This window comes from Xenorhabdus bharatensis (assembly GCF_037996705.1).
Taxonomy (GTDB): Bacteria; Pseudomonadota; Gammaproteobacteria; order Enterobacterales; family Enterobacteriaceae; genus Xenorhabdus; species Xenorhabdus bharatensis.
Window position 1 is genome coordinate 281901 of sequence record NZ_JBBMXG010000002.1, and the last position, 57671, is coordinate 339571.

At 44.0% G+C, this 57671-nt stretch carries 52 protein-coding genes and 1 pseudogene (2 of these 53 cut by a window edge); 32 read left to right on the plus strand and 21 right to left on the minus strand.

From position 1 onward, the window contains the following. Nucleotides 1–1268, plus strand: the 3' portion of a protein-coding gene (gene hrpB / locus AAC855_RS03200; protein ID WP_340608171.1) for an ATP-dependent helicase HrpB. The gene continues 1243 nt to the left of window position 1, outside the view; 1268 of the gene's 2511 nt are visible here — the last part of the coding sequence; its start codon lies off the left edge, out of view; it ends in the stop codon at nucleotides 1266–1268. Nucleotides 1269–1302: 34 nt separating this feature from the next. Continuing rightward, nucleotides 1303–3777 (plus strand): bifunctional glycosyl transferase/transpeptidase, encoded by a 2475-nt coding sequence (gene mrcB, locus AAC855_RS03205; RefSeq protein WP_340608172.1) that lies wholly within the window; start codon nucleotides 1303–1305, stop codon nucleotides 3775–3777. 90 nt (nucleotides 3778–3867) lie between these two features. Here mrcB and AAC855_RS03210 read toward each other — a convergent pair whose 3' ends face one another. Further along, complete coding sequence (locus tag AAC855_RS03210; RefSeq protein ID WP_340608173.1) at nucleotides 3868–4122, minus strand: toxin-antitoxin system HicB family antitoxin; 255 nt, start codon at nucleotides 4120–4122, stop codon at nucleotides 3868–3870. Between the two features lie 270 nt (nucleotides 4123–4392). Between AAC855_RS03210 and AAC855_RS03215 the strand changes: the two genes are divergently transcribed. Both AAC855_RS03215 and AAC855_RS03220 read left to right on the plus strand, forming a co-directional pair. After that, nucleotides 4393–5133 carry a TSUP family transporter gene (locus AAC855_RS03215; RefSeq protein ID WP_340608174.1) on the plus strand — a complete coding sequence of 247 codons (741 nt, stop codon included), beginning with the start codon at nucleotides 4393–4395 and terminating at the stop codon, nucleotides 5131–5133. Nucleotides 5134–5182: 49 nt separating this feature from the next. Further along, complete coding sequence (locus tag AAC855_RS03220; RefSeq protein WP_340608175.1) at nucleotides 5183–5530, plus strand: bleomycin resistance protein; 348 nt, start codon at nucleotides 5183–5185, stop codon at nucleotides 5528–5530. 62 nt (nucleotides 5531–5592) lie between these two features. Here AAC855_RS03220 and hemL read toward each other — a convergent pair whose 3' ends face one another. Continuing rightward, nucleotides 5593–6876: a glutamate-1-semialdehyde 2,1-aminomutase gene (hemL, locus tag AAC855_RS03225; protein ID WP_340608176.1), complete on the minus strand. Its 1284-nt coding sequence runs from the start codon at nucleotides 6874–6876 to the stop codon at nucleotides 5593–5595. A gap of 225 nt (nucleotides 6877–7101) precedes the next feature. Here hemL and erpA point away from each other — a divergent pair, with 225 nt between their 5' ends. After that, nucleotides 7102–7446, plus strand: a complete 345-nt coding sequence (erpA, locus tag AAC855_RS03230) for an iron-sulfur cluster insertion protein ErpA (protein ID WP_099109965.1) — start codon at nucleotides 7102–7104, stop codon at nucleotides 7444–7446. Nucleotides 7447–7518: 72 nt separating this feature from the next. Here the strand turns inward: erpA and AAC855_RS03235 are convergent, their stop codons facing one another. The 4 genes from AAC855_RS03235 to mtnN form a co-directional block, all read right to left on the minus strand. Next, the gene (locus AAC855_RS03235; RefSeq protein WP_340608177.1) at nucleotides 7519–7812 is read right to left on the minus strand and encodes an XRE family transcriptional regulator; all 294 of its coding nucleotides are present in this window, start codon (nucleotides 7810–7812) and stop codon (nucleotides 7519–7521) included. Nucleotides 7813–7850: 38 nt separating this feature from the next. After that, complete coding sequence (locus AAC855_RS03240) at nucleotides 7851–8120, minus strand: CCDC90 family protein (RefSeq protein ID WP_340608178.1); 270 nt, start codon at nucleotides 8118–8120, stop codon at nucleotides 7851–7853. Between the two features lie 121 nt (nucleotides 8121–8241). Next, nucleotides 8242–9066: a vitamin B12 ABC transporter substrate-binding protein BtuF gene (gene btuF, locus AAC855_RS03245; RefSeq protein ID WP_340608272.1), complete on the minus strand. Its 825-nt coding sequence runs from the start codon at nucleotides 9064–9066 to the stop codon at nucleotides 8242–8244. 89 nt (nucleotides 9067–9155) lie between these two features. Then, the gene (gene mtnN / locus AAC855_RS03250; protein ID WP_340608179.1) at nucleotides 9156–9854 is read right to left on the minus strand and encodes a 5'-methylthioadenosine/S-adenosylhomocysteine nucleosidase; all 699 of its coding nucleotides are present in this window, start codon (nucleotides 9852–9854) and stop codon (nucleotides 9156–9158) included. A gap of 257 nt (nucleotides 9855–10111) precedes the next feature. Between mtnN and dgt the strand changes: the two genes are divergently transcribed. Further along, nucleotides 10112–11659 (plus strand): dGTPase, encoded by a 1548-nt coding sequence (gene dgt / locus AAC855_RS03255; protein WP_340608180.1) that lies wholly within the window; start codon nucleotides 10112–10114, stop codon nucleotides 11657–11659. Here dgt and AAC855_RS03260 read toward each other — a convergent pair. Beyond that, on the minus strand, nucleotides 11643–14000 hold the full coding sequence (locus tag AAC855_RS03260; protein WP_340608181.1) for an ATP-binding protein: 2358 nt from the start codon (nucleotides 13998–14000) through the stop codon (nucleotides 11643–11645). The genes dgt and AAC855_RS03260 overlap by 17 nt on opposite strands. A 53-nt stretch (nucleotides 14001–14053) precedes the next feature. On the opposite strand from AAC855_RS03260, the gene rlmD reads away from it, so the two are divergent. From rlmD to AAC855_RS03305, 9 genes are all read left to right on the plus strand, one after another. After that, a complete protein-coding gene (gene rlmD, locus AAC855_RS03265) occupies nucleotides 14054–15397 on the plus strand; it encodes a 23S rRNA (uracil(1939)-C(5))-methyltransferase RlmD (RefSeq protein ID WP_340608182.1) in 1344 nt (447 codons plus the stop codon). Between the two features lie 9 nt (nucleotides 15398–15406). After that, a complete protein-coding gene (gene relA / locus AAC855_RS03270; RefSeq protein ID WP_340608183.1) occupies nucleotides 15407–17644 on the plus strand; it encodes a GTP diphosphokinase in 2238 nt (745 codons plus the stop codon). 51 nt (nucleotides 17645–17695) lie between these two features. Next, a complete protein-coding gene (mazG, locus tag AAC855_RS03275; RefSeq protein WP_340608273.1) occupies nucleotides 17696–18475 on the plus strand; it encodes a nucleoside triphosphate pyrophosphohydrolase in 780 nt (259 codons plus the stop codon). Between the two features lie 242 nt (nucleotides 18476–18717). After that, complete coding sequence (locus AAC855_RS03280) at nucleotides 18718–19455, plus strand: hypothetical protein (RefSeq protein ID WP_340608184.1); 738 nt, start codon at nucleotides 18718–18720, stop codon at nucleotides 19453–19455. A gap of 557 nt (nucleotides 19456–20012) precedes the next feature. Continuing rightward, on the plus strand, nucleotides 20013–21650 hold the full coding sequence (gene pyrG, locus AAC855_RS03285) for a glutamine hydrolyzing CTP synthase (RefSeq protein ID WP_340608185.1): 1638 nt from the start codon (nucleotides 20013–20015) through the stop codon (nucleotides 21648–21650). Between the two features lie 85 nt (nucleotides 21651–21735). After that, nucleotides 21736–23037, plus strand: a complete 1302-nt coding sequence (gene eno / locus AAC855_RS03290; RefSeq protein ID WP_340608186.1) for a phosphopyruvate hydratase — start codon at nucleotides 21736–21738, stop codon at nucleotides 23035–23037. Nucleotides 23038–23391: 354 nt separating this feature from the next. Then, nucleotides 23392–24777, plus strand: a complete 1386-nt coding sequence (locus AAC855_RS03295; RefSeq protein ID WP_099122445.1) for an SLC13 family permease — start codon at nucleotides 23392–23394, stop codon at nucleotides 24775–24777. Between the two features lie 150 nt (nucleotides 24778–24927). Next, nucleotides 24928–25206, plus strand: a complete 279-nt coding sequence (locus AAC855_RS03300) for a type II toxin-antitoxin system TacA family antitoxin (protein WP_099125101.1) — start codon at nucleotides 24928–24930, stop codon at nucleotides 25204–25206. Beyond that, complete coding sequence (locus AAC855_RS03305; protein ID WP_340608274.1) at nucleotides 25203–25730, plus strand: GNAT family N-acetyltransferase; 528 nt, start codon at nucleotides 25203–25205, stop codon at nucleotides 25728–25730. Before AAC855_RS03300 ends, AAC855_RS03305 begins: the two co-directional genes overlap by 4 nt. Before the next feature lie 43 nt (nucleotides 25731–25773). Here the strand turns inward: AAC855_RS03305 and AAC855_RS03310 are convergent, their stop codons facing one another. Continuing rightward, nucleotides 25774–27258: an aldehyde dehydrogenase family protein gene (locus AAC855_RS03310; protein ID WP_340608187.1), complete on the minus strand. Its 1485-nt coding sequence runs from the start codon at nucleotides 27256–27258 to the stop codon at nucleotides 25774–25776. A gap of 495 nt (nucleotides 27259–27753) precedes the next feature. Here AAC855_RS03310 and AAC855_RS03315 point away from each other — a divergent pair, with 495 nt between their 5' ends. Further along, a complete protein-coding gene (locus AAC855_RS03315; protein WP_340608188.1) occupies nucleotides 27754–28098 on the plus strand; it encodes a DUF6694 family lipoprotein in 345 nt (114 codons plus the stop codon). 43 nt (nucleotides 28099–28141) lie between these two features. Here the strand turns inward: AAC855_RS03315 and AAC855_RS03320 are convergent, their stop codons facing one another. Together AAC855_RS03320 and metK are read right to left on the minus strand one after the other, a co-directional pair. Continuing rightward, a complete protein-coding gene (locus AAC855_RS03320) occupies nucleotides 28142–28657 on the minus strand; it encodes a SprT family zinc-dependent metalloprotease (RefSeq protein WP_340608189.1) in 516 nt (171 codons plus the stop codon). Nucleotides 28658–28759: 102 nt separating this feature from the next. After that, nucleotides 28760–29914 carry a methionine adenosyltransferase gene (gene metK, locus AAC855_RS03325; protein WP_340608190.1) on the minus strand — a complete coding sequence of 385 codons (1155 nt, stop codon included), beginning with the start codon at nucleotides 29912–29914 and terminating at the stop codon, nucleotides 28760–28762. Nucleotides 29915–30838: 924 nt separating this feature from the next. On the opposite strand from metK, the gene speA reads away from it, so the two are divergent. Beyond that, nucleotides 30839–32743, plus strand: a complete 1905-nt coding sequence (gene speA / locus AAC855_RS03330; protein WP_340608191.1) for a biosynthetic arginine decarboxylase — start codon at nucleotides 30839–30841, stop codon at nucleotides 32741–32743. Between the two features lie 53 nt (nucleotides 32744–32796). On the opposite strand, the gene AAC855_RS03335 is transcribed toward speA, so the two are convergent. Continuing rightward, nucleotides 32797–33456 carry an alanine--tRNA ligase-related protein gene (locus tag AAC855_RS03335; protein WP_340608192.1) on the minus strand — a complete coding sequence of 220 codons (660 nt, stop codon included), beginning with the start codon at nucleotides 33454–33456 and terminating at the stop codon, nucleotides 32797–32799. Between the two features lie 395 nt (nucleotides 33457–33851). Between AAC855_RS03335 and speB the strand changes: the two genes are divergently transcribed. The 4 genes from speB to AAC855_RS03355 all read left to right on the plus strand — a co-directional run bounded on the left by speB (nucleotide 33852) and on the right by AAC855_RS03355 (nucleotide 36772). Continuing rightward, on the plus strand, nucleotides 33852–34778 hold the full coding sequence (gene speB / locus AAC855_RS03340; protein WP_340608193.1) for an agmatinase: 927 nt from the start codon (nucleotides 33852–33854) through the stop codon (nucleotides 34776–34778). A 255-nt stretch (nucleotides 34779–35033) separates the two neighbouring features. After that, a complete protein-coding gene (locus AAC855_RS03345) occupies nucleotides 35034–35231 on the plus strand; it encodes a hypothetical protein (RefSeq protein WP_099109945.1) in 198 nt (65 codons plus the stop codon). A gap of 199 nt (nucleotides 35232–35430) precedes the next feature. After that, on the plus strand, nucleotides 35431–35916 hold the full coding sequence (locus AAC855_RS03350) for a YbhB/YbcL family Raf kinase inhibitor-like protein (RefSeq protein ID WP_340608194.1): 486 nt from the start codon (nucleotides 35431–35433) through the stop codon (nucleotides 35914–35916). Nucleotides 35917–35974: 58 nt separating this feature from the next. After that, complete coding sequence (locus AAC855_RS03355) at nucleotides 35975–36772, plus strand: L-threonylcarbamoyladenylate synthase (protein WP_340608195.1); 798 nt, start codon at nucleotides 35975–35977, stop codon at nucleotides 36770–36772. On the opposite strand, the gene AAC855_RS03360 is transcribed toward AAC855_RS03355, so the two are convergent. Further along, nucleotides 36735–37460, minus strand: a complete 726-nt coding sequence (locus AAC855_RS03360) for a helix-turn-helix transcriptional regulator (RefSeq protein ID WP_340608196.1) — start codon at nucleotides 37458–37460, stop codon at nucleotides 36735–36737. The genes AAC855_RS03355 and AAC855_RS03360 overlap by 38 nt on opposite strands. Before the next feature lie 406 nt (nucleotides 37461–37866). Between AAC855_RS03360 and AAC855_RS03365 the strand changes: the two genes are divergently transcribed. Both AAC855_RS03365 and AAC855_RS03370 read left to right on the plus strand, forming a co-directional pair. Next, nucleotides 37867–39360 carry an APC family permease gene (locus AAC855_RS03365; protein ID WP_340608197.1) on the plus strand — a complete coding sequence of 498 codons (1494 nt, stop codon included), beginning with the start codon at nucleotides 37867–37869 and terminating at the stop codon, nucleotides 39358–39360. Next, nucleotides 39335–39949, plus strand: coding sequence for a DUF3156 family protein (locus AAC855_RS03370; RefSeq protein ID WP_340608198.1), 615 nt, complete (start codon nucleotides 39335–39337; stop codon nucleotides 39947–39949). Before AAC855_RS03365 ends, AAC855_RS03370 begins: the two co-directional genes overlap by 26 nt. Here the strand turns inward: AAC855_RS03370 and AAC855_RS03375 are convergent. Beyond that, on the minus strand, nucleotides 39881–40792 hold the full coding sequence (locus AAC855_RS03375) for a LysR family transcriptional regulator (protein WP_340608199.1): 912 nt from the start codon (nucleotides 40790–40792) through the stop codon (nucleotides 39881–39883). The two genes, AAC855_RS03370 and AAC855_RS03375, sit on opposite strands and share 69 nt — an antisense overlap. Nucleotides 40793–41014: 222 nt before the next feature. On the opposite strand from AAC855_RS03375, the gene AAC855_RS03380 reads away from it, so the two are divergent. Continuing rightward, complete coding sequence (locus AAC855_RS03380; RefSeq protein WP_340608200.1) at nucleotides 41015–42313, plus strand: 3-isopropylmalate dehydratase large subunit; 1299 nt, start codon at nucleotides 41015–41017, stop codon at nucleotides 42311–42313. Next, nucleotides 42310–42891: a LeuD/DmdB family oxidoreductase small subunit gene (locus tag AAC855_RS03385; RefSeq protein ID WP_340608201.1), complete on the plus strand. Its 582-nt coding sequence runs from the start codon at nucleotides 42310–42312 to the stop codon at nucleotides 42889–42891. The genes AAC855_RS03380 and AAC855_RS03385 overlap by 4 nt, the downstream gene beginning before the upstream one ends. A gap of 118 nt (nucleotides 42892–43009) precedes the next feature. Here the strand turns inward: AAC855_RS03385 and AAC855_RS03390 are convergent, their stop codons facing one another. Then, nucleotides 43010–43750: a 4'-phosphopantetheinyl transferase family protein gene (locus tag AAC855_RS03390; RefSeq protein WP_340608202.1), complete on the minus strand. Its 741-nt coding sequence runs from the start codon at nucleotides 43748–43750 to the stop codon at nucleotides 43010–43012. Nucleotides 43751–43934: 184 nt separating this feature from the next. On the opposite strand from AAC855_RS03390, the gene galE reads away from it, so the two are divergent. The 3 genes and pseudogenes from galE to AAC855_RS03405 all read left to right on the plus strand — a co-directional run bounded on the left by galE (nucleotide 43935) and on the right by AAC855_RS03405 (nucleotide 45996). Continuing rightward, a complete protein-coding gene (galE, locus tag AAC855_RS03395) occupies nucleotides 43935–44954 on the plus strand; it encodes a UDP-glucose 4-epimerase GalE (RefSeq protein WP_340608203.1) in 1020 nt (339 codons plus the stop codon). 128 nt (nucleotides 44955–45082) lie between these two features. Continuing rightward, a pseudogene (locus AAC855_RS03400) lies at nucleotides 45083–45187 on the plus strand (hypothetical protein); the annotation flags it as partial. 116 nt (nucleotides 45188–45303) lie between these two features. Continuing rightward, the gene (locus AAC855_RS03405) at nucleotides 45304–45996 is read left to right on the plus strand and encodes an O-methyltransferase (RefSeq protein WP_340608204.1); all 693 of its coding nucleotides are present in this window, start codon (nucleotides 45304–45306) and stop codon (nucleotides 45994–45996) included. Between the two features lie 171 nt (nucleotides 45997–46167). Here AAC855_RS03405 and AAC855_RS03410 read toward each other — a convergent pair whose 3' ends face one another. Beyond that, nucleotides 46168–46659 (minus strand): membrane-associated Zn-dependent protease 1, encoded by a 492-nt coding sequence (locus AAC855_RS03410; protein WP_340608205.1) that lies wholly within the window; start codon nucleotides 46657–46659, stop codon nucleotides 46168–46170. 54 nt (nucleotides 46660–46713) lie between these two features. Next, a complete protein-coding gene (locus AAC855_RS03415) occupies nucleotides 46714–47649 on the minus strand; it encodes a lipase family protein (RefSeq protein WP_340608206.1) in 936 nt (311 codons plus the stop codon). 412 nt (nucleotides 47650–48061) lie between these two features. On the opposite strand from AAC855_RS03415, the gene AAC855_RS03420 reads away from it, so the two are divergent. Then, nucleotides 48062–49432, plus strand: coding sequence for a pyridoxal-phosphate dependent enzyme (locus tag AAC855_RS03420; protein ID WP_340608207.1), 1371 nt, complete (start codon nucleotides 48062–48064; stop codon nucleotides 49430–49432). A gap of 20 nt (nucleotides 49433–49452) precedes the next feature. Then, on the plus strand, nucleotides 49453–50607 hold the full coding sequence (locus AAC855_RS03425) for a trans-sulfuration enzyme family protein (protein ID WP_340608208.1): 1155 nt from the start codon (nucleotides 49453–49455) through the stop codon (nucleotides 50605–50607). 59 nt (nucleotides 50608–50666) lie between these two features. Here the strand turns inward: AAC855_RS03425 and AAC855_RS03430 are convergent, their stop codons facing one another. Genes AAC855_RS03430 through AAC855_RS03440 form a run of 3 tightly spaced genes read right to left on the minus strand, consistent with a single transcriptional unit; the run spans nucleotide 50667 to nucleotide 53483 of the window. Next, nucleotides 50667–52049 (minus strand): amidase, encoded by a 1383-nt coding sequence (locus AAC855_RS03430; protein ID WP_340608209.1) that lies wholly within the window; start codon nucleotides 52047–52049, stop codon nucleotides 50667–50669. After that, complete coding sequence (locus tag AAC855_RS03435; RefSeq protein WP_340608210.1) at nucleotides 52046–52258, minus strand: hypothetical protein; 213 nt, start codon at nucleotides 52256–52258, stop codon at nucleotides 52046–52048. The genes AAC855_RS03430 and AAC855_RS03435 overlap by 4 nt, the downstream gene beginning before the upstream one ends. Nucleotide 52259: 1 nt before the next feature. Continuing rightward, nucleotides 52260–53483: an MFS transporter gene (locus tag AAC855_RS03440; RefSeq protein ID WP_340608211.1), complete on the minus strand. Its 1224-nt coding sequence runs from the start codon at nucleotides 53481–53483 to the stop codon at nucleotides 52260–52262. 121 nt (nucleotides 53484–53604) lie between these two features. Between AAC855_RS03440 and AAC855_RS03445 the strand changes: the two genes are divergently transcribed. Further along, complete coding sequence (locus AAC855_RS03445) at nucleotides 53605–54180, plus strand: TetR/AcrR family transcriptional regulator (protein ID WP_340608212.1); 576 nt, start codon at nucleotides 53605–53607, stop codon at nucleotides 54178–54180. Between the two features lie 26 nt (nucleotides 54181–54206). Beyond that, nucleotides 54207–54713: a peptide deformylase gene (def, locus tag AAC855_RS03450; protein ID WP_340608213.1), complete on the plus strand. Its 507-nt coding sequence runs from the start codon at nucleotides 54207–54209 to the stop codon at nucleotides 54711–54713. A gap of 89 nt (nucleotides 54714–54802) precedes the next feature. Here def and mutH read toward each other — a convergent pair whose 3' ends face one another. Together mutH and sgrR are read right to left on the minus strand one after the other, a co-directional pair. After that, a complete protein-coding gene (gene mutH / locus AAC855_RS03455; RefSeq protein ID WP_340608214.1) occupies nucleotides 54803–55492 on the minus strand; it encodes a DNA mismatch repair endonuclease MutH in 690 nt (229 codons plus the stop codon). Between the two features lie 589 nt (nucleotides 55493–56081). Beyond that, a protein-coding gene (sgrR, locus tag AAC855_RS03460) for an HTH-type transcriptional regulator SgrR (protein WP_340608215.1) crosses the window boundary here: on the minus strand, nucleotides 56082–57671 show its 3' portion. Its footprint extends 72 nt past the window's final position; only the last 1590 of its 1662 coding nucleotides appear in the window; its start codon lies off the right edge, out of view — the gene reads right to left on this strand; it ends in the stop codon at nucleotides 56082–56084.

Consider the following 57671-nt stretch of genomic DNA (forward strand, 5'->3'; position numbering starts at 1 on the left):
ATAAGCAGCAGTTAACGGCCCGTGGCTGGAAAATGACAGAATCGGGTTGTGAACCTCGCTTAGCCGCCATGTTGTGCTTAGCTAAAGAGCTGTATGACAGGCAGGATTCAGATCGGGGAATATTGGCAACGGCAGCAAAACTTGTCGCTATCGTTGAAGAACCCCCGCGGCGGGGACAGTTGGATCTCACTCATTGCCTTAACATACTTCAACCGAACTGGCAGCAACGGTCAAAACAGTTATTCAGGGAACTGGCGGGTAATAATATGGAGAACTCTGCCGATATTAATGTGAAGTATATACCTGAGCTATTGGTACAGGGGTTCCCCGACAGAATTGCAAAAAACCGTGATAATCCCGGGCGATTTCAACTGGCTACAGGTCAGGGCGCTGTACTTGCACGGGAAGAACCGCTTTCGGGGGAGACATGGCTGGTGGCACCTTTATTGCAGCAGGGTAATAAGATGCCGGATGCACATATTCTGCTTGCTTGCCCATTAGATATTGAGCAAATCATCCGGCAATATTCTTCTTTGTTTACAGAACAGACAGCTATTGAATGGGATGATAATAAAGGCACATTGCGGGCATGGAAGAGACTGAAATGTGGACGATTGACGGTCAGATCACAGCCTTTGGCAAAACCTTCAGATGCCGAATTGCAGGAAGCTCTGCTTAACTGGGTTCGACAGGAGGGGCTGGCAGTGCTGAACTGGTCACAGGAAGCATTGCAGCTACGTATTCGTTTACAGCGGGCGCAGGAGTGGCTGCCGGAAATACAATGGCCAGCGGTTGATGATGAATCGTTATTGGCTTCCCTTGAACAGTGGTTGCAACCGATGCTGGAAGGGGTGAGAAATTTGAAAGGCATGCAGCAGATTGAGCTGTCACGTGCTCTGGTGAGTTTACTTGATTGGCAGCAGCGGCAAATACTGGATAATGAACTGCCTACTAATTACACTGTGCCAACCGGAAGCCGGATTGGGATCGAATATTTTTATGATAAACCACCCGTACTATCTGTAAAAATGCAGGAGATGTACGGAGAACAGCAAAATCCGGCTGTGGCAAAAGGGCGTGTACCTGTCGTTGTTGAGCTATTGTCTCCGGCTCAGCGACCGTTGCAGATCACGCAGGATCTTGCAGCATTTTGGCAGGGGGCTTACCGTGAAGTGCAAAAAGAAATGAAAGGGCGTTATCCAAAACATTTATGGCCCGATGATCCTGCAAACACAGCACCGACAAAGCGGGTAAAAAAATATATTTAGTTGTTAAATAAAGACGTTAATTGGAGAATTCGGTATGTCTGATGATGATCGTCAGCCAATCGGACGTAAGGGTAAAAAATCAAAACATCGTCGTGGGCGTCAGGCAAACAAACGTCATCGGCGGGATGACTATGATGAATATAATGATATTGAAGACGAAAATGACACCGATGATGAGGAGGAACTCATGACGAAAAAAGGGAAGAAATCTCCTCAGGTAAAAAAGGGACGTAAATGGATCTGGCTGCTGCTTTTGAAGGTCTTGATTGTACTGGCAGTACTCGTTGGCGTATATGGTTTTTATCTGGATGGCAAAATCCGTCATCGCATTGACGGTAGAGTGTGGCAGCTCCCTGCGGCAGTGTATGGTCGTATGGTAAATCTTGAACCGGGAATGAATTACAGTAAGGCCGAAATGATTCGGTTACTGGAAGGCATGCAGTATCGGCAGGTAACTAAAATAACCCGCGCCGGTGAATTTGTGGTCAGAGGCAATAACATTGAAATGCTGCGTCGGCCATTTGATTTTCCTGATGGCAAAGAAGGCCAGATTCAGGCTCGCCTGACTTTCGATGACAATCAGTTAACCAGCATTGAAAACATGGAAAACCAGCGCCAGTTTGGTTTCTTCCGTCTTGACCCAAAACTTATCACAATGATGCAGTCTGCGAACGGAGAGCAGCGTTTGTTTGTTCCACGTTCCGGTTTTCCTGATCTACTGATTCAGACCTTATTGGAAACGGAAGATCGCTATTTCTACGAACATGGTGGTATCAGGCCACTTTCAATTGCTCGTGCTGCGCTTGAAAACCTGTTGGCAGGCCGTGCAGTGCAGGGGGGGAGTACTTTAACCCAGCAATTAGTCAAAAATTTATTCCTGACGAACAAACGGACTTTCAGTCGTAAAGCCAATGAAGCCTTAATGTCTGTACTGCTGGAAGCTCGCTACAGCAAAGATCGTATTCTCGAGCTGTATCTGAATGAAGTTTTCTTGGGACAAAGTGGCGATGAAGAGATCCGAGGTTTTCCGTTAGCGAGTCTTTACTATTTCGGTCGTCCGATAGATGAACTGAGTCTGGATCAACAGGCATTATTGGTAGGAATGGTGAAAGGCGCTTCGTATTACAACCCGTGGCGTAATCCTAAAAGTGCACTGGAGCGCCGTAATGTCGTATTGAAGATTCTCCAGAACCGAAATGTGATTGATCAGGAGCTGTATGACCTGTTAAGCGCACGTCCACTCGGTGTAAAACCGAAAAGCGATGTGATAGCACCCCAACCTGCATTTATGCAGATGGTGCGTCAGGAACTGCGAGAAAAGCTGGGTGAGAAGATTGATGATTTATCCGGTGTCAAAATTTTCACAACATTAGATCCCGTTGCGCAGGATGCGGCTGAAAACGCGATAGAAGACGGTATTGCGGCGTTACGCAAAGATAAAAACCGTCCGGTGCCTAATCTGGAAGGTGCAATGGTCGTTGTTGACCGTTTCAGTGGTGAAGTCCGGGCAATGGTAGGGGGTTCGCAACCACAATATCCGGGTTTTAACCGTGCTATGGATGCTCGCCGCTTAATCGGTTCGCTTGCCAAGCCAGCAACTTATCTGACTGCATTGAGTGAACCGGATAAATATCGCCTGAATACTTGGTTGGCGAATGAGCCTATCTCAATACCTCAGGCGGGTGGAAAACCGTGGGAGCCGAGAAACTTCAGCCGTAATTTCAGTGAGCGTGTGATGCTGGTTGATGCGCTGGCACGTTCAATCAACATTCCGACAGTCAATCTGGGGCTGGACGTGGGATTAGATCATATTGCCAACACTTTGGTATTACTGGGCATTCCGGCTAAAGAAATCCAGAAAGTACCGGCAATGTTGCTGGGAGGCATCAATCTGACCCCGATGGAAATGGCTCAGGAGTTTCAGACCATCGCGAGTGGAGGAAATCGGGCCAAACTCTCCGCATTGCGCTCTATCATTGCTGAAGATGGCACAGTGGTTTACCAGAGTTACCCACAGGCGGAAAGAGCTGTACCTGCTCAGGCAGCTTATCTGACGTTATATGGTATGCAGCAGGTTGTGGCGCGGGGAACAGGCCGTTCACTGACCGGAAAATATGGCAAATATAATCTGGCAGGAAAAACCGGAACAACCAATAACCTGCGTGATACTTGGTTCACTGGGATCGATGGTAAAGAGGTCGCGATTGTCTGGGCGGGGTTAGATAACAACGAGCCGACTAGGCTGACGGGAGCAACAGGCGCATTGAAGATTTACGAACGTTATCTGGCAAACGAAACTCCATTGGCGCTGGATAATCGTGCTCCGGAAGGGATTGTTGATATGTCAGTTAATGAAGACGGCTCTTTTAACTGCACCGGAAATGGTATCAGAATATTACCGGTCTGGACGGATGATCCACAGGCGTTATGTCAGCAATCTGTACAGCAGCCCATTGAGGAGGGCCAAGAAGAGGCTCCGGGCTGGCTGAAAGAGATGTTTGGGCAGTAAAAAATGATCTTAAATAGGCAGTAATGACATGAATTCCCCACTTTTACAGGTGGGGAATTTTAATGAATTTCATTCTGCTTGATATGAAGTTCAAGAGTGCTTTTCTATCACCAAATCAACACCTTCATTTAAAAGCTCGTTCAGGGAACGCCCCGTTGTTTGGGCTGTAATTGCCAAAGCATGATGTCGCTCAGGAGTCAGACGAGCTGCAATTTTACCGCTGTAAGTCTTGTAGGGTTTTATTCCTAAACTTTCCAACCAGATACGAATGGAGTTAATTATTCCTTTTTCAGTAGTTGGTCTGGGATGCGGTCGATGAAAAATAGTATCGTATTTTGATATCATTTGGCCCGATTTTAAATATTTAATTGAACAATCTTTTTAGATATAAATAGGATATCCATGAAGCACTGGAGCAAGTCAAGGTAACAGATTGATATCTTGTTCAAAACTCAATTTTCCTCGCAAAAATTAAGCATCAGGTTATCTTACCGGCCACGGTCTATGGCACAATTTTGAGATTCATATTTATTAATTGGATAGGTTTGTATCTCGAGGAGTTGTTATGGGCTATAAATTCAAAAATATAGTTGTTTCTTATGCAAAGAGCAGGATATGAACATTACTATCCTATCCCTACTATTTATTACCGCTGCTTTATTACATGGCATTAGTGGTATTGGTTTCCCCATTGCCAGTACAACGGCGCTAAGTCTATTTATGCCATTAAAAGAGGCGGTAGTTTTAGCCTTATGGCCAACATTATTGGTTAATTTGTTAAGTGTCATTTCAGGCGGAAAAATTGGCCCGATATTACATAAATACAGTTTACTGGCCCTATTTTCCTTAGTAGGCAGTTTTATTGGTGCAAAACTTTTATTTCTGATTAACCCAGCCTATTTGCAATTGCTATTAAGTGGAATTATTGCATTTTACATTATTAATAGTATCCGTAGCACGAACCTCCGTTTATCTACAAATCCGGTTATTTTATCACTGTTCGGTTTGGTGGCGGGTATTATTGGTGGGGCGACAAATGCCATGTCACCTATATTGATAATGTGTCTGCTGGCAATGAGCAGTGATCGTCACGAAATTGCACGGGCGGCTAATCTCTGTTTTTTGCTCGGCAAAATCAGCCAATTGATCGTATTACGTAACGAAGCCTTTGAACTATTTTCTTCGGGTTATTTGTGGCCTGTACTGTTGCTGACGGTATTATCTGTCCTTTTTCTCTTTATTGGTACTCGTCTGAGAACTCGGATCAGCGGACAGCATTTTCGCTGGCTGATGCTTATTCTGCTGGGCGTATTGGCAATAATGTCTGCAATTCAGGCGATACGGGTGTTGGTGTAGTGCAATGTATTTTTCAGAGAAAAATATCCAGATTTAAGGAGCCAGCAAGATGAGTTCTTGGGAGGCTGTACCGGTTTTAGCCGCACTAGATATGAATGAAATGATCCAATTTTATACCGAAAGGTTAGGTTTTACCTGTGATTCTCAATTTGGTGATCAATATGGGATAGTCTCGAGAGGAAATACAGAATTACACTTTTGGTCTTGTGATGATAAATACATAGCAGAAAACACTTCATGTTATATATACGTAGAGAATATTCAGGAAGTGTTTGATGAGCTTAAAGATCAAGTTGAAATATCAGACATAAAAGAAACCAGTTGGGGAGGATTAGAAATGTATTTATTCGATCCCAGTGGAAATTTGCTTAAATTTGGTCAAGTATCATCCGATTAAAAAATGCTTGGGTGTGATTTTATTAGGCACCACTGACAAATAGTGGTGCCATAGCAAAAAATTTATTTCAGCTTAGCAAAACAACGAGTAGCGGCATCAACGGTACGCTGAATATCTTCCTCTGAATGAGCGATAGACATAAAACCAGCTTCGAATGCGGAGGGTGCCAGATAGACACCTTCATCCAGCATTAAATGGAAGAATTGCTTGAATCGTTCAACATCGCATTTCATCACATCCTGATAGCAGGTAACGCTTTCTGCATCGGTAAAGAAAATACCGAACATACCGCCAACGTGGTTAATAACCAGAGGGATACCAGCCTTGGCAGCCGCATTTTTTAATCCGGTTGCCAGTTTATCTGTCAGTTCACTCAGGCGTTGATGGACTCCAATTTGAGCAACTTCTTTCAGGCAGGCTAAACCTGCCGCCATCGCAATCGGATTGCCGGAAAGGGTTCCCGCCTGATAAACAGGGCCGGTTGGAGCCAGTTTTTCCATGATTTCCTGACGACCACCAAATGCACCGACAGGCATACCACCACCGATGATTTTTCCAAGAGAAGTGAGATCCGGCTTAACCTCGTAATATTCCTGTGCGCCACCTAAAGCAACACGAAAACCAGTCATTACTTCATCAATAATTAACAGAGCGCCGAATTCATCACATAGTTTACGCAGCCCCGGCAAAAATTCGGGTTGCGGTGGGATGCAGTTCATATTTCCAGCAACAGGTTCAACGATAATACAGGCGATCTCTTCCGGGAATTTTTCGAATGTTTCACGCACTGAATTCAAATCATTGTAGACGCAGGTCAGAGTGTGTTTGGCGAAATCGGCAGGAACTCCCGGAGAATTTGGTTGTCCGATAGTCAGAGCACCGGAACCCGCTTTTACCAGCAGGCAATCCGCGTGACCATGGTAGCAACCTTCGAATTTGATGATTTTATCGCGCTGAGTATAGCCACGAGCCAAACGGATGGCACTCATCGTTGCTTCCGTGCCTGAGTTCACCATACGAACCATATCCATTGAAGGAACCAGCTCTGTAACCAATTTTGCCATTTCTACTTCGGCAGCCGTTGGAGCACCAAAACTCAGACCACGTTCAGCAGCTTCAATGACCGCGTTACGGATAGCAGGGTGATTATGCCCCAGAACCATTGGCCCCCATGAACCGACATAATCGATATAGGCATTACCATCGACATCGTAAAGATAGGCGCCATTGGCGCGTTGGATAAATACAGGTGTACCGCCAACGCCATTGAAAGCGCGCACCGGAGAGTTCACACCGCCGGGGATAACATGTTTTGCCTGAGAGTAAAGTGTTTCGGACTGGCTCATTAATCAATGCTCCTGAAAGACAACAGATATGTAGATTTGCCATTCTAAATCACCCTAATAGGTAAGCCAAATTAGAAGTAAAGGATAAGTATGTCTGGCAAAACTTGAACGAATCAGTCAGGTATTAGATAATCTCCACTAACTGATCTGAAGGTTTATGCCCCCTATTGGGTATACAGTAACTTTCCGAGAATTTTTACCGGAAAACCGGACTGGAGTAAAAATATGAGCGATGATGCTGCATTACCTTTGCAGTTTACTGATGCCGCAGCCAACAAAGTGAAAGTATTGGTTGCTGATGAAGAGAATCCGAATCTGCGTTTGCGGGTTTATATTACAGGTGGTGGTTGTAGCGGTTTCCAGTATGGTTTCACTTTCGATGATCAAATGAACGAAGGTGATATGACAATTCAGAAACAGGGTGTTGAACTGGTAGTTGACCCGATGAGCCTGCAATATCTGGTGGGCGGCTGTGTCGATTATACCGAAGGGCTGGAAGGCTCCCGCTTTATCGTCACTAATCCGAACGCAAAAACGACTTGTGGTTGTGGCTCTTCTTTTAGTATCTGATTTTGTTATTTACTTATCGAAGTTCAGAATATAAGGGCAATGGAAATATTGCCCTTATATTTATTATCAGTTTTATTCTGCGTTATATAAATTTTCTGGATTTTTTTCGAATTCAGCGCCTAATTTGCGCATTTCATCCAAAATAATAGACAAAGTAGTTTCATCCAGAGCTAATTGGGCTGCAATAAAAAATAGGATGTGTTGATTCAATGCTCGTGGTTTTTCACCACCAGTATATTTTCGCCATTGGTTACTGTTAGATATCCCTGCTAATTCTGCCATTTGTTGTCCAGTAAAACGTAGCTTACTTTTGAGACAAGTCAAAGAGTCTATTGATGGTGGAATATAATTATCAATTAATCGCATAGTTCTTCCGTTAAAATGAGACATTACAGTCTCCGATATTAACCTATTAAAATGTATTTTATAGCAGCGATAACGACAGCAACCCCGATAGTGATAATTAATTTTGTCAACCAATCAATATCGGTTTTAATAGCAGTTAAATCAGCTTTCAAATTGGCTTCGGTTTGTTTTATATCTTCTTTTGTTGCTACGCTGATATTTTGTAAATCTGTTATAATTTCGACAATCTTTTCTGCTTGTGTTTCATCCACCCCGGATTCTTTCAGGGCTTTAATGGCATTGTGTGTGCTCATTGCCAAAGCTGACATTTGTTCGTCCTCTTGGGATTGGTGGCCACTGAGTATCAGTTGCCAGTTGATATTTACACTAATGCCAAAGAGGCTGATATGAAAGTTTTTTATACAGTTAGGTGGGGCTCCTTTTATAAGTTTAACGCAATGTTTTTATAGCCTGTCCTACATTATTTAGCTGAGTACACAATTGCTCAGTCGCCAGAATAATCCTTGGCCCGGCACGGCTGAACCAGTCATCATTGATGGTGACAATTCTGGCATTCAGTTGTGGCTGCCAGAATTCGGCTACTCTCTGTTTTTGAGCTTCTGTTCCACCCATCACAATCACTTCCGGTTTGCGTACCAGTACTTGTTCACGATTCACCTGAGGCCATGGTACGGGGCTATCAGCAAAGATATTTCTGCCTCCACATGCAGAAACAATTTCACTTTGAATGGTATGGCTGGATGAAGTGAAAATGGGATTTATACCAAATTGGATAAATACGGGTGTAGGGTTTGCTTTGGCATACCTTTGTTTTAACTGACTGAATTTTTGCCGGATATCCGCAGCGGCTTTTTGGGCTGTATCCGGGTGTGAACTGTAGTCAGCCAGCCGCTCTAAATCAGTGGCAACATCTTCTACTTTTTTCACATCAGAGTAAAAAATCGGAATACCGAGCGCTGCAAGTTGTTCCAGTGGCCTTTGTGGATTGCCTCCTCGCCACGCTAAAATTAAATCAGGTTTCAGGGCAATGATCCGCTCAACGTTGATGCCTTGCCAGTCTGCGACTTGTTCCAGTTTTTTCGCCGCTTCAGGGTAATCAGAGTAAGCACTGACAGCGACAAGCTGATCCCCCATACCTGCGGCATAAGCAAGTTCAGTGGTAGAGGGGGCAAGGCTGATAACACGGGACGCTGCTGCGTACAGTGGCGCACTGAAAACACTTAAAAAGCTATACAGCAGAAATAAGAATACCATCCAAACCGAGTGATGAGCGGTGGTCTTCAAATAGAATTTCATTAAGTGATATTCCAAACTTTAGAGCCTATAAAATAGGCTCTAGTCAATTACTGCTTGCTGAGTTCAGTCAACATTGCGTTGATCATCCGTGTGGATTCCTGTGCCGCAACAACCAGAAACTCATCAAAGCTGATATGAGATTCCTGATCAGCGACATCTGAAATAGCGCGAACAACAACGAAAGGCACTTTATATTGATGACAAACATGACCAATCGCTGCTGCTTCCATTTCAACCGCGGCAACGTTCGGGAAAGTCGCCCGGATACGTGCCAGTGGTTCTGAGCCGTTGATAAAGGCATCGCCACTGCAAACCAGACCGCGCACGGCGTTTAATTCCAGAGACTGAATACACTTTTCAGCTAAATTAATTAATTTTTCATTAGCAATAAATGCCGCTGGGCATTGCGCCATCTGACCCGGCTCATAACCAAAAGCGGTAAGATCGGCATCGTGGTAGCGCACTTCTTCGGACACCACAATATCACCCACTTTCAGTTTTGGATCCAGACCGCCCGCTGAACCGGTGTTAATCACGATATCCGGCTGACAGTGTTCAATTAACAGAGTAGTGCCAAGTGCGGAAGAGACTTTACCGATACCGGATTTCAGCAAGGCGATATCAACACCATTCAGCTTACCGGTATAGATCTCACATCCCCCGCGTGACAATGTTTGCAGACCTTCGATCTGGTCGCGTAACAAAGTCACTTCCTGTTCCATTGCACCTATTACACCTACTTTCATGTGTCATACTCTCTTTGTTATTAGTTTGTGCCTACTCATATATACCCTATGGATTTCGAGTTGCATCGCGGCGGCGAGGGCACACATCCCCGGGAGCATAGAAAACTATGTGACTGGGGGGGGTGAGCGTAGCCAACGAAGAGGCAGCTTGAAAGACGACGGGTATAGGTCTGATTAATGTGGCAGTGTATCATCAAATAATCGTCTGCCAGAGGTTCCGGCTATAAATAATCATATCATTCGATATGGGGGGATTGATGCCTAAGATTGATTTCAAGAAAAAACTGAATTTTCAGCGTAAGTACAGAAATGCTTCTATCCATGATGCTAATGAAGAGCAGATAAACCGCCAGTTTGAAAGTGATCGCGGGCGGATCATCAACTCTGCGGCTATCCGGCGGTTGCAGCAGAAAACACAGGTGTTTCCGCTGGAACGTAATGCCGCTGTGCGCAGCCGGTTAACGCATTCACTGGAAGTGCAGCAAATTGGTCGTTATATCTCTAAAACCATTATTGCCGAACTGACAAAACAGGATTTACTGGAAAAGTATGGGCTGAGTGAACGTCTGAGTGCTTTTGAAAGCCTGATTGAAATGGCTTGTCTGATGCATGATATCGGCAACCCCCCGTTTGGTCATTTTGGCGAGGCGGCGATTAAGGATTGGTTCTCCCGCCGGTTAGATCCTGACTATTTATCTGAGACTGCATTACCTGAAACTGAACAGGCCAATCGGCAGGATAATTGTCAGGTTGCAGCATTACGCTTGAGCGGAGAAGAGAAAAAAGATCTGTTCCGATGCCAGTTACGGATGGATCTATGCCAGTTTGAAGGAAATGCACAGGCTATCCGGTTGGCACACAGCCTGCTTAAACTGAATCTGACGTATGCCCAAATCGGCTGTATTCTCAAATATACCTGCCCGGCCTATCGTCTCGAAGAATCTCCGGCAGAATTCAGTTATCTGATGAAGAAAAAAGGCTATTACTGGTCAGAAGACAGTTTTATCCGTGAATTAAAAAAAGAGCTGCAATTAGGGGATTTCTGCCGTTTTCCGCTGACCTATATTATGGAAGCCGCCGATGATATTTCTTACTGTATTGCTGATCTGGATGATGCGGTTGAGAAGGGTATTTTTAATGTTGATCAGCTGGTGGAATATCTGAAACAAGAATGGGAAGAGAATGGCGGTCACCACAAAGGCGATTTGTTCGAATCGACGGTAATTCAGGCTTATAAAAAAACTACCAATAATGAAGCCCGTCGTAATATTCACGAACAATTTTTTATGTATTTGCGGGTATTTATTACCGGCAAGTTAGTTCCTTATACGGCACAACGTTTTATTGAGCATTTACCGGAAATTTATGCCGGAACGTTCAATCATGCTTTACTGGAAGCCAACGGTGAAGAACACCGTTTACTGAGCACCTTAAAAAGCGTGACGCGCAAACGGGTATTCAATCATCCGGAAGTAGAAGAGCTGGAATTACAGGGCTACCGGATTATTACCGGTTTGCTGGATGTTTATAGTCCGTTACTGGAACTATCCCGAGAAGATTTTTGGGAGCTACACCAGAATAATTTCCACAAAAAATACTTTATCGAAACCCGCTTGTTACACAAGCTCTCAACTAAACACCGACTGGCTTATAACGAAGCGGCAGAGGGAATTATTGCCACTGATGAAACTGAAAAAGACGTGATCGAATTTTATTATCGGGCACGTCTTATTCAGGATTACATCAGTGGCATGACAGACCATTATGCTTACGAAGAATATCGCAAGTTTATGGTATCGAAGTGAGTGCGTTGGCGGCTCTCAGTATGTCAGGAGCTGCCGCAATAACATGGTCGATTTCATCAATAAACTCCAGCAGTTCAGGCTCCAAATCAGCCAGAGAAATATTCTGCTTCAACTGTTTTTCAATCAATTCGCAAATCATCTTTAATTTAGGGACGCCGTTATAGCAGCAACTGCCGTGTAGCTGATGAACATGATGTAAAAACTGTTTACGATGAGTCTCACCATCAGCGGTTAATGCCTGCTCAATCATGGCTTTCATCTCTGGCAGAGATTGCACCAGCATTGTCAGCATTTCCAGCGCCAGTGATTCTTTGCCGGCGGTTTGCTGTAAAGCCAGTTTCCAGTCTATGGCTTGTGGCTTTTTCGTTGGATTGTACTGATTCAACAAGTCTTTTAAGCGAGCCTCATCCAGTGGTTTAGACAAACAGTCGATAAAAGGAGAATGTCCTTGATTGCAGGTTTCATCGCAGATAAAAGCGGTGACAGCAACAATGGGGGTTTGCTTATGTTCCGGCAATTGATGGATTTGTTCTGAAGTCTGAATTCCATCCATATCGGCCATCTGAATATCCATCAGGATGAGATCCAGTGAATGTTTTTGCGCCATTTTCAGGGCTTCCATCCCACTGCTGCACAAGATAGTGTTGTCCACTTGTTCACTTAAAAGTGCGCCGATTAATTTCAGATTAGCCGGATTATCATCGACTGCCATTACCGTCATAGGCAGGCGGAATTGTGAGTGAGGCTGAGATAAATGGGCAGGCGCTGAATCTAACAGGAACTCCTCTTTTTCCAGCCAGATATCAAAATAAAATACCGTCCCTCTGGTGGGTTCACTGATGAAATCGATTTCTCCGTCCATTTCATTAACCAGCCGCTTGGTGATACTTAACCCTAACCCTGTACCGCCATAATGACGTGTAATGCTGGCATCAGCCTGATTGAATGCCTGAAACAGAATAGGTCGGTACTCTGATTTAATACCAATCCCGGTATCAGTCACGGTAAAATCGATTTGCACCATATGATGCCTTTGCTGGCGCAGTTTTATTTCCAGCGTAATATTGCCTTTATCCGTGAATTTGATCGCATTGCCAATTAGGTTAGTGAGTATTTGCTGCAAACGGATGGGATCACCGATCATCAGGTTTGGTAGCTTCTCATCGATATAGTGGTGCAGGGGAAGGTTTTTCGCATTGGCAGAAGGTGTCAGTAATTCGATAACCTCATTGACGGTATCACGCAGTAAGAAAGGTATCTGATCTAATATCAGTTTATTGGATTCCAGACGTGAAAAATCCAGAATATCATTGATGATTTTCAGCAGATTGTTGGCGGAACGTTCAATGACATGGAGATACTCTGCCTGTTGATAGGTTATCGGTGTTTTCAGCATCTGGCGGGTAAAACCGATGACACCGTTAAGCGGGGTTCGCAATTCATGGGACATATTCGCCAGAAATTCGGTTTTTATCCTGACGGCTTCCTGTGCCCGTTTTTTGGCAATCGTCAGTTCCACATTTTGAATTTCCAACTGTTCCATTGTAATTTGTAGATCAGAAGTGGCCTGATCGATATGCAGCTGCATTTCGTCTTTATATTTTGACAGCGATTCCGCAACGGTATTAATCCCATTCTGGAGTGCGGATAATTCGCCCGGCATGGCTCCCGTTACCCGCGTATTCAACTGCCCCTGCCGGATACGGTTAACGGCCTTGACCATACATTCCAGAGGCTCTGTGACTTTACGCACCAGAATATGGGCAAACAGTGCGGTTCCGCCAAGACAGAGGATCAGCAGAATGATAGAGGTTGCAATCTCTTTGTATTGCTGGAGCTGGGCGGCTCGTAAATCCAAATCAATGGCGATATAGCCGATGGGGACAGGTTTATGGGGTGTTTCCGGCCATCCGTCAGAAGCACTGCTTTCCGAGATAATCGGCATTTTCAGGATAATGCTGTTGCTGTCTTCCTCTTTCGTCAGTGTTGTCGGAATGGGGTCATTCGGCCTGAGACGCAACAGGTTGACATCATATTTATCATTGGAAATTTCGAACAGCTTATGGTGTTCATCAAAAATCGCAATGGCCATAACAATTTCAGAATTCCGGCGATGAAGACGATTTATCAATGATTTTACGCCCTTACTGTTATCCAGATTTATTCCTACTTCGCTGGCAATGGACAACGGCTCAATAATGCTGATCCCACTGCGGACTATCAGGCTCTTCAACTCATAATAGCGGTATGAGATAAATGATATACTCACAAGTGTTCCGACCAATAAGACAGGAACCAAAATCAGGCTCATCATACGGGTGCGCAGGCTATATTTGGTCATAAGCATCCATTGTGGGAAAATCAAAACTCAATTTTTCAAAGTCAGTCAGAATCATGGTGCAATTTTACTCCCCAAATCGCCGCTCCGTAAACCGAAGCATTATTTCCGTTACCGCAGACAATCTTGATGCTCAGGGGCAAGGCATCGCCCGCCATCAAGGAAAAACGATCTTTATTCCGGGGCTATTGCCCGGCGAGCAGGCGCAAGTTCAACTGACAGAAGAGAAACGCCAGTTTGCGAAAGCGAAAGTGGTAAAGCGTTTATCAGACAGCCCACTTCGTGTGGCTCCGCGCTGCCCGCATTTCAAAATGTGCGGAGGTTGCCAGCAGCAGCATGTCGCCCCAGAGTTACAGGCAAAAACGAAAGCCAGTGTACTGGAACATCTGATCCAGCGGGAGACGGGTATCAGTATCAGTGCGCAGCCCATTATTCACAGCCCTGAGTATGGGTATCGGCGCAGGGCACGGCTCGGCCTGCAATATCAGGCCAGACAGGGTAAATTAGTGATGGGATTCCGTCAGAGCCAGACCAATGATTTGGTGGATATCGGACATTGCCCGGTCATGCATCCTGAACTGGGAAAATTATTGCAGCCACTATCCCTGTGTTTAAACAGCCTGAAAGTGGCGAAACTACTGGGACATGTTGAATTAGTGCTGGCCGATAACGGCCCGCTGGTTGTTTTACGTCATCTTGCCCCCATAAAGCATGAAGATAAAGAAATACTACGGGCTTTTGCAAAGCAAAATCAGGTGATGATTTATCTGGCTGGTGATGAAGCTCCTCTTGAGCCGTTGTCTTCTGAAGAAGAGCAATCTGAGCCGTGGTATCAGGTGGATGGTTTAAAATTGGTATTCAGCCCACAGGATTTTATTCAGGTTAATGATGCGGTTAACCAGAAAATGGTCGCTCAGGCTCTGTCATGGCTGGATTTACAGCCGGAAGACCGGGTATTGGATCTCTTCTGTGGTATGGGAAATTTTACTCTGCCGATAGCGACTAAAGTTCAGGCGGTTGTTGGTGTAGAAGGCGTTGCGGCATTGGTTGCGAGCGGGCAATATAATGCTCGGTTAAATGGGCTGAGTAACGTCAATTTTTTCCACGAAAATCTGGAATCGGATATCCATCAGCAGCCGTGGGCCGCACAGGGCTTCAATAAAGTATTATTGGATCCCGCTCGTGCAGGCGCTGCTGGTGTCATGTCACATATAGTAAAACTGGCCCCTGAAAAAGTGGTTTATGTTTCTTGTAATCCCACAACCTTGGCGCGGGACAGCAAAGTTCTGCTGGAGGCCGGTTATCATCTTGTCAGTGTGCGGATGCTGGATATGTTTCCGCACACCGGTCATCTGGAATCTATGGCTTTATTCAGCCGAGAGCCGATGACTATCGAGTAGGGAGAAATTATGGTTGCAGTAAGAAGTGCTCATCTCACACCGGCAGGTGAATTTGCTGTCGATAAGTGGATTGCGAGTTTGAATATTGTTAATCCACAATCCAGTGAAAAATTAGCCGAAACATGGCATTACTGTCACGAAAAAGTTCAGAATCACCCTAATGCCGAGTTGTTATTGTGGCGTGGTGTTGAAATGGTGGAAATTCTATCCACACTGAGCATGGACAATGACAGTATGCGGGCGGCACTGCTTTTTCCCCTTCTTGATGCCCGCTTGCTTAACAGCGAAACCGTAACAGAAACGTTTGGTCAACCCATCGTGGATCTGGTTCACGGTGTGCTGGAAATGGATGCTATCCGCCAGTTGAAAGCCACGCATACCGATGCTACCTGTTCAGTGCAGGTGGATAATGTACGCCGGATGTTGTTGTCAATGGTAGAAGATTTCCGCTGTGTGATCATTAAGCTGGCGGAGCGGATCGCCTACCTGCGGGAAGTTAAGGATGCCAGTGAAGATGAACGGGTATTGGTTGCAAAAGAGTGCTCCAATATCTATGCGCCTCTTGCCAACCGTTTAGGGATTGGTCAGTTAAAGTGGGAGCTGGAAGATTTCTGTTTCCGCTATCTGCATCCCGATGAATATAAAAAAATTGCTCAACTGTTACATGAGCGCAGGATTGACCGCGAACAATATATCGAAAAATTTATCACGACGCTGCGCCGTTATATGCTCAAAGAAGGCATTGCGGGGGAAATTTACGGGCGTCCCAAACATATTTATAGCATCTGGCGCAAGATGCAGAAAAAATCGCTGGCGTTTGATGAGTTGTTTGATGTGCGTGCTGTTCGCATCGTCGTTGAACGTTTGCAGGATTGCTATGCCGCATTGGGGATAGTACATACTCACTATCGCCATTTACCGGATGAGTTTGATGATTACGTTGCCAATCCGAAACCAAATGGTTATCAGTCAATTCATACCGTAGTGTTAGGGCCAAGCGGTAAAACACTTGAAATTCAAATCCGTACCCGCCAGATGCATGATGATGCTGAATTGGGTGTGGCTGCTCACTGGAAATATAAAGAAGGTACGGCGATTGGCGGAGGTAAATCCGGCAGCTATGAAAGCCGGATTGCATGGCTGCGGAAGCTGATCGCATGGCAGGAAGAGATGGCCGATACCGGAGAGATGCTGGATGAAGTCCGCAGTCAGGTATTTGATGATCGTGTTTATGTTTTCACGCCAAAAGGAGATGTGATTGATTTACCGACGGGTTCAACACCGCTGGATTTTGCCTATCATATTCATAGTGATGTCGGGCATCGCTGTATTGGTGCGAAAATTGGCGGGCGCATTGTGCCGTTCAGTTATCAGCTACAGATGGGCGATCAGATTGAAGTTATCACCCAGAAACAACCGAACCCAAGCCGTGACTGGCTGAATCCTAATCTTGGCTATGTCACGACCAGCCGTGGACGGGCGAAGATCCACAATTGGTTCCGTAAGCAGGATCGCGATAAAAACATTATTGCCGGTCGCCAGATGCTGGATAGTGAACTGGCACATTTGGGTGTCACGATCAAAGAAGCAGAAAAAGAGCTGATTGCCCGTTATAACGTGAATTCGCTGGAAGAAGTGCTGGCGGGTATTGGTGTTGGTGATATCCGCATTCACCAGTTGGCGAATTTCCTGCAAAGCAAATTTAATAAAACTACGGCTGAAGAGGCGGATCGGGAAGCGCTCCGCACACTTGAAAGCAAAACGTTCACTCCGCGTAACAATAAAAAAGATAATGGTCGGGTTGTTGTAGAAGGGGTAGGTAACCTGATGCACCATATCGCTCGTTGTTGCCAGCCGATTCCGGGGGATGAGATCACCGGTTTTATTACACGCGGACGCGGTATTTCCATCCATCGGGCGGATTGTGATCAGTTAACTGAACTGGAAGCAAGTGCGCCAGAACGTGTGGTGGATGCGGTATGGGGAGAAAGTTACTCCAGTGGCTATTCTCTGGTGGTGAGAGTACTCGCCAATGATCGCAGCGGATTACTGCGTGATATCACGACAATCCTTGCCAACGAAAAAGTGAATGTATTAGGTGTCAGCAGTCGCAGTGATGTGAAGCAGCAACTGGCCACTATCGATATGAACATTGAGATTTACAACTTGCAGGTGCTGGGTCGGGTTCTGGCAAAACTGAATCAACTGCCTGATGTGATTGAAGCCAGACGCCTGCATGGAAATTAATGAGTGATGAATAAAGCAAATACCACGGCAGTTGCCGGTATGACTGATAGTATGAAAAGCATTGAAAGACTGAAAGAGATTATGGCGCAATTGCGCCATCCTCAGCACGGTTGCCCGTGGGATAAGGTGCAAACCTCAGCCACCATTGCACCTTACACGCTGGAAGAGACTTATGAAGTCATCGATGCCATTGAGCGTAATGATGCCAATGCCCTGAAAGAAGAGTTGGGCGACCTGCTGTTCCATATTGTGTTTTATGCCCAAATGGCGCAGGAAGAACAGCTATTTGATTTCGACGATATCTGCGAAGCTGTTTGTAACAAACTGGAACGCAGGCATCCACATATCTTTAACCAACAGGCGGGTATCAGCAGCGAAGAAGCTATCGGTAGCTGGGAGCAGCGCAAAACCGCAGAAAGAGCAGAAAAAGACCAACATTCAGTTCTGGATGATATCCCTGCCAGCCTGCCATCACTAATGAAAGCCTATAAAATCCAGAAACGCTGTGCCTCTGTCGGATTTGACTGGGATACCGTCGGCCCGGTATTGGACAAAGTTTATGAAGAAATTGATGAAGTGATGGATGAAGCTAAACAGGCAGTTGTGGATGATGAGCGCGTAGAAGAAGAACTGGGTGATTTGTTATTTGCGGTAGTTAATTTATCCCGTCATCTGGGGCATAAACCTGAAATGGCACTCCAGAAAGCCTGCCAGAAATTCGAAAACCGCTTTCGTAATGTTGAAACGCTCATCCTTGACAGCGGATTAACAATGGAAACTGCCACATTAGAGGAAATGGATAAAATGTGGGAGCAGGTGAAAAAGCAGTAATCTTAATCAGGGAACCGTTCGTGCCGTGCAACCTCTTATTAGTCGTCTGGATTATTTAATAACTGAGGTGAGCACGGTCGCCAACAAAGCGGAAATTTGAAGGATTGCGAGTATAGATTGGTAGCGATAACATCCCTATTGATTAAAATAATATGATTGTATTGGCGGTGAGTTATATTTAAATTAAGTTATCAAGATTGTGCTACTCGAAGAATATCTTGTGAAAGCTTAGGAGGTTTTCCATGCCGCAATCTATAATTAACCCCAAAATGCCAAAAATGCTCAAAGAATTTTTTATCTTTGATCAGAGTTATTGGATGCCTAAAGGCCAAGGGCGATGTGTGGGAATTTCATTATATATTTTGACAAATTTATATGAGTGTGGAATAGAAAATCACTCTCTTAAAGAACTATTTTCTTTAGCTAAAATGTATGCAAGGATGATTAAAATGGCGAGAGACCCAATAAATTATTCGCCAACAGTGATGGGGAATTTTAGTCATCTAGAGCAGAGTATTGCAACATTACATTTTAAATATTGCCCATTTGGAAAATATCCTATTAGTAATTTCATTTACACTTTAGATTGTTCTGGTTTTGCTTTAATTGATTTTTATTTATACATTAAAGATCAAAGAGGTCCAGGCTCGAAAATGTATTACAGTAATGAAGAAGAGCGATCTAATTATAAAGATTCTGGCAAAAGTTTTTCTGTTAATCATGCAGGATTTGTTATTTGGAGAGGAGCTGAAATGTTTATTTTTGATCCCAATACTGGAGGTGGATTATTTGATTATGGTAATATCAAAATAACACGAGAAATGATTAACTCCATGAGTAATATGTTATATATGAACTGTGATTATGATAATAGAGTTGAAGTAGTTTCTTTATATAAACCAATATTTGATGGGGTGCATAAAAATACAAATAAAAAAATTCTGAATAATGCATTAAAAGATATCCATTTATTCAGGTGAACATACTGATATATAAAGTTATTTTAAAAAATATAAGAAATAGTTATACACAATGAAGTTGATTATACCCACCATAGTCACAGCTATATATGAAATATTTTAATACATGTGAATCCTTGATGTATTTTATCAATTAAAACAATTGATTATGAATTTTTAATATATTGCAACCTAAATATAGTTATCACGCCAGCTTTGTTATTTCCGTCTTCAACTTTCATTATGGCCGCGACAAAAATTGCTCAGGGGCAAAGGGAGTGAAAACAAACGCGAGTCTCGATCTAGTTGAGTTCAGCTATCAGAACGTTCAGGAGCGAGACAAAAGGAATGGCAATCGGACAAGTATGTCCTTCTGCGTGTGACATAAGGTAGTTGGCCCCCATTTTTCTTAATTTAACCGAATTTTTTGATCTAGGCAGTGATTAATTTCTCTTGGAAATTGCTACACTTACATAGATAAAAGAGATAGGGTTTGTAGCGCATTTAAGGTTAGGGTATACTGCTTTCCCGTCCTGTTATATTCATCATCCTTTTAAACCTAAACTTTCAGGTTCAGCATGAAAACTAATTATATTTTTGTGACCGGCGGGGTCGTATCCTCTCTGGGTAAAGGCATTGCCGCAGCCTCTTTGGCGGCCATACTCGAAGCCCGTGGACTCAATGTCACCATTATGAAACTGGACCCGTACATCAACGTTGATCCAGGTACAATGAGCCCAACCCAACACGGGGAAGTTTTCGTAACCGAAGATGGCGCTGAAACTGATCTCGATTTAGGTCATTACGAACGTTTCATTCGAACCAAAATGACACGTCGCAATAACTTTACGACGGGTCGTGTTTACTCCGAAGTTCTGCGCAAAGAACGCCGTGGCGATTATCTGGGCGCAACCATTCAGGTTATTCCTCATATCACTAACGAAATCAAAGACCGCATTATCCGTGGCGCAGAAGGCTATGATGTTGTGCTGGTGGAAATCGGCGGTACTGTCGGTGATATCGAATCCCTGCCATTCCTCGAAGCCATTCGTCAGATGGCAGTAGAAGTAGGCCGTGAAAACACACTGTTTATGCACCTGACTCTGGTGCCTTATATGGCAGCAGCCGGTGAAGTGAAAACTAAGCCTACTCAGCATTCCGTGAAAGAACTGCTTTCCATTGGTATTCAGCCGGATGTTTTGATCTGCCGTTCAGATCGTATTATCCCGGCCAATGAGCGGGCAAAAATCGCACTGTTCTGTAACGTGCCAGAGAAAGCTGTTATCTCTTTAAAAGATGTTGATTCTATTTATAAAATCCCAGCCCTCTTGAAATCTCAGGGCTTAGATGATTATATTTGTAAACGATTCAGCATCGAATGCCCGGAAGCGGATCTGTCCGAATGGGAACAGGTCATTTATGAAGAAGCTAATCCGTCGGGCGAAGTGACCATCGGTATGGTGGGCAAATATATCGAATTGCCGGATGCTTATAAGTCCGTGATTGAAGCCCTGAAACACGCTGGTCTGAAAAATCGTCTGACCGTCAACATCAAACTGATCGATTCTCAGGATGTTGAAACCCGTGGTGTTGAAGTCCTGAAAGGTCTGGATTCCATTCTGGTGCCGGGCGGCTTCGGTGGCCGTGGTATCGAAGGCAAGATTATGACAGCACGTTATGCCCGTGAAAACAAAATCCCTTATCTGGGAATTTGTCTGGGAATGCAGGTTGCTCTGATTGAATTTGCGCGCAATGTTGCGGGGATGGAAGGGGCTAACTCGACTGAGTTTGAACCTGAATGTAAGTTACCGGTTGTCGGTCTGATCACCGAATGGCGTGATGAGAACGGCAACGTTGAAGTACGTAGCGAAGAGAGTGATCTCGGCGGAACAATGCGTGTTGGTGGCCAGCTGTGTCGTCTGACTGAAAACAGTCTGGTGCGTAACCTGTATGGTCAGGACGATATTATCGAACGTCACCGTCATCGTTACGAAGTGAACAACTTATTGTTGAAACGCATTGAAGATGCGGGCCTGCGTATTGCCGGTCGTTCAGTCGATAATAAACTGGTGGAAATTATTGAAAACCCGAATCATCCGTGGTTTGTGGCATGTCAGTTCCATCCTGAATTCACTTCAACGCCTCGCGATGGCCATCCGTTATTTGCCGGTTTCGTTGAAGCCGCAGGCAAATACCAGAAAAGCCAGTTGAAATAAGATATAGGGCGATTGATGGCGTTTTGCTCTACCTTTTGAGTAACCATCGATTGCCCGGAATTTAACTTGTACTGAGGAAAACCTAATGTCCAAAATCGTTAAAGTGCTCGGCCGTGAAATCATCGATTCCCGTGGTAACCCAACGGTAGAAGCAGAAGTACATCTGGAAGGTGGCTTTGTAGGTCTGGCTGCGGCACCATCAGGTGCATCAACAGGTTCCCGTGAAGCATTGGAACTGCGTGATGGTGACAAATCCCGCTTTATGGGTAAAGGTGTACTGAAAGCAATCTCTGCGGTCAATGGCCCGATTGCGCAGGCTCTGGCAGGTCAGGATGCGAAAGATCAGGCGAATATCGACAAAATCATGATCGAGCTGGATGGAACTGAAAACAAATCCAACTTCGGTGCTAACGCGATTTTGGCTGTTTCTCTTGCAAACGCTAAAGCAGCAGCAGCGTCAAAGGGTATGCCTCTGTACGAGCACATTGCTGAACTGAACGGCACTCCGGGTCGCTTCTCTATGCCTCTGCCAATGATGAACATCATCAACGGTGGTGAGCACGCAGATAACAACGTAGACATTCAGGAATTCATGATCCAGCCAGTAGGTGCGAGCACGCTGAAAGAAGCAGTACGCATCGGTTCTGAAGTTTTCCATAATCTGGCAAAAGTTCTGAAAGCAAAAGGCATGAACACTGCGGTAGGTGATGAAGGTGGTTATGCACCGAATCTGGAATCCAACGCAGCTGCTCTGGCCGCTATCAAAGAAGCAGTAGAAAAAGCCGGTTATGTACTGGGTAAAGATATCACTCTGGCGATGGACTGCGCAGCTTCTGAATTCTATAACGAAGAAACGGGTAACTATGAACTGAAAGGCGAAGGTAAAACTTTCACTTCTCAGGAGTTCACTCATTATCTGGAAGGTCTGACCAAAGAGTATCCAATCGTTTCTATCGAAGATGGCCTGAACGAATCTGACTGGGACGGTTTCGCTTACCAGACTAAAGTGCTGGGTGATAAAATTCAGTTGGTTGGTGACGATCTGTTCGTAACGAATACCAAGATCCTGAAAGAAGGTATCGAAAAAGGCATCGCTAACTCCATTCTGATTAAATTCAACCAGATCGGTTCTCTGACCGAAACGCTGGCTGCAATTAAAATGGCAAAAGAAGCGGGCTACACAGCCGTTATCTCTCACCGTTCTGGTGAAACTGAAGATGCAACCATTGCTGATCTGGCAGTAGGTACTGCGGCGGGTCAAATCAAAACAGGTTCAATGAGCCGTTCTGACCGTGTTGCTAAATACAATCAGCTGATCCGCATCGAAGAAGCGCTGGGTAACCGTGCTCCTTTCAATGGCCTGAAAGAAGTTAAAGGTCAGGCATAATTGCTGATTCATTTCCATAAATAATAATTTTTATTTATGATTTGGCGAAAGGGTTATATCCTTTCGCCTTATTCTTCTTTCTTTTTTCTGCCGGATAATAGATAGTTATTCAGGCAATTCAAAAACCAGAAATGTGATATAACTCCATAAAATATGCTGTTTTTTTGCTCTTTTAATTATTAATTAAGCAAATCTCGCGTAGTAGATCCCAAAATCGCACACCTCGTATTTTATTTATCGTTCAGACTCCTTATTATTTCACATGTAATGTAATTCTTTAACATTTAGAGCAATGATTCATTAATTATTATTTATACATTACGGAGTTATGTTTCATTGTTGTATGGAGTCTTCATGGACGCTTCAGAATCTTTAACCCCAGCGGTCGGGCCGATGCCCTCAAATAAAAGAGGCTTTATTATTCTTGCGCTGGATATCATCTTGCTGATTGCTTTGCTGAAGTTTTTGCCTTATAGCGAAAAAGCAAATGCAGGTTTGGCATTGATGGCATTTGTCGGTGTGTTATGGCTTACCGAAGCCATTCACGTCACGATTACTGCACTGTGTATTCCAATTCTGGCAGTTGGAATGGGATTGATGAATACCGGTGACGCGCTGAAATCTTTTGCAAACCCCATTATCTTCTTATTTTTTGGTGGGTTTGCACTGGCGACAGCGCTACATATCCAAGGTCTGGACAGACTGATAGCCAACCGTCTTCTGCTGATTGCCCGCGGGCGTTTGTCAGTAGCGGTGATGCTGATATTTGGTATCACGGCTCTGCTTTCTATGTGGATCAGCAACACGGCAACTGCCGCTATGATGTTGCCGCTGATTCTGGGTATTCTGGCTAATCTGGATGTACGTACCGAGCGTAATACATTTGTCTTTGTGTTACTGGGGGTAGCGTATAGCGCCAGTATTGGCGGTCTGGGTACTTTGGTCGGCAGCCCGCCTAACGCAATTGCTGCGGCACAGTTGGGCATGGATTTTGTGACATGGATGAAATATGGCGTACCCATGGTGATTATTCTGTTGCCGGTTATGGTCATGCTGATGTACATCATGTTGCGTCCGAACCTGAATCATAAATTTGATCTGGAGCTTGAACATCTGGAATGGAATGGTAAACGTGTTATCACCATGTTTATTTTCCTGCTGACTGTAGTTTGCTGGATTTCCAGCTCTATCATCAGTGATGCTCTGGGTGGCATTAAAGATTTGGATACCATTATTGCGGTGAGTGCGGCTATCCTGATTGGTATCACTGGTGTATCGACATGGTCACAGATCCAAAATAACACGGAATGGGGCGTGCTGATGCTGTTTGGCGGCGGCCTGACATTGAGTGCTGTTCTGAAAAACTCTGGCGCCAGTGAAGTGATGGCGAATGGTATGGCGACAACATTTGGTTCAAGCCCGTGGTTTGTGATCATTGTTGCTATCGCAGCATTCATTATCTTCCTGACGGAATTTACCAGTAATACAGCCAGTGCAGCGCTGCTTGTTCCTATTTTTGCCACAGTTGCGGAAGCGTTAGGCATGCCGGTGATTGTGCTGACCATGATTATTGGTATTGGTGCATCCTGTGCATTCATGCTGCCTGTAGCAACACCACCGAATGCGATTGTCTATGGCTCCGGCTATATCAAGCAGACTGAAATGGTACGTGTGGGTATCGTATTGAACTTGGCATGTATCGCAATTATCTCTGTAGTGGCTTGGTTCTTCTGGATTTAATTGATATTCATAGCAAGAAAAAAGAGGATGCCGGTTGGCATCCTCTTTTTTTAGGAAAAAATATTTCTTCTGATTAACTTTTGTATGTATTGAAAGTGTACAAAAATGACTTATAATTGTACGAAATTCACGCAGTAAAGGAGAGGGATCATGCCTCAGATTATCGTGGAAACCAATGAGAGGATCTCATTGCGCATTAGTACTGACGCGAAATCTTTGCTGGCACGTGCAGCTGCAATTCAGCAAACTAATTTAACTGATTTTGTCGTCAGTCATGTATTACCTATTGCTAAAAAAGTTGTTGAAGATGAAGAACGGGTTCATTTAACTGAACGTGATAGCAAACTTGTCATGGAGTTACTGGATAACCCTCCCGAACCAAATGCTAAATTGTTAGCGGCTGCTTTTGCTATGCCGGAGAGAAAATAATGTTTAGTGATTGGCATGAGGAAGCCATTAGCAAACATCATAATCGTGCGGCGTTTGATTGCGGAGATGTCCAGTTAAACCAGTATCTACAGCGCCACGCACGACAAAATCATGAGAAAGGTGCAGCGAAAACTTTTCTGGCCATTGATAATCGAGATACAACACGGATCCATGGTTTTTATTCTGTCAGTCCTGCTTCACTTCTTTATGAGAGAACTCCTGATGTAATTACTTCGGGACTTGGTAGATATGATGTGCCGGTATTTCGATTAGGTAGGTTAGCTGTTGATAAATCTATTCAGGGGCAGGGAGTTGGGGGACAATTACTATTATCGGCAGGTCGACGTTGCCTACAGGCAGCGATGCAGGTTGGTGGTGTGGCAATGCTGATAGATGCGAAAAACGACAATGTGTGCAGTTGGTATAAAGGGTATGGTGCCGTGCCATTGAATGATGAACCACTTACTCTGGTATTACCGTTCAAAACTATTTATGCAGCGTTGTCGGCCTCCGGAAAACTCTAAAATCAATCGCCTCCTTTTTCGGGGCGATTGATTTTATTATGACTTAATCTTCTTTGGTACTGATGTAGATATTTTTAACTTCAGTATAGGTATCCAGCATCATTTTATGCGTTTCCCGCCCAAGACCTGATTTCTTATAACCGCCAAATGGTGTATGAGCTGGAAGTTCATGATAGGTATTGATCCATATACGGCCTGCCTCAATGGCTTTAGCGACACGCAGGGCACGGTTGATATCCTGTGTCCAGACTGCACCCGCCAGACCATATTCTGAATCGTTAGCCATCTCCACAACTTCTTCTTCATGGCTGAAAGGAATGACACAAAGCACAGGCCCGAAAATTTCCTCCTGAGCTACCCGCATATTATTAGTCACATTGGTCAGGATCGTTGGCTGAACAAAGAAGCCATCGTCATACCCTGCACCAGTAATGCGTTTACCACCGGTAAGAATGGTCGCACCTTCCTGTTTAGCAAGGTCAATATAGCCCAGAATCGTATTCATCTGCTCTTCACTGACCTGACAGCTCATCTCCGTTGCCGGATCCATCGGGTCACCAACACGGATAGACTCAAAGACGGTTTTTAATGATTGCAGGAATGAATCATAGATATCTTTATGTAGAAATAAGCGAGCACCAGATTCACAAGCCTGCCCCTGATTCAGCAAAATAGCATGGGCTGCACATTTGACTGCTTTTTTCATATTGGCATCAGGGAAAACGATGTTGGCAGATTTGCCTCCCAGTTCGAGCGTTGCGGGAATAAGTCTTTTAGCAGCGGCAGCGGCAACGTTGTAACCGACTTCTGTTGAGCCTGTAAACGCTACCTTGTCAATACCTTCATGATCGAGTATCGCCTGACCAACAACAGATCCACGACCTGTGACGATATTGACAACGCCCGCAGGAAGAACCTGATTAATGATACGGCCCAGTTCTAACAGCGTGATAGGCGTCAGGCTGGCTGGATTGATAACGATAGTATTACCCGCTGCCAGCGCAGGCGCAATTTTCCAGGCTGCCATGAGCAGAGGGAAGTTCCAGGGAATAATTTGACCAATGACACCTATTGGCTCTCTGATAATCAGACTGAGAGTATTTTCATCAATGACATCAGATGCATCAGAGTGGGCACGGATCACACCAGCAAAATAACGGAAATGATCGATAGCGAATGGGATATCAAAATTACGGCATAAAGATTGTGTTTTACCCCCATCTAGGGCTTCCAGAGTGATAAAACGTTCTGCTTCAGCTTCCAGTAAATCGGCAATTTTCAGTAAGAGGGACTGCCTTTTTTCGGCTGAAGTTTTCCGCCATGCAGGCAACGCATTTTTTGCCGCCCGGACAGCCAGTTCAACATCCTGAGCATTTCCTGCTGCATATTCAGTCAATAATTCTCCGGTTGCCGGATTATGGCTTTTCATCATTTCTTTTGAAGTACTATCTACCCATTCACCGCCAATCAGCATCTTATAAGATTTGGCAGGTGATAGTTCTATTGCTATATCATGTAACTTCTTCATTATATTCTCCAGATACTTTGATTTTGGGTATGCTAAACCATATATTCAAAAAAATTATTGAGCCTATTCTTAATTTTGGATTTAAATACATAAGACCTGTATCAATAAATAAGAAGATGGTGTTTATATTTCAATGGAGTAATAAATCTTGGAAATGAATTCGGTGAATGATTATTGATGTGGTTTTTATTATTTTCTCAAAGGTTATTTCGAGGGTTTAATATAAATTTCGATTTTTAATAATAGATTTTTAATTCTAATCGCGTCAATTTCATTATTAATATAATTTATTATATATATCCGCTTATATGATGGTTTTTAGCTTTTAATTGATAAAAAGTATTAAAGAGTGAAAATAGCTTACTCTAAAAATACAAAATGATAGTAAACAATTTGTAAATACACCTTATTTAATAATGATTTTTTTAGTTAAATGAGTTTATTTTTATCACTCTCTGCTATTATTACACTACAGCTAATTGGGTGGGGTTGATTATGAGAAAATTGTTAGTAATTTGTTTGCTGGGCTTTACATTAGCAGGGTGTGACAAGCCGCTGAAGATTGATGGAACGAATGGAATAGCGGTAAAAACATCCATCGAAAAAATCAGGGATACCCTACCTGAAGATAAAAAACTAAAATTCGATGATTCATTGAATATTGTGATGTTTCACAATATCGATTTTAATGAACTGTTTAAGAACAACAAGCAGGGAAAAATAAAATATGATGCCATGGAAAGTCTGGAAAAAAGTTTTTACCAATCATTGAATGGGAAAACCGCTGATCAGATTATTAATGAAGCAGAAAAAATTAAGAAAACCAATAAAGCGCCCTGATTTCGGGGCATTTTAGCTGTTATTGAGGTTGATTCGGTTTATTTTATTCCTGTTTGTTTTTTCCCAAAAGCGTTAATCGTTCTCCACACTGCCGGCAGATATAGCAGCTTTTACCTCTGAGCACCTTATTATGTTGTCTTATGCTTAATTCATGCTGCTGGCAGTGGCAGCCATAGATGAATATCTTGCTGCAAACGGATTGTACTGAAAATTGATGAGTTCGGTTGGCAGGTACTTTAAACACGGTTTCCATAATATAACGCCACTCTTTGCCGTGAGGAGCGACCTTGCCAAACTGATGATAAACCAATAAATGAGCTAATTCGTGGGGGATGACTTCATCGATAAACGACTGCTCGTTTTCAATCAGTAAAATTGGGTTAAGACGAATTTCCCAATCCTGCAAACGAGCACTTCCCGCAATTGTTCCTCTTTGCTGGTAGGTCACATCGGGTTCAGGAAACGTTTGCTGAAGGAATTCACTTGCCTGAATCATTTTTTGCCGTAAAGCGAGCATGACTGCTTGCTGTAGTGGAAGAGGAACCTTAACAGATTTCATAAACAGCGATTATTCTGTAATAACTTATTTGAAGAGTAACTTAACACAAAAAAAGCCCGCTTGTTATGGGCGGGCTTTTTAATATTACTTAATACTGCGGGATTATTTCAGCCCGGCTGCATCGCGCAGGATCGCAGCTTTATCTGTCGCTTCCCACGGGAACTGCTCACGACCGAAATGACCGTATGCCGCAGTATCACGATAGATTGGATGCAGTAGATCCAGCATTTTGATCAACCCATAAGGGCGCAGATCGAAGAACTCGCGCACCAGCTGAACCAGTGTTGATGTTGGTACTTTTTCAGTTCCAAACGTCTCAACCATGATAGAAGTTGGTTCAGCAACACCGATAGCATAAGAAACCTGAATCTCACAGCGGTCAGCCAGACCTGCGGCAACGATATTTTTCGCCACGTAACGTGCTGCGTAAGCCGCAGAACGGTCAACTTTAGATGGATCTTTTCCTGAGAATGCTCCACCACCGTGACGCGCCATACCGCCGTATGTATCAACAATAATCTTACGGCCTGTCAGACCACAGTCACCCATTGGGCCACCAATCACGAAACGGCCTGTTGGGTTAATGAAATATTTGGTCATCGGAGTGAGCCATTCTGCCGGTAAAACAGGCTTGATGATCTCATCCATAACGGCTTCTTGCAGTTCTTTCTGACCGATTTCTTCTGAATGCTGAGTAGAAAGTACAACAGCATCAATGCCGACAATTTTGCCGCTGTCATACTGGAATGTAACCTGACTTTTGGCATCCGGACGCAACCACGGCAGCGTATTGTTTTTACGTACATGCGCCTGACGCTCAACCAGACGGTGAGCATAGGTAACAGGTGCTGGCATAAGAACATCGGTTTCATTGGTTGCATAACCAAACATCAATCCCTGATCACCTGCTCCTTGCTCCAGAGGGTCAGCTCGGTCTACACCCTGATTGATATCAGGAGATTGCTTACCAATCGCACTGATTACTGCACAGGAATTAGCATCAAAGCCCATTTCTGAACTGGTGTAGCCAATTTCACGCACTGTCTTGCGGGTAATTTCTTCGATATCAACCCAGGCGCTGGTAGTGATTTCACCACCAACCATAACCATGCCGGTTTTCACATAAGTTTCGCAAGCTACACGAGCCTTAGGATCTTGTTCTAGGATTGCATCAAGAACAGCATCGGAAATTTGGTCGGCAATTTTATCTGGATGACCTTCTGAAACAGATTCAGAAGTAAAAAGGTGTGTAGTCATTATATTTCTATACCTTAAATATAATCTTGGTTTAAGGGTGGATGTTTTACCATCTAGACGGCTAGTCTAAGTCACTATCACTAAATATACCAGTTTTTTTGGTTTCAAATACCTTTTGTTGCGTGACATTTTGGATTTCTTATCTGTCATTCCTTGAAATGTACAGTTTAAAGAGATCTGACTTTTTCGCGTTATCGCTTTGTGTGTTGTTGATTGAGCCAGTTTGTTCTTTTGTGCCCCAATATCTCCCCAGAATTGATGGAATACAAAAATAACTATTTTCTTTATTTTCAAATCGTTATTTTATTGTCTGGGTTTATTTATCCAAATGAATAGTGATGGAAGAGTTTTATATTAGTAAGAGATTGTTTACTTTCTATAAAGATGACGATGGAAATTTATCGGATATGCTTATCTATTATCTGTTAGGCATCAATAAATTTCATTTTGCAATTTTGTAGGATTACAGGTATAAACAGCGCCCTGTAACTGATAGGTTTTTTATACTTCAAGTTATAGGCGTTTGCCGGATACGTTTTATGCGTATTCTGCGTCTCATCAATTGAGAAACGGCTTTCGTAAAGCCATGTGGGGTGAATGGGGTTATGAACCATTATTTGCTGCTTGTTAACAACCGACAGCCACATTATGCCATTGATGTATCCACATCTTGTTCCTTTCTTATCAATATGAATTCATTCCGATGTTACCTGAAACACTCGAGTAGACAGGTCGCTTCGGACAGAAGCCATATTACCAAACAGTAAATATACATATTGTTTAGCTTCCTCTAAACGTTTTTATAATTTAAGAGCATGCTATTCCCTGACATTTATAAATGCGCAAGATACGCACACTAAATATAGTGTCTTGGGTTATTGACTACAGGTGAAGGCAAACCTCTACTCCATGAAGGAGACTGCCATGAATGATAATATCGCTCGTAAAATGCGCCAGACTTACAATATTGCGTACTGGGGCGGCAACTATTACTACGTCAATGATCTGGGTAATGTCAGTGTTTGTCCAAATCCTGATTTGCCGGAAGCTCAGGTTGAGATTGTTGATCTGGTAAAGAAAGTTCAGCAAGAGAAAAAACAGTTACAGCTGCCAGCTCTGTTCTGTTTTCCTCAGATCCTGCAACATCGTTTGCGTTCCATTAATGCCGCTTTTAAACGTGCGCGTGAATCCTATGGTTATAAAGGTGACTATTTTCTGGTTTATCCGATTAAGGTGAACCAGCAGCGCCGCGTGATTGAATCATTGGCTAATTCTGGCGAACCTGTCGGTCTGGAAGCTGGCTCCAAGGCTGAGCTGATGGCTGTATTGGCTCATGCTGGTATGACTCGGACTGTCATTGTCTGTAATGGTTATAAAGATCGTGAGTATATCCGTCTGGCACTGATCGGTGAAAAACTGGGACACAAAGTGTATCTGGTTATCGAGAAAATGTCTGAAATTGCAATGGTGCTGGAAGAAGCGGAACGTATTAATGTCGTGCCTCGTCTTGGTGTACGGGCGCGTCTTGCTTCACAGGGAGCGGGTAAATGGCAGTCCAGTGGTGGGGAAAAATCCAAATTTGGTCTGGCGGCGGCACAGGTTCTACAACTGGTTGAAACTCTTCGATCAGCCGGAAAACTGGATAGCCTACAATTGCTGCATTTCCATCTGGGTTCTCAGTTGGCAAATATCCGTGATATAGCAACAGGTGTGCGTGAATCTGCCCGTTTTTACGTCGAACTGCATAAACTGGGTGTCAACATTCAGTGCTTTGATGTGGGAGGAGGACTGGGCGTTGATTATGAAGGGACCCGTTCCCAGTCAGAATGCTCCGTCAACTATGGCCTGAACGAATACGCGAACAACGTCATTTGGGGAATTGGGGATGCCTGTGAGGAAAATGGCCTGCCACATCCGACTGTCATCACCGAATCTGGTCGTGCATTGACGGCTCATCATACAGTTTTGGTTTCCAATGTCATTGGAGCGGAATGTAATGAATTTACCGAGACGACACCACCGGCAGAAGATGCTGCACGTCCTTTGACAAGCTTGTGGGATACATGGCAGGAAATGCAGGTTGGTGGCTACAAACGTTCTTTACGTGAATGGCTGCATGATAGTCAGTTTGATCTATACGATGTTCATACCCAGTATGCCCACGGGATCCTGAGTCTATCTGAGCGAGCTTGGGCAGAAGAATTATATTTAAATATCTGTCGCCGTATTCAGCAGGATCTTGATCCAAGTAACCGTGCTCATCGTCCGATCATTGACGAATTACAGGAGCGCATGGCAGATAAACTCTATGTGAACTTTTCCCTGTTTCAGTCCATGCCGGATGCGTGGGGGATCGATCAACTGTTCCCTGTTCTGCCACTTGAAGGGTTGGACAAGCCATTGGATCGTCGCGCTGTTTTGCTGGATATCACTTGTGACTCTGACGGTATCATTGATCATTATGTTGAAGGTGATGGTGTGGCAACAACAATGCCAATGCCCGCCTACGATCCGGAAAATCCACCCCTGATCGGCTTCTTTATGGTTGGTGCTTATCAGGAAATTCTGGGTAATATGCATAACCTGTTTGGTGATACTGCGGCTGTTGATGTCTATGTTAGCGAAAACGGTGAAGTGACTTATCAGCAGAGTGAAGAAGGCGATACCGTTGCCAATATGCTGCAATATGTGAAACTGGAGCCTCAGGTACTGCTGACCCGCTTCCGTGATCAGGTGAAATCGACAGATCTGGATGAAAATCTACAGGAACAGTTCCTGCAAGAGTTTGAAAGTGGCCTGTATGGTTATACTTATTTAGAAGATGAGTAATTTTCATTAGTGCTAACCGAATAAGCGCTGTGACAGGCGCTTATTCGAAAAAATTAAACTAATTTAATTTCTATTCGGTTTAATCCCTTTCCTTTATTCTTTCTGGATAATTTAACTGCCCCTATTTCATTTGTATTACTTACATGCGTACCGCAACAAGGCATTTCTATTTCGTTGCAACACCATAATCTTATCTCATCCTGATATTTAAATACTATCTGATGCCCTTGACTGATAAAAGAATTAACTTCTTGTTCCAGTGCAGAGAGCGATTGAGGATCAATATTCTGTGAAAGGAAATAATCTGCACGGTCTTTTTCATTATTAACAAAAGAGCCTTCGACAGACAAAAAAGTGGGCTTTTTTCGCATGAAGAATTCAACAATATGGCTGGCAGTATGCAGCCTCATTGTATTCAGCCTTCTGGTGCTATCGATTTGTCCCTCGACTTTCTGCCCGACACTGAAATTATCAGTGGTGACATAGTGTTTTATCGGAGCACTGAAATCTAATTTCCCTTCATCGGTATTGTCGACATGCACAGCAGTTACCGGATATTCACCAATGGAACCAATATCGAAATCCTGATTTCCGGAAAGAGGATAAAATAATGTTTGATCGAGAACTATGTGATCATCACCCACATATATGACAGTAGCTTCAAAGTGTTTTTCATAGGGAATTTCGTCAAATAATCGTTTTGTTGAAAGCATGGTTACTCTCTTTATATCAAGAATAAAAAAAGACGATAATTGCGATGGTTTAGCTGAGATTCAATCAAAATTAAAATTACGGGAACAGCAGGAACTATTCAATGATTCTTATAGAATTTGTGTAACTGGAGCATGGTTATTGTGTACTAAATTAAGGTGTTCCATTTTTTTCCAGATAGTTGCCGCATTTATTTCATCTGATGGCCTCAAAAGTGTAGCAAGAAAAAATGATGTCTAATACTATATGCCCAAATGCTGGTGAGTATGAGTAATTATCTGTTTTTTGATATTAACTTATTGTTTTTAAAAATAATTTAAAATTCAGGCTTCTTGTGAAGTTAGCGTAATGTAATCAGCCCTATGTTAATTAAACACAAGGCTTTAGAGGATATATTATGAGTATTAGTTCCTTAGGAAACCAAATCGATAACTCTCTGGTTTCAAATGCCTTTGGCTTCCTGCGCTTCCCGTTGAATTTCCAGCCTTATTCCGGTGATGCGGAGTGGGTTATTACCGGTGTACCTTTTGATATGGCAACATCCGGTCGGGCTGGTAGTCGCCACGGGCCGGCCGCTATTCGTCAGGTCTCGACAAATCTGGCTTGGGAAAGCAGCCGCTGGCCATGGAACTTCAGCCTGCGCAAGCGCCTGAATGTCGTTGATTGTGGTGATCTGGTCTTTAATTTTGGTGATGCGCAGGATATGAGCGACAAACTACAGGCTCATGCTGAAAAAGTGCTGGCATCAGGCAAAAAGATGCTGACTTTTGGTGGCGATCACTTTGTCACATTACCGTTGTTGCGCGCTCATGCGAAACATTTCGGTAAAATGGCTCTGGTTCATTTCGATGCTCATACTGATACTTACCCGAATGGCAGTAAGTTTGATCACGGTACGATGTTTTACCATGCACCAAACGAGGGATTGATCGATCCGGCTCATTCTGTCCAGATCGGTATTCGTACTGAACACGATACAGATAATGATTTCACGGTATTAGATGCAGGGCAGGTGAATGATCGCAGCGTTGACGATGTTGTTGAGCAGATCAAATCTGTTGTCGGCGATCTGCCGGTATACCTGACTTTTGATATTGATTGTCTTGATCCGGCATTTGCGCCCGGTACAGGAACGCCAGTGATCGGTGGTTTGACTTCAGATCGTGCACTGAAAATTCTCCGTGCTCTGCAACCGCTGAATATCGTTGGTATGGACGTGGTGGAAGTTGCTCCTTCCTATGATCAGTCAGAAATTACCGCGCTTGCAGCTGCAACAATCGGGCTGGAACTATTGTATTTACAGGCTTCGAAAAAAGCTGTTTAGTTTCAATTGCGATTATAATTTCCATTTTGAAAGTTCCTCTTAATGTTGTAATAGCACTCGCTTAAGTGAGTGCTATTAAGGCTGCCATTTATATCCATAAAGAGAAAATCAGTGGTAATGCGGATGGCATATTGACATGTCGGTTTTGTTGCATCTTGTGGATTATCCTTGCAACAAATGAGACAAAGAAAAGATGTTGGTCTATAGTAGCGCATAATAATTTCTATTATTAACTATAACTTAAAGGTATTAAATATGCGCATCTTATGGTTTGTTGTCATTATTGGTTCAGTCTTAGGACTCATAATGGGGCTACTGCCAGCGTTATTTTTGTCTAACAGTGCTCCCCAAGAAGCCGCTGGAGCAGCTATTGCAGTTGCATGTTCGGTAGTGCCTTATTGTATTGCCCGTGCTGTTAGTATGCTGAACGGAAATTCAAAAAAAGACGATTAATGTAATGATAAGCGGTATTAATCTTAGTTAATACTTCAGGCCAAGGATGGCTTAGTTAGCTTCCATTCAGATAAAAAGTATTCCCAAACGCACCTATTGTTCCCAAATTGAAACAATCCCGCAAAACCATCGCTTAACCTTGCAGCATAGAAAAACTGCGTTAGGATGTTTTAAAAGGCATTCTTATGAGGATACAAGCATGATAATCACTTCAACTGAATTTAAGAATAATGATTTCCTGAGTAAAGATCAGGAATTCAATGAGTTTGGTGGTAACGGTGGTAATCGCTCACCTGAGCTTGTCTGGACAGATGCGCCTGCCGGAACAAAAAGTTTTGCGGTCACGGTTTATGATCCTGATGCCCCAACGGGCAGTGGCTTCTGGCATTGGGTGGCATTTGATATTCCGCTGGAAATACAGGCTTTATCCCCCGATGCAGGACGGAGCGATGGCAGTAAATTCCCGGCTGGCGCAATTCAGAGCAAAAATGATTACGGGCAGATTGGTTTCGGTGGAGCTTGTCCGCCAGAGGGAGATAAAGCCCATCGCTATATTTTCACCGTACATGCCATGTCGGTAGAAAAACTGGGTATTGACGCTGAAATAACCAATGCGGTCGCACGTTTTATGATCTACGCCAATAGTCTGGCAACCGCCACGATTACCGGCTATTACCAGCGTTAACTGATTCATTATTTTCCGGTTTTAAGATCTTCAGTTTATAAAAAAAGGGTATCAATATATGAGCAGCAATTCTTTTTCTTCTCCAAAGAAAGTTCAATGGAATCAGGGATTACAACAGGAAGCAGTCGAGATCCTGTCCAATGATGGCGGAATGATTGTCTGCCCGACTAAAGTGGGTTACATCATTATGACGTCCGATGCGAAAGGGCTGGAGCGAAAATTTGAGGCTAAGCAGCGCAATCGTAATAAACCCGGCGTCGTATTGTGTGGATCTCTGGAGCAGTTGAAAGAGCTGGCTCAGCTTAACCCGGAAATTGAAGAGCTTTACCAGAAACACTGGGATGCAGATGTGTTATTGGGCTGTATCTTGCCGTGGAAAGAAGAAGCAGTTAATCGTATCCCCGATGATGGTTCCAAAGAACTGATGATGGATGGCCGTGGTACAAGTTGTTTTGTCATTAAATTTGGTAAGCCCGGTGAAATTCTGGCGAAAGAGCTGTGGGAAAAATACGGTAAATTCTCTTTCGCCAGCTCAGCTAACCCATCAGGCAAAGGTAACCGTGGTTTGGTTGAGTGTATTGGTGAACGCATTGAGGAGCGTGCGGATCTGATTATTACGGCCAATGATTATGTGAAATCTATTCAGCCGAATGAGACTGAGCAAACCCGCTATGAGCAGGGTGTGATGATTTCAATGGTAGATGACAACGGTAAATTAGTTCCGATGCAAAATGGTCAGCGTGATATTACACCGTGCCCGGTATTGATCCGTAAGGGACTGGATGTTCATAAGATCATGGTAATCATGTCTGATATTTTCACGACATGGGATTACCGTCACGGCAACTATTATTAATCATCGCGGCGGGTGCGGTACTGTACCCGCTCAAATGACGGCGAATAAAGCCGGGAGAAACTAATTCTGTCCGGTTGGTCACACTGGCTTTGGCAAAAATATTACGCAGATGAGTTTTTACAGTCGAGAGGGAAATACTGAGCTGTAATGCTATGCGTTTATTACTGGCTCCTTCCCTGACCAACTGAATAATTTCCTGTTCTTTTGAGGTGAACGTGGCCTGTTCATCGGGCAAAATATCAAACGTCATTAATTCAGCTACAGGAATAATAGTGTGGAGTCTCATTACCTCCTGATGCTGAAACGGACAGTCCCTGAAAACGGAAAGGCCCGCGAGGATTTTATTCCCACGGCGGATAAAGATTTCGACTCTATCCGTTAAGTTATTGGGCTGCATAAAATCATGATAAAACTGCTGGGCACTCTCTTTCATTTTGTCATTCATGCTGACAAGACACTGCGCATTATTTCTGAAATTCTCCGGATGCAGTGGGTCTAACTGATAAAAATACCCGACATATGCCTGATACATGTCGGGTGTGATGCCATACAGGATATGCTGTTCGGGCTGCCACTTTTCATTAACGAGATAATAAACAGCGGCAGACACGGGAATGATGTGAGCAATCGTATTCAGGCAGCAATTCACCAGTGTCTGTTGATGATGAGTGAGTGGAGGTGTATTCATTGATCGTACCTATCTGATCCAGTGGTGAATTCATCATGGCTTTTCTGATTATGAATACAAAACATACATATTAATAATGTGAGATTCATTGCATTATTAAAAACTTATTATTTTTATGCTTTGACTGCTTTTAGACTGACTTTGTACATCTTGCCACTTTTTTATTAATATGTTAATTGATCGTTTTCTCATTATTGCCTGATATTTCTTGAGTTACAGTATTTTTTAATTTTTTCTTTGGTACTTTTCGGCAAAAATCAGCTTGAGATACCTCGTTTGGGTATCGTTCTTTAGAATGATGGCAACACTTTTCCCCTTATCCCTATAGTTAAATTACAGTCACCTTTTGTTTACAAAAAATTCACAATCAAACCGACTGTATCTCAGGGTAAAAGGGGGAAGAAAAATGAATATGTCCTCAAAGTTAATATCACATATTGAGAAGGGTAAGGTCGGTTTTCCGACAACGCTTGCTAGTTCTGTTGGTGTGATTATGGCAAGTCCGGTTATTTTAACCGTCACCAGCGGGTTCGGAATAGGTGGTGATACATTTGCTCTGGCTGTGTTTCTCAGCTTTATTGTGATGCAGGCTCAGTTAACGACTTTTGCTGAAGCTGCTGCGATTTTGCCTACGTCAGGGTCAGTATATGATTATATTTCTTGTGGTATGGGACGTTTCTGGGCAATAACCGGGGCACTTTCTGCCTATTTAATCGTGCATGTTTTTGCCGGGACTGCGGAAACCATTCTTTCCGGCATTATGGCATTGGTGAATTTTGAAAGCCTCAATACCGTGATGGAGAGCAATAATGCTTCCTGGATGGTTGGGGTAGGGTTAGTGATCACCTTTGGTCTACTTAATGCGTTTGGGATCGAGGCCTTCAGTAAAGTGGAGATTATACTGACGTTTGCCATGTGGAGTACGTTGGTGATCTTTAGTTTGTGTGGTCTGCTGATGCCATTTCACACTTCAGTTGATGGCTGGTTTGGTGAGTCACTGAATATTGCTGATCCGACAGTGATATTAAGTTTGGTCGGCATGGCGATGTTTATGTTTATGGGTTGTGAGCTGGTGACGCCAATGGCGCCAGAAATCAAAAATTCAGCAAAAGTCATCCCGCGAGCAATGGCAATCGGGTTGTGTGGTGTTGCGTTCTGTATGTTTATGTACGGCGCTGCGATGACACATCAGGTGGAAAACGTCATTGTTGACCCTGCGAATAATGTCAGATTACTGGAAACTCCGATGGCAATTCCGGCTTTTGCCGGGCAGGTCATGGGGGATTTTGGTAAATACTGGATTGGTTTTGGCCTGCTGCTGGCGGGAGCGGCAACGATTAATACACTGATGGCAGCCGTTCCCCGTATTTTATACGGTATGGCACTTGACGGTACTTTACCCCGTATTTTCACTTACCTGCATCCAAGATTTAAAACCCCCGTGTTTGGTATTTTAATTGCTGTTCTAATCCCCTGTATCCATGCTTTTGCCATTCAGGGTGATTTGAACCGTATTATGCCACTGGTATTGGCTGCGGTGTGTTCTTGGGGAACGGCTTATCTGTTAGTCACAATTTCTGTCATTCTGCTGCGTATCCGTCGTCCTGACCTGCATCGTGCCTATAAATCCCCATTTTTCCCACTACCGCAGATCATTTCCGCTGTGGGGGTTGTTATCGCTCTTATTTACATTACGCCCCCGGGTATGAATAAAGCGGATGTTTATATCCCTTTCCTGATCATGCTTGGTTTAACAGCGACCTATGCACTGATATGGACGATATTTGTTCAGAAAGTCAATCCGTTTAAACCTGTAGAAGTGGAAACTATTCTGTCCAAAACGTTCTCTGAAACTGAATTGAAGGAGATTAAACTTGAGCCATTACGCAGCCTCCGCTAAATCTTCTTTCTGGCAAAAAATCAACAAACAACGCCTGCCTGCCGACTATCAGGCAGGCCTGACCCTTAACCGGCTGGAGCGTGATCTCCAGCCCTATGACTGTGAAAGGCCCGGGCCGGGAGAGCTGATTGTCAGACCAGCAGAACAGTTGGCAATAGGTGTCAACGAAAGGGTGAAAAAACTGTTTATGGCATTCATTGTTTATACGCGCTTTTCTGTTTCCGGCGTGATAGATCAGCCTTTGAATGCCGATATACAGGTAAAAACGGAAGGTAGCCTACGTAAAAAGCGGATACGGTTTTTTTCAAAACAGGAAGATGGATTGAAACTGATTGAGCAACTGGAGCAATATCCTGTTATTCGACAGACGTTAGAAGAACTGGATTTCCGTTCATGCAGTATGCAAATCAGGGAAGGAAAATGGCGTTACGAAATTGAACATTTTGCTGCTTCTGAAATTGTCAGTCGGCTTCCGGCGACCCGCCGTTACCTGCGTTTAACCTCAGAGCAGCGTCATCGTTTACTCAGTTCGTTGCATCTGATTCATCAGCTTATGCTGCAAGGTGTTGGCAAAAAGCCGTACACGTGAAGAGAGCGTTTCTTCGGATTTAAACAGGACCCAAGATTGATAGATATCCATGTCCCATTCGGGCAGAAGCCTTATCAGTTTTCCGGCGGTGACGGATTCATGGGTGATATAGTCCGGTAGGTAAGCAATACCCGCTCCAGCCAGCGCTGAGCTCATCAATGCTACACTATTATTAATGCGAAAACGGCTGCGCACTTCAATATCAAACTTATTTCTCTCTTTCTGAAACGGAAGGGAGATAGTATGAGCAGGGCCGCGAAATAGCAGATAATCATAACGGGGAAGATCTTCCGGTCTTTCTATAGCCGGAAACTGGCTGATGTAGTCCGGAGTGGCGTAAAGCCCCCAAGTGATATCAATCAGAGGCATCACAAGTGGGTGGTCTGGTGTTTCACGGCTTACCACAATCGCGATATCACATTGGTCTTTTTCCATGTTAATGATCCTGTCGGTCAGTTCCAGATCGACACTGACATGGATATTTCCGGCAACAAAATTATTCAGGGCCGGAACAATACATTGGCTGCCGAAGGATACCGGTGCAATCAGGCGCAGGCTTCCCATCGGTTCTTCATGGAAATTACGGATAAAACGTTCGGCGTTTTTGGCTTCACTCAGGATACGCTGACAATATTGGTAATAACTCATTCCGACTTCTGTCACCTGAATTTTGCGTGTGGTTCGGTTGAGTAACTGAGTACCGAGCCTGATTTCTAACTGTGCGATTTCACGACTGACGGAAGACTTCGAAAGCCTTAATGATTTTGCCGCTTCAGTAAAACTTAATGTCTCTACGACACGGGCAAAGATCACCATTGAGCTGATATTCTCAATATTATTCATAAAGTAACCTGATGATTTACACCGGAAAACCATAACATATCACAGGTTCTGCTCAGAAGGGTTTTATTCTCTGTAGAAATTTTTCATTTAACGAACGACTGTTCCATGACAGAAACAGTGAGCCGAACGGTGGCATTTTGCTGCGATAAAGAGTAATTATTTTATAACAATAACAAGCTGTTCTTTTTAAGCATGTCTAAATATTCTGGAGGGCAATGTGAGATGAACCAAACTATGACACAAAAAATTCTCGCGCGGGCGAGTGGGCGTGAACAGGTCACACCGGGCGAAGTGGTTTGGGCAAAAGTGGATATCCTGATGTCTCATGATCCCTGTGCCCCCGGCGTTGCCAGCGTATTTAAAAAAGAGTTTGGTCAGGATGCCAAGATATGGGATCCGACTCGTTTCATTATGATCCCTGACCATTTTGTTTACTCGGCTGATCCGCAGGCGAACCAGAATATACGGGTCATGCGTGAATTTGCCGCAGAACAGAATGTTAAGTATTTCTATGATGTCGGAACCCCCAATTATAAAGGTGTCTGTCATATTGGATTGGCGGAGGGAGGTCATACTCGTCCCGGAGAAGTTTTGTTAGGGACGGATTCTCATACTGTTACCGCCGGTGCATTCGGGACATTCGCGATTGGGTTGGGGATTACTGATGCGGCTTATGCCATAGGGACGGGAGAAATTCCGCTGAAAGTGCCGAGTACTATTCGTGTGAATTTTACGGGTACTAAGCCAGCGCATGTTCTGGCAAAAGATATGATTCTGGCGGTATTGTCAGAACTGACAGTGGATGGTGCGACCTATCAGGCGATTGAATTCGGTGGCAATGTCATTGATGAGTTATCTGTCGAAGAGCGTATGACGATTTGTAATATGGTGGTCGAGTGTGGTGCTAAAAATGGCATTATGGTGCCGAATCAGGCAACGCTTGATTATCTGGCAGAACGGAATGAGATCCCGTTTGAGATTGTTTACCCAGATGAAGATGCGGAATATACCCGAGTATTAAATATTGATGTGTCGGATATGCAGCCGAAGATAGCCAAACCGCATTCGCCGGATAATGTAGTTTCCATTGAACAAGTTGCCAATGTTGCTATTTCTCAGGCCTATATCGGTTCCTGTACCGGGGGCAAGATTGAAGATTTCATCGCCGCTGCCCGTATTATAAAAGGCCATAAGGTTAAAATTCCGACTTACGCAGTACCCGCGACAAAAGAAGTATTCCATAAAACCATCACAACCCAGATTGAGGGCGTTTCCGTGTATCAGATTTTAACGGATGCAGGAGTGAAACTTTCTGCTGAAGCGGGTTGTGCTGCCTGCTGCGGTGGCCCGCCGGATACTTTTGGCCGCGTTAATGATCCGATATCAGTTATATCCACGACGAACCGTAATTTCGTCGGAAGAATGGGGCATAAGCGCGCGAATATTTACCTTGCTTCACCGTACTCTGTTGCTGCGGCAGCGATTACTGGCCAGATCACGAATCCGGGAGAATTTTTATGAGTGATGTCGTTATGAATGATGCTGTTTTTAATGAACAAAAGGAAAATATCATTCGTGGTCAGGTTTATGTTCTGGAGGATAATATTGATACTGACCAGATTCTGGCCGGGGAATATATCAAAGTAAATCCCTCTTCACCTGAAGGTTATGCTCAATTAGCGTCACTGGCGATGTGTGGATTACCTGAAGGGTCGCTGCCTTTTATTGATGAAGAAAAAGGTAAAGCGAAATATCCGATTATCGTTGCCGGGCAGAATTTTGGCTGTGGCTCTTCCCGTGAACATGCCGTTGTAGCGCTGGGTGCTTCGGGTGTAAAAGCCATTCTGGCACAGTCCTATGCCCGGATATTCTTCCGCAATTGTGTCTCTACTGGTGAATTATTGCCTGTCGCGGCACAGGAACGCTTGTGTGACAGCTTAGTTACCGGTGACAGCATTGAGATCGATATTGAAAATCAGACAGTAACCGTACTGAAAAGCGGTGAAAAATATCCGACCGACCCTGTCGGGGAACTGGCGAATATTGTTGCTGCTGGTGGGTTATTTTCTTATGCGCGGGCAACCGGTCGGATAAAGTAATATCCCCGGCGTCTTTCAAGTGCTCTTTTGCCACGCGATGCCACTCGAGATCCATAGTGTATACAGAAAATATGCCAGCAGATTATAAGCTGGCATATTTGTTTGATTCCCGCTTTCTTCATCCAACGATATAGGTCAATAGCTGTTGCTGCGGCATGAGGACAAAATTCCCGTGAAACAAAGAACCGGCCTGATAATCATCAGTAAGTGTTTTCAGCAATTTTATGGTCACAGTGTGATGAGTGCAGTCAATCTCCACAATTTCTGCTGCATGGAAATCGAAAAATTGCTTCACATGAGGGTAAAGTGCTTTATAAAGGCTTTCTTTAATAGAAAAAGCGAGTGTGAATGCCTGAATAAAAGTCAGCGGAGATTTTGCCAATAATTCTTTCTCAGTATCATTGATAATGCTGGCTGAAACACTATCAATAGTTTCCTGTTTGATCTCTTTTTCGATATCAATGCCAACCCATTGATATTTATCACTGGAAGCAGCGAATACAACAGCACAGTTGGTTGAGTGAGAGATGGAGCCGCAAATTCTTTCAGGCCAGACTGGAGAGCGATCCGGCGCTGATTCCACCTGAAATTCAGAATATCCCATGTTATTTAATATATTACAGGCACAGTAACGGGCAGCCAGATACTCCGCCCGCCGTTTAGTGACAGCATTTTGCAATCGTTCAGGATACACAATGCCATATTCAGTAAATAAATCATCCCGATAGCTGTCTTGTGTGAAATAAGCCAGCATAATCTGAATATCGGGATGCTTTGATAATAAGCCCTTTTGTATCGCAGTGAAAAAGGGTTCATTGATGGCCGTTGTCTGTGCAGGAGTAAAGGTAATTTCTTTCATTATTGTTCATCAGAAATGTTGATAAATTGTTTTTAACTAATTTTGCCACATTTAGTTTTAGTTCACTAAATCGTTAACTCTTTTTATACTGTGTTTCGACCAATAAGAACAGGGATCTGAAAATAGGGTGTATCTTATTGGTTGAATAACTGTTTGATTCAGCCCAATTAAAAAAGAGGTAAATGTGGAAATATTAGTGACAGGTGGGATGGGATATATTGGTAGCCATACCTGCGTCCAGATGATTGAAGCAGGGATGACGCCGATTATTGTCGATAACCTGTGTAATGCCAGTCAGGAAGTTCTGGCTCGCATTGAAGCGCTGACGGGCATCAGGCCGCTGTTTTATCAGGGTGATATTCGTGATGAAGCCTTCCTTGATTCTGTTTTTTCCCGTCACTCTATTGAGTCCGTTATCCATTTTGCCGGTTTGAAAGCGGTTGGCGAATCAGTCGAAAAACCCCTTGAATACTATGATAATAATGTTAATGGCACACTGGTGTTAGTGCGCAGCATGCACAAAGCCGGTGTAAAAAGCATTATTTTCAGCTCATCAGCAACAGTATATGGCGATCCTGAAATTGTTCCCATTACTGAACAGTCTGCGGTAGGGAATACCACCAATCCTTACGGTACAAGTAAATATATGGTTGAGCGCTGCCTGTCTGATTTTCATCATGCGGAAAGTGATTGGTCAGTCGTATTATTACGTTATTTCAATCCGGTAGGAGCACATCCATCAGGTACGATGGGAGAAGATCCTCAGGGCATTCCGAATAATTTAATGCCATATATTGCTCAGGTAGCGGTAGGCCGTCGAGAGAAACTGTCCGTTTATGGTGACGATTATCCTACTCCGGATGGAACAGGCGTCCGCGATTATATCCATGTGATGGATCTGGCTGATGGCCATATTGCGGCGCTGAATGCAGTCGGTAAAAAATCTGGTCTTCATATCTATAACTTGGGGACAGGAACAGGAACAAGCGTACTGGATATGGTGGCCGCATTCGGTCAGGCATGTGGTAATCCGGTTCCTTACGAAATTTGCCCACGTCGCCCGGGAGATATTGCAGAATGCTGGTCAAGCCCTGAAAAAGCAGAGCGTGAGCTGGGCTGGAAAGCAAGCCGTACTATTGTAGAAATGACCGAAGATGCATGGCGTTGGCAGTCCCAAAATCCTAATGGTTATAAAGCCGGATAATACGCGCTTGGCACGTTAATCGCATCACACAGACATAGCAGCTACAACGGGCATAAAGGTATTTATGCCCATCGATTCATGTACCGTTCATGAGTACAGGGATTGGCACCTGAATGAGCATTTAGGTTATGTCAAAAAGGCAATTTAATCAGGCTGATCATCCACACAGGCGCTATAACCCTTTAACAGGGCAGTGGGTCATTATCTCACCACATCGGCTGAAACAACCGTGGGTTGAGGAAAAGAAACCATGACATAAATGGCTGGCTTTTATTTTTGGTTAATTTATATTCGGATTGAATCTGAGCATGAATAAACATTTGTCTTATTGATAAAGAGGAGTGTTGTCTTGAGTCACAATCTGCAATACGAAGAATTACAGCAACAATGGTCTTCAGTTGATAGTTATCTAAAGAATAGCCTGTTACATTCTGCATCGCATCTCGAACAAACCCTTGAATATAACGCCAGTCAGGGATTGCCTGCTATTGATGTTTCAGCACTGCAAGGGCAGTTTTTGATGATGATGGTTCAGATTAGCGGAGCAAAACGCATCCTCGAAATCGGCACGTTAGGCGGCTATAGTGCGCAATATATGGCCAGAGCGTTACCCGATGATGGTTTACTTATCACGCTGGAAAAAAATCCCAAAATGGTACAGATCGCCCAGCGTAATATCGAATTGGCTCAACTCACTCATAAAATTGAAGTTATAGAAGGAGATGCCAATGAGACTTTACCGACTCTGAGTGAAAGAGCACCTTTTGATCTGATTTTTATTGATGCTGATAAACGAAGTAGCCAGATTTATCTCGATTGGGCGATTAAGCTGGGGCGTCCCGGCAGTATTATCATCATGGATAATGTTGTTCGTGGCGGTGCTGTTGTTCATGAGCAGCGTGATGAGTTCGCTGAAGGTATTCATCAGACACTGGATAAAATACTTAACCGCCCGGAAATCACAGCAACGGCTTTGCAGACTGTGGGCGAAAAAGGCTGGGATGGATTTGCATTGTTACGGATAAATGATGATGTGAATTAATTCGGGTCAGATAAAGTTCCAGTTATATTCCCTTGGTAGATCCCTGCTGGTGGTATTGTCAGACGTATTTCAGCCAGAGATCTACCGAGAATGATACCTGCCGACTTTCAAGTTACATTGCTGCTAATAATAAAGAAACGACTTGAAAGCCATTGGAGAGAGAGTACTTCTTCAATTACGGATTTTATGGATTTTTTCCTCTGTATTCGGCTCATTAACTGCTTTGGCCTCCCTCGCTGACTGGCATGCTTTACGTTCATTTGACTCACGATCTTTAATCACTTTTGCCGTTTCATCTACAGTAGGAAGTGAAAAACCCATATCATCATAGGCCCCGAAACCAGCCAGATGGTAACTACTGAATGGGGCATCCACAGGAATGCGGAATTCCTGCTTTTCTCCCGGTGCCAGTGAATCAAATGAGTACACAATGAGTGATTGCGGCTCGCAGGTTGTATTAAGGGGTAAAATTGCCAGATATCCACCGGCCACCGGTTCATCTCCCTGATTTTGCATGGTTCCACCGACGAAGAATTGTCCTTTTGCTCCCAGCCCCATGTGGAATAACAGATGAGCTTCACCTTGTGCCCGCAGAGCCGGGCTGAAAAAGCTACTTATGATTAATATCAATAATATTCCGCATGAATAATTACCCCGTTTCATTGTCTCTCCTCCTTTATATGTATGGTTGTATTCTGGCTGAGTGAATTGCCTATATTACTGATTGGATGGTGGTGTCAGAGAGATACACTCTGCTGTTTTTTTAACATCTTCAGAGTCTGCGTCCTGAGGTTCATTGAGCAGTTTTTTGAACTGTTCAGGATCTAATAGGGCGATATAACTGGTTAAATAATGGTTACATCTCACACTGTCAGTGATATTGAGGCTATCCGATGCTTTAAGGATCGTAGATTTTGACAGGGATTCATACTCCAGTATGAATGGAATGTCGGGAGGCAGATGAGGAACCAGATCATTTTCGTAGCTGAATGCTTCATAGTTTGCAAAATGGTTATCGATATAGGTAGCAAATTCATGATTACCGGCTCTTGGGCTGGCAAACAGATTGGCTTTGTGTTTATCGCCAAGCAGGGGAATATCCCTCATAAGATAGGTCGCAATGACCGCGCCAAGGCTATGGCCCAATATAGTATATGCAGTATTGATACCGATGAATTGAGCAACAGCATTAGAAAATCTGAGGTGGTTGTAATTATCTTTATATTCAGGCTCAACAATGGTCAGTTTCAGTGAATTATAAACACTATAAAACCCCATACTGACTTTTTGTTGAGGAGTATCAGCCCACGGTGAGGTGAAAACAGGAACAATATCATGCAATGCTTCAAACAGATTAGAACTGTCGGTCCCCCTGATAACAATGACATACTCTGCCGGCGTTTTTTTATTCTTAGCGATATACCCATAACAAACATGGTTAGGCAGCATAATTAAAAATTGTTGATTACTTTTGGGGGTTACGGAAAAAGAGAGATCATTCCCACTAATATAGGCGACCAGATCCCAGCCATCTTCTGCTAAGCGCGGGTCTGCGGGGGGAGTCGGATTATTGTAATATTGCCTGTTCATCTCGGCTGCATACAGTATCAATGATGCCTGTTGAGCTTCTTTGGTTAACATATTGTTATTCATTATTAACTCCTCTTGATACCGCTCGTCTTTCCGGTGGCTTTTTAGCTGTGTCGTTCCTTTTCTTCCGCCAGAGCGCAACTGGAAATCCAGTGGGTATATTATTATTGGCTGTGTGTATTTGTCATTTTTGTTGTACTGCAATATTAAATTTTATCAGCATAAAAAATACAGAAAGGATAATTTAATCGTATATCATTCTGACAGGATTTCTGAGAATTTGAGTCATTGAGATAGTCGTTCAGTTAAGAACCTGTATTAGAAAGTACTTGCTATTGTTCAATATCGAATTAATTAATTACTTTTAGTTATATGTAGTTTTGATTTGTTCTTTTTAATCTGTTATCTAACGGCGTTATTCTTCACAGATCTGTAAGTCTTATTTTCAAATATTACTGAATATTAAGAGGCTAATATGTCTGCACCACGTTCGGTTCTGGAGTTGATCGGGAATACACCGTTGCTGGAACTGACCCATCTGGATACTGGCCCATGCCAACTCTTTATTAAGCTGGAAAATCAGAATCCGGGCGGTTCTATTAAAGACAGAGTTGCACTCTCAATGATTGAACAAGCAGAAAAACAGGGGCTACTGAAACCCGGTGGTACCATCATTGAAGCAACGGCTGGTAATACGGGTATCGGGTTAGCACTGGTTGCTGCCATGAAAGGTTATAAGCTGATACTGGTTGTGCCGGATAAGATGAGCAGGGAAAAAATATATCACCTGAGAGCATTGGGAACGGATGTCCGTCTGACCCGTTCTGATGTGGGTAAGGGCCATCCGGAATATTATCAGGATTATGCGTTGCGCCTGTCGAAGGAAATCAGTGGTGCGTATTACATTGATCAGTTTAATAATTCCTCTAATTCACTGGCGCATATAACAACGACCGGGCCTGAAATATGGCAGCAGATGGAACACGATGTGGATGCTGTGGTTGTTGGCGTGGGTTCAGGCGGAACGCTTGGCGGTTTAAGCCACTATTTCCGGGAAGTTTCTCCCGATACTCAGTTTATTCTTGCTGACCCTAAAGGTTCTATTCTTGCTGATTATGTTGAATACGGTCATTACGATGAAGCGGGAAGTTGGTTTGTTGAAGGAATAGGCGAGGATTTTATCCCACCGTTGGGGGATTTCTCTAACATTAGTCATGCTTACCGGATCACCGATGCGGAAGCATTTTCCTGTGCAAGGGAGCTGCTTTTACGGGAAGGTGTTCTTGTCGGTTCATCTTCAGGCACGTTACTGTCTGCTGCTTTACGTTATTGCCGGGCACAGAAAACACCAAAGCGTGTCGTGACTCTGGCTTGTGACAGCGGCAATAAATATTTATCCAAAATGTTCAATGACTACTGGCTACTGGAACAAGGGCTGCGTTCACAACAGAAAGAAAATGATTTAAGTGATTACGTGACATATCGTTACCGGGATGGCGCGACAGTTTTTGTTTCCCCACAGGATACACTACAGATTGCACATGGGCGAATGCGGTTGTATGACATTTCACAACTTCCTGTACTCGATAATGACCAAATTGTCGGCATTATTGATGAGTGGGACTTGATGAATGCCATTCAGGCTGATTCTCATAATTTCTCTTTGCCCGTCAGTCAGGCCATGACCAGTCAGGTTAAGACTCTCCATAAAAATGCATCATTGGAGCAACTGGTTGCAACTTTTGATGCGGGTCATGTGGCGCTAATTGTTGATGATAATAAACACTTTATTGGCCTTGTTACCCGTACTGATGTGCTGAACGCATGGCGTCAACAACTCAATTAATCTATTTCAGGAATAACTTAATGACTAAATTTGATACTAAAAGCGTTCACGCCGGCTATGTCCCTGATCATACCGGGGCTGTAATGCCTGCAATCTATGCGACATCCACTTATGCACAACCTGCACCGGGTCAGCATACGGGATACGAGTATTCCCGTAGTGGTAATCCCACCCGTGATGCTCTGGAGCGGGCGATTGCTGAACTGGAAAATGGCAGCCGGGGTTATGCATTTGGCTCAGGTTTAGCAGCCAGTTCGACGATTCTGGAATTACTTGATAAAGACAGCCATATCGTTGCTGTGGATGATCTGTATGGCGGGACTTACCGGTTACTGGAAAAAGTACGTCGCCGGACTGCCGGGTTGCGTGTCACTTATGTCGAAGCGGGCGATACTGCGGCACTGGAAGCGGCTATCCAACCTGATACAAAAATGATTTGGGTGGAAACGCCAACTAACCCATTGCTTAAACTGGCAGATTTGGCGGCAATTGCTCAGATATCCCAACACCATAAGATTATCAGTGTTGCAGATAATACGTTTGCTTCTCCTTATATCCAACGCCCGCTTGATTTAGGGTTTGATATTGTTGTTCACTCTGCGACTAAATACCTGAATGGTCATTCCGATGTTGTTGCCGGCCTTGCAGTAGTGGGGAACAATGCTGAATTGGCCGAACAGCTTGCTTTCCTGCAAAACTCAATTGGCGGGATCCTTGATCCTTTCAGCAGCTTCCTTGTCTTACGTGGCATAAGAACATTATCACTGCGTATGGAAAGGCATATTAGCAACGCAGAAAAAATTGCCCACTGGCTGGAGCAGCAGCCACAAATAGAAAAAGTCTTTTACCCCGGTCTTGATTCCCATCCTCAGCATGAGCTGGCGAAGCGTCAGATGAAAGGGGCTGGTGGCATGATTTCTATTGTGCTGAAAGGGGATGATGATGCTACTCACCGGATGATAAAAGCACTGAAACTATTCACACTGGCAGAAAGTCTGGGTGGCGTGGAAAGTTTGGTTGGCCAGCCGTTTACCATGACTCATGCATCTATTCCGTTGGAAAAACGTTTAGCGGCAGGCATTACACCACAATTAATCCGTCTTTCAGTGGGTATTGAGAATGTGGATGATTTGATTGCCGATTTATCGCAGGCGCTTAGCGCAGCAAATCTGTAAAGTTGAAATAATATGCCAGCCCGGTTTTCGGGTTGGCATTTTTGTGTGTATTTTTATTTCTATACAGACTCAGTTTTGCCAGCCATTTCTATAGCATGGCCTACTCGTAGTACTGTTGCATCATCCATTGCCCGGCCAATCACTTGTACACCGATAGGCAGGCCTTGTTTATCTTTTGCTACAGGCAGTGTTAAGGCCGGTAGCCCCGTGATATTGGCCGGAATGCATAGACGGAGATAGGCATTTGTGACGTTTTCCTCAGAATTGTCAGACCAGATAAACGATTCCTGCCCAACGAGCGCTGCTGTCTCAGGGACTGTAGGCGCGAGTAAGATATCGATATCATTAAATAATCCATCCCACTGCTGGCATATCATCCGTCTGGCTCGTTGTGCTTTCAGATAATCTCCGGCAGGTAATAACTGTCCTGCTTCAAGGAAAGTCCTCACATCATCCCCATACAGTGATGCAGACTTACGTAAAGTACGAGAATGTATTGAAGCCGCTTCAGCCACTGTGATGCCCCACTGGGTTGGCAGCAGGTAATCTGCCAGAGGTACGTTGACTGTCGTGACTTCGGCTCCTTGCTGTTTAAGGCGTTCTGCGGTCTGTTTTATTGCTGTTTTCACTGATTCCGCAACCTGATCAAAATAATAGTTTTGCGGAATGCCAATCCGTAATCCTTTAATTTCCTGTTTAGAGAAATCCGCATAATTTATATTCGGTGCCTGACGGCTTGCCGGGTCACGTTCATCAAAGCCCGTTAATGCCTGCAATATTAATCCGGCATCTTCAACGGTTCGGGTCATTGGCCCGGCATGATCCAGTGACCATGCTAGTGGCGTAACACCATAACAGGAAACTAATCCATAAGTCGGTTTAAAGCCGACAATTCCGCACAGTGCCGCTGGTATTCTGATAGAACCACCGGTATCTGTTCCTATTGCTGCCAATACCCCGCCGTAGGCTACCGCAGCAGCAGAGCCACCACTGGAGCCGCCAACGATACGACGAGTATCAAGAGGATTGCGTGTTTGTGGCGTAATGACACCAAATGCAAATTCGTGAGTATGGGTTTTCCCCAGTAAGATGGCTCCTGCACGATGCAAAGCATCAGTTACCGTACTGTTGGACTGGGCAATATGTCCTGCCCGCACTTTAGAGCTGGCGGTGGTCGGTTTACCGGCGACATCGAACAGATCTTTCAATGCCAGAGGGATCCCATGCAACGGCCCGCGATATTTTCCCTGACTGATTTCGCGTGCTGCCTGTTTGGCCTGTTCCCGGGCCTCTTCCGCCCAGACAGAGACAAAAGCATTAATCTCTGGCTCTGCTATTTCTATGTTGGCAAGGGCTGCATCAACCAGTTCTACCGGAGATAATGTTTGTGCAGCGATAGCTTGACTGGCTTGAGAAATAGTCAGGTTTTTCAGGTCGATCATATTTTTCTTTCCCCTCCGGCATTGAAAGTCAGCGCCGGAAGGTCAGCATCATCCATCGGCAGTTCATCTAGTCGGGCGATTGCCGTGCGGATATGATGCAGTGCTCCTGCAATATATTGTGCTCGCTCTATATCCAGTGTCAGGCCGACATTGGCCGCCAGCATTTGTGTTTCTTCCGCAGATAAAGGATTAGGTATTGTTGTGTTCATATTATTTCCTTAACGGTATTGATATATTTCTATTCAATAGTGTCAGTAGAATCGCCAGTAAAACCAGAGCCATGATGACTGCTCCGTAGACATTGACCGCAACCAGCAGACCAGACTGATGAGCGAGATAACCGATAGCAACAGTAGGAACACTGTTGGCAAGGTAACTTTCAATATAAAAAGCGCCCATCAGACCGCCTCTTTCATGAGGTTCAGCCAGTGGCAATACGGTTCTTATCGCCCCTAGAAAGGTTGCTCCAAACCCGAACCCCGTAATAACCGAACCTATCAGCAATAGCATGACATATTCCTGATTTGCAGCCAGTAAGATCAGTAATAGCCCGATTGCTAAAGCAAGCTCACCTGATAACAGAGTCAAAAAGGAGGTAAGTCTACGTGCAGCGATGATTGCAATCGCACCACTGAGCGTTAATGCGGCGACCGAAAGCCCTCCCATCCACGGTGATGTTGTGTGAGTGGTTACTACGATCAGTGACGGCATGAGTGATAAGTAGAACCCTCCGATCATCCACACAGCAAAATTAGCCGGGGTGATTGCCCGTAACGCATTGTGGGCTTGTGCGGGGACTATAATGCGAGGACGTAGACTTTCCCACGCTCCCGAACGACGTTGTACAGTTTCAGGAGCCAGTTGGGTAAGAATTAATACCACCAAAAACACAGTCAGCAGTAAGACATATATGGTGTGGAGTGGACCGGGAGCAAATACCAGCAATGTGGTACTGCCTAAGGCTCCGGCAGCCATACCTAACATGGGTGCAATACTGTTAATCAGCGCCCCGCGTTCTCTGTTCATATCCAGCAGAGCCGCTCCTACAGAAGCAGTCGCCAACCCGGTTGCAAGCCCTTGTATAATACGTGCACCTACCAGCCATGCGGGATCAGAGGCCAGTAAAAAAGTACTCATCGATATGATTTGTAACAATAAGGCTAAGCTGATCACCGGTCGCCGCCCTATATGATCTGATAAGCGGCCAGCTACCAATAAAGCCAGCAGCAGGGCCAGTGCATAGGCGGCAAAAATTACCGTCAGTAATGTTGAGCTGAATCCCCACTCATGCTGATAAATACGATAAAGTGGCGTAGGTGCACTGGATGCTGCTAAAAAAGCCATTAGCGTGATGGCATGAAGTATCGTTGCAGCTTGGTAAGACAGCCGACTGCTATGAGAGTGTCGGCAGAAATCAGGTGCGTTATTTGACATAACAACTCCATAAAAGCAAAATGTTAGCTTTAATGATGCTACAAGAATTATCTCACTAAAGCAATTTTTTTGCTTTAGTGGTTTTGTGTGAACAGTGACAGAAGTAGGAGCAGAGAAAGAAATGACTCACAGAGCAGCACCGCGTCCCGGTGGTCGTAGTGCCCGCGTGCAGGCGGCTGTCCATCAGGCTGTGCGGGAACTACAGCAAGAGCTTTCCCGTATTGAACTGACTGTGCCCGCGATTGCTGCCCGTGCAGGTGTGACACCATCAACTATTTATCGCCGCTGGGGTGATTTGTCACAATTACTGGCAGATGTTGCGGTTGAAGAGCTACAACCGGATCACTCCCCTGTTGAAACAGGTTCATTTCGTACAGATCTTCTGACATGGCTTGAGCAATACTTTGAAGAGATGTCATCTGAACCCGGCCGAGCAATGTTAAGAGATATACTGGGTACGCCGGGCCATGAATATGCAGGTAAGTGTGATGGATGTATACGCCAGCAAATAGAGGTAATTTGTCAGCGTGCACTGGAAAAAGGCGAAAAGACTATTTCTGTTGATTTGATTATTTCGGGTGTTGTTGCACCGGTAATGTATCGCATCCTGTTTGCAAATGATCCCCCTACAAGTGAACAGATACACACATTTTTCGAACAGTTGGAAGCAAGGCAAAGCGAGTTATATTATTCTTAACGTTCCGTGAACAAAGGAGAATGGTTATGGCTGTTTTAGATATACTCACAATTCCTGATGAAAGACTGAAACAGAAATGTGTTGATGTCGCCCATGTTGAAGATGTCCAAACGCTGGTCGATGATATGTTGGAAACAATGTATGACACGGATAACGGCATTGGGTTGGCAGCACCTCAGGTAGGAAGAAGAGAATCTGTATTAGTTATTGATATTTCACCAGAGCGGAATCAGCCTCTGGTTTTAATCAATCCCAAAATCGTTGAAAAAGAACGCAAGGTTGTGAATCAGGAAGGGTGCTTATCAATTCCCGGTTATTATGCTGATGTGGAACGATTTGAAAAAGTGAAAGTAGAAGCACTGGATCGAAACGGTCAGGCTATCACAGTGGAAAGTGAAGATTTTCTTTCTATCGTGATGCAGCACGAAATTGACCATCTGCACGGTATTATTTTCATTGATTATTTATCCCCATTAAAAAGACAAATGGCATTAAAAAAAGTGAAAAAATATTTAAGCAGCAGAGTCAGTTAGCGGATAAGTATAGAGGCGAATATGCTCCAGTCACTATGGTGACTGGAATAAGCGGGGGTTCAGAAGATAGTGAAGTTCAAGTGACAACACTAATCAGAACCTATGAAAAAATGGCGAGCCAATAATGGCGCGGTAAGGCTTTTCTTTAAATAAAAACCACGGGGAAGCGTCATAATCGGCTGCCCGTATTCACCAATAGCTTCTGTTAATGCCCGGCTATTCGCTGCTTTTGGTCGCAATTGCAAGACTTCACCATGACGGGCTGTAATACTCTCAACTTTGCCTAACACGATGAGGTCCATCAATTCTTCCCAATCGCATCTTAATAACTCTTCTTCAACCGGATTTGGACTCCAGAGGAGCGGAGAGCCAACACGACGTTCAGAAAGCGGGATCTCTCTTTCCCCTTCAACCGGAACCCATAAAACACGAGACAGTTTACGCCTGACATGACAGTTTTCCCATGTGATGCCACTGTTGCCGGTTAAAGGCGCAACGCAGACAAAAGTCGTTTCCAGCGGCGCACCGTTTCTGTCCACAGGGATTGTTTTCAGTTCAACACCAATATGCTCAAAATCTTGTTCTGGCTTACTTCCCGCACTCGCCCCCAGATAATATTCAAGCAATATACCTACCCAACCTTTGTCCCGTTTCAGATTAGGCGGTATGGAAATACAAGCTTGTGTAGCCAGTTCTCCTAACGTTAAGCCTGCCAGAGACCGGGCTCGTTCGAAGAGTTGTTGTTCGTTTTCTGGTGATACTGGTGGTGTGAATTGCATGATTATAAGATATATTTAGCGTTGTTTAAAAAATGAACACATCGATTGTTTAAGTTTATTATAAGTTTATCAGTATGCGGATTAACCAGATAATGACATGATATACAAGATATTTTAATTCGTGTTCTTCGCATTAAAAATAAACTCATTATGATTGTTCACCTATTCACCGTGATAATAAACAGGATCTTACACCATGTTATCCACAGAACTATGGGATAAGTGATAAAAATTGCGATCACTGGTTTGATTTACAGCCTTATTCAAGGTGGTTTTCTACAAAAACCTATGGTTTTTGTTTAACTAAAAGGCATATCCTGTGGATAAATTCACCATTGGTTGATATTTGCGCAGTGCAAGAAAAACAGAAAACTGTGATATTCCGCACAGGTTGGGTAAATGCACGTTATAAACATTAACGTAATGAAAAATAATAGGTATTTATTTAATCTTATCAGACGATTGAAAGGGGTAAAGAAAACTATACCCGCTTTACCCCTGACTTTTTCACATACATATCCACAGAAAAAGTGAATAAAATTATCATTGTCAGACTATAATTGTTTATAACTTGAGGTTTTTCTGTGAATTATCCTTCCGGAGGTGTAAACCATGCAGATTTAAAGTCAAACCATCCAAAAGTATTCATTTTCACCCCTCTCATACTTCTTTGCCCCTGTAACTCAAGCCAGTGATGGAATAATGGGTGTAACCTATGCTCATCAACGATTTTTTCACACCACTCTTCAACATTCAGCTTATCCTGCCGCCATAAAGAAGCCTCTCGGTTTAAATCACTGTTCAGACATTTTTTCAGCAAGGGAATTTCGTAGAGAGTTGCAAACAATGAAAACTCCAGCGGCTTATAAAAATTGGCGGTGGCTAACCAGACATCACTTTCGGTATCGCCATTGAACCATGTTTCGTAATCCACAATATTGATTGTCAGCTCAACACCATACTTTGCCAGAATAACTTGCAGGATTTTACTGATAGTATGGTACTCATGATGCTGTTGATAAAAAGTGACCGTCAGGCTGGTAATATCTTCCGGTTTCTGACGTTGCGGGAGGAGCTTGCTGTGATGCCAGCGCAGCAATAACCCATACGCCGGTGACCAGTGGCGCTGATAGAAAGGATCACAATGGGCTAATAAATTAATAGGCGTGAGTAAACTACACAGCCAATCGCGCACCTCTTGCCTTGCACATTTCGCCGAACGTTGGTCACTTAACAGGAAATAACAGCCTTCTTCCATTCGGCTATCTAATGAATTGTTATTGTTGCCATCATTTCCCAGATGCAGAGTTGTACAAACCAGTTTTTCTGTCAATTCAGGGTGAATAGAGATATTCACTTCATCAAGTAGCGCTCTGAAACCAAAATAGTGATCAAATGCTTTAATTTTTAATTTATGCCTATTATTGGTAACGACCTGATAAGGGCCGGTTCCGACTGGGCGTTGAGCAAAGTTGGGCAGATTTCTCCATTCTTGTGGCAGGATCATGGCATGAGGGCTGCCCATCAGAAAGTCAAGCCGAGTGTCAGGCTGATGAAGAAAGATATCGACTGTATAGGGAACCGTGGAAGTGATTTTTTTAATGTGGGAAAAAAGCGGAAATATTGTTAAATGCTCCAGTGAGCTGATGATATCTTCTGCCTGCAACTCTCTGCCGTGGTGAAAATAGATGGCTGGTCGCAGGTAAAAACGCCAATGATGCTCTGTCATTTGCTGCCAGTGATGAGCCAGATCACCTTCTACTTCCTCTTTTTCCTCATTTATACGGGTTAATCCGTTGAAAATTTGCCGTATCAGGTGTATTTCTGACCGCCTGAGTGCTGTACCGGGTAGTAAGTTTGGAAATGGTCGATAGTAAATAATGCGTAGTGTGCTTTTCCCCTGCCTGAAATTGCGCTCCAGTTGCGATAGTACCATTTGGCGCACGGTATTTTTGTCACCAACTAAATGAACTAATTCCTCAATGTTTTCTTGCTCGAACAGCTTTTCAGCTCGCTGTTGCTGGAGTTCTAGTCCACTGCGAAGAAAGTGGAGTCGGGAACGTTTTCCTCTGCCGGCTTCAGCGTGCCAGCGTAACCAGCCAGCTTGCTGCATATTATTTAATAGGGAACGGACATGGCGACGTGAACAGTGCAGGATATCGGCGAGTATCTGTAGCGT

Excerpts from the sequence above, each read along its gene's own strand:
- erpA (WP_099109965.1), top strand. The coding sequence starts at position 7,102 with ATGAGCGATGATGCTGCATTACCTTTGCAGTTTACTGATGCCGCAGCC.
- AAC855_RS03435 (WP_340608210.1), bottom strand. The coding sequence starts at position 52,258 with ATGAACACAACAATACCTAATCCTTTATCTGCGGAAGAAACACAAATG.
- AAC855_RS03210 (WP_340608173.1), bottom strand. The coding sequence starts at position 4,122 with ATGATATCAAAATACGATACTATTTTTCATCGACCGCATCCCAGACCA.
- AAC855_RS03300 (WP_099125101.1), top strand. The coding sequence starts at position 24,928 with ATGCCTCAGATTATCGTGGAAACCAATGAGAGGATCTCATTGCGCATT.
- AAC855_RS03390 (WP_340608202.1), bottom strand. The coding sequence starts at position 43,750 with ATGAAAGAAATTACCTTTACTCCTGCACAGACAACGGCCATCAATGAA.
- hemL (WP_340608176.1), bottom strand. The coding sequence starts at position 6,876 with ATGAGCCAGTCCGAAACACTTTACTCTCAGGCAAAACATGTTATCCCC.
- mrcB (WP_340608172.1), top strand. The coding sequence starts at position 1,303 with ATGTCTGATGATGATCGTCAGCCAATCGGACGTAAGGGTAAAAAATCA.
- AAC855_RS03240 (WP_340608178.1), bottom strand. The coding sequence starts at position 8,120 with ATGTCAGCTTTGGCAATGAGCACACACAATGCCATTAAAGCCCTGAAA.
- AAC855_RS03315 (WP_340608188.1), top strand. The coding sequence starts at position 27,754 with ATGAGAAAATTGTTAGTAATTTGTTTGCTGGGCTTTACATTAGCAGGG.
- AAC855_RS03380 (WP_340608200.1), top strand. The coding sequence starts at position 41,015 with ATGAACCAAACTATGACACAAAAAATTCTCGCGCGGGCGAGTGGGCGT.
- AAC855_RS03420 (WP_340608207.1), top strand. The coding sequence starts at position 48,062 with ATGTCTGCACCACGTTCGGTTCTGGAGTTGATCGGGAATACACCGTTG.
- AAC855_RS03335 (WP_340608192.1), bottom strand. The coding sequence starts at position 33,456 with ATGCTTTCAACAAAACGATTATTTGACGAAATTCCCTATGAAAAACAC.
- AAC855_RS03445 (WP_340608212.1), top strand. The coding sequence starts at position 53,605 with ATGACTCACAGAGCAGCACCGCGTCCCGGTGGTCGTAGTGCCCGCGTG.
- AAC855_RS03415 (WP_340608206.1), bottom strand. The coding sequence starts at position 47,649 with ATGAATAACAATATGTTAACCAAAGAAGCTCAACAGGCATCATTGATA.
- AAC855_RS03355 (WP_340608195.1), top strand. The coding sequence starts at position 35,975 with ATGAGCAGCAATTCTTTTTCTTCTCCAAAGAAAGTTCAATGGAATCAG.
- AAC855_RS03375 (WP_340608199.1), bottom strand. The coding sequence starts at position 40,792 with ATGAATAATATTGAGAATATCAGCTCAATGGTGATCTTTGCCCGTGTC.
- AAC855_RS03320 (WP_340608189.1), bottom strand. The coding sequence starts at position 28,657 with ATGAAATCTGTTAAGGTTCCTCTTCCACTACAGCAAGCAGTCATGCTC.
- eno (WP_340608186.1), top strand. The coding sequence starts at position 21,736 with ATGTCCAAAATCGTTAAAGTGCTCGGCCGTGAAATCATCGATTCCCGT.
- AAC855_RS03385 (WP_340608201.1), top strand. The coding sequence starts at position 42,310 with ATGAGTGATGTCGTTATGAATGATGCTGTTTTTAATGAACAAAAGGAA.
- AAC855_RS03310 (WP_340608187.1), bottom strand. The coding sequence starts at position 27,258 with ATGAAGAAGTTACATGATATAGCAATAGAACTATCACCTGCCAAATCT.
- mazG (WP_340608273.1), top strand. The coding sequence starts at position 17,696 with ATGAAAAGCATTGAAAGACTGAAAGAGATTATGGCGCAATTGCGCCAT.
- AAC855_RS03220 (WP_340608175.1), top strand. The coding sequence starts at position 5,183 with ATGAGTTCTTGGGAGGCTGTACCGGTTTTAGCCGCACTAGATATGAAT.
- relA (WP_340608183.1), top strand. The coding sequence starts at position 15,407 with ATGGTTGCAGTAAGAAGTGCTCATCTCACACCGGCAGGTGAATTTGCT.
- AAC855_RS03215 (WP_340608174.1), top strand. The coding sequence starts at position 4,393 with ATGAACATTACTATCCTATCCCTACTATTTATTACCGCTGCTTTATTA.
- mtnN (WP_340608179.1), bottom strand. The coding sequence starts at position 9,854 with ATGAAAGTAGGTGTAATAGGTGCAATGGAACAGGAAGTGACTTTGTTA.
- AAC855_RS03280 (WP_340608184.1), top strand. The coding sequence starts at position 18,718 with ATGCCGCAATCTATAATTAACCCCAAAATGCCAAAAATGCTCAAAGAA.
- dgt (WP_340608180.1), top strand. The coding sequence starts at position 10,112 with ATGCCTAAGATTGATTTCAAGAAAAAACTGAATTTTCAGCGTAAGTAC.
- metK (WP_340608190.1), bottom strand. The coding sequence starts at position 29,914 with ATGACTACACACCTTTTTACTTCTGAATCTGTTTCAGAAGGTCATCCA.
- pyrG (WP_340608185.1), top strand. The coding sequence starts at position 20,013 with ATGAAAACTAATTATATTTTTGTGACCGGCGGGGTCGTATCCTCTCTG.
- AAC855_RS03295 (WP_099122445.1), top strand. The coding sequence starts at position 23,392 with ATGGACGCTTCAGAATCTTTAACCCCAGCGGTCGGGCCGATGCCCTCA.
- AAC855_RS03440 (WP_340608211.1), bottom strand. The coding sequence starts at position 53,483 with ATGTCAAATAACGCACCTGATTTCTGCCGACACTCTCATAGCAGTCGG.
- rlmD (WP_340608182.1), top strand. The coding sequence starts at position 14,054 with ATGGTGCAATTTTACTCCCCAAATCGCCGCTCCGTAAACCGAAGCATT.
- AAC855_RS03260 (WP_340608181.1), bottom strand. The coding sequence starts at position 14,000 with ATGACCAAATATAGCCTGCGCACCCGTATGATGAGCCTGATTTTGGTT.
- AAC855_RS03430 (WP_340608209.1), bottom strand. The coding sequence starts at position 52,049 with ATGATCGACCTGAAAAACCTGACTATTTCTCAAGCCAGTCAAGCTATC.
- speB (WP_340608193.1), top strand. The coding sequence starts at position 33,852 with ATGAGTATTAGTTCCTTAGGAAACCAAATCGATAACTCTCTGGTTTCA.
- speA (WP_340608191.1), top strand. The coding sequence starts at position 30,839 with ATGAATGATAATATCGCTCGTAAAATGCGCCAGACTTACAATATTGCG.
- AAC855_RS03235 (WP_340608177.1), bottom strand. The coding sequence starts at position 7,812 with ATGCGATTAATTGATAATTATATTCCACCATCAATAGACTCTTTGACT.
- def (WP_340608213.1), top strand. The coding sequence starts at position 54,207 with ATGGCTGTTTTAGATATACTCACAATTCCTGATGAAAGACTGAAACAG.
- AAC855_RS03350 (WP_340608194.1), top strand. The coding sequence starts at position 35,431 with ATGATAATCACTTCAACTGAATTTAAGAATAATGATTTCCTGAGTAAA.
- AAC855_RS03360 (WP_340608196.1), bottom strand. The coding sequence starts at position 37,460 with ATGAATACACCTCCACTCACTCATCATCAACAGACACTGGTGAATTGC.
- AAC855_RS03425 (WP_340608208.1), top strand. The coding sequence starts at position 49,453 with ATGACTAAATTTGATACTAAAAGCGTTCACGCCGGCTATGTCCCTGAT.
- btuF (WP_340608272.1), bottom strand. The coding sequence starts at position 9,066 with ATGGTATTCTTATTTCTGCTGTATAGCTTTTTAAGTGTTTTCAGTGCG.
- AAC855_RS03345 (WP_099109945.1), top strand. The coding sequence starts at position 35,034 with ATGCGCATCTTATGGTTTGTTGTCATTATTGGTTCAGTCTTAGGACTC.
- AAC855_RS03410 (WP_340608205.1), bottom strand. The coding sequence starts at position 46,659 with ATGAAACGGGGTAATTATTCATGCGGAATATTATTGATATTAATCATA.
- AAC855_RS03365 (WP_340608197.1), top strand. The coding sequence starts at position 37,867 with ATGAATATGTCCTCAAAGTTAATATCACATATTGAGAAGGGTAAGGTC.
- mutH (WP_340608214.1), bottom strand. The coding sequence starts at position 55,492 with ATGCAATTCACACCACCAGTATCACCAGAAAACGAACAACAACTCTTC.